Genomic DNA, 57,671 nt, shown 5'->3' on the forward strand with positions numbered 1-57,671 from the left:
CCTTCAATGTGGCACTACCATTCCACAGCGGTTTGGCTGCAAGGCCAAGACCCGACCGAAAAGGCAAACCACGAAGGCTTGAAGCGGAGGTTCCGGCCTCACTTACATATTGTCTAGTCGTTCGGGCCGGTGCCCCATACCCCGTATTCGGGGTCGATGGACTGCGGGTCCATGGCCCATAGATCTGCCAGCTGCTCCACGATCGACATGTGCACCAGCTCCGGCAGCAGTTCCGGGCCGCGGACGCACGCCTCCTCGATGGGGCGGCGGTAGAGCGTGATGCGGTCCGGGCGCCCTGGCCGCGCCGAGCGGTTGGTGGCCCACGGCACCCGGGTCCCGGCCGCCTGCGCGCGGGCCAACACCTTGGCGTTCGGGACCAGCATGATGCGGAAGTCGATGGAGGTCACCCGGTCGCCCCAGCGGTCGGCCAGGCGTTCGGCGGATTCGACGATCAGGTCCTCGAAGCGCTCGGAACGGGTGCGCGCCCCGGGCAGCGGGGCCATGATCATGGGCCCGCGCCGGCCGCGGCCGTGCCGGTTGCGCTTGCGGGCGGCGAAGCCCCGGGTGTCCCCGCTGTGCAGCGAGGCCGGATCGCGCCCGTCCAAATCGATAGACAGTTTTCCGGACATAGCACCAAGCCTATGCCACCTTGCGTCCCCGGGATCCGCCTGCCGCACGGCGGTGCGCCGTCGGCGGGCCGCCGCCCTGCGGTAGTCTGTGTAACCGTGGGATCATCCAGACTTTGTTCACGTTCGGCGTGCCGCCAGCCGGCCATCGCCACCCTGACGTATGTGTACGCCGACTCGACGGCGGTGCTGGGTCCCTTGGCGACCTTCGCGGAGCCGCATTGCTACGACTTGTGCACCCTCCATGCCGAGCGCCTGACGGTGCCGCTGGGCTGGGAAGTCATGCGCCTGGCATTGCCCGAGCAGGGGCGGTTGCGCAACGACGACCTGTACGCGCTGGCCAATGCGGTGCGGGAAAACGAGGCCCAGGCCGCACCCGCACCCGCCGCCGAGGTCCCGGCGCCACGCACCTCGCCGCCGGCCATCGAGCCGGGCAACGCCCAGTCCATGACGCGGCGCCACCTGCGGGTGCTGCGCGAAGGGAAGCAGGAGCCCTAAACTGGGTTCCATGTCGAATCTTTCAGCCCAACTCATTGCCCAGCTCCGCTGCCCGGTCACCGGTTCCACCCTCGTCCAGCACGGGGACACCCTCAGGTCCACCGGCACCGGGGCCAACGGGGAAACCTACAGCTACGACATCGTCGAGGGGATCCCGGTCATGCTGGCCACCGAGGCCACGACGATCCCCGCGCAAAGCCTGGGCTAGGCGGTAGGGGCGATGGGCATCGATTTCAAGGTCGCCGACCTTTCCCTGCACGAGGCCGGACGCCACCAGATCCGCCTGGCCGAGCACGAGATGCCGGGATTGATGTCTCTGCGTGCCGAGTATGCCGCGGCCCGGCCGCTGGCCGGGGCCCGGATCGCCGGCTCGCTGCATATGACGGTGCAGACCGCGGTGCTCATCGAAACCCTTGTCGCCCTGGGCGCGCAGGTCCGCTGGGCCTCCTGCAACATCTTCTCCACCCAGGACGAGGCCGCCGCCGCCGTGGTCGTGGGCGCCGGCACCCCCGAAGCCCCGGAAGGCGTCCCGGTCTTCGCCTGGAAGAACGAGTCCCTGGAAGACTACTGGTGGACCGCCGAGCAGATCCTCTCCTGGCCGGGGGCCGAACAGGACCCGGAGCTCGGCCCCAACATGATCCTTGACGACGGCGGGGACGCCACCATGCTGGTGCACCTGGGCGTGCAGTACGAAGCCGCCGGAGCGGTGCCCGGCCCGGAGTCCGCCGAAAGCCACGAGCACGCCATCGTGCTTGACACCCTGCGAGCCTCCCTGGCCCGGGACGGAAGCAAGTTCACGCGGATCTCCAAGAAGATCCTCGGCGTCAGCGAGGAAACGACCACCGGGGTGATGCGCCTGAACCAGATGGCCACCGCCGGCACCCTGCTCTTTCCGGCGATCAACGTCAACGACTCGGTGACCAAGTCGAAGTTCGACAACAAGTACGGCATCCGCCACTCGCTGCCAGACGGGATCATGCGCGCCACCGACGTGCTGATCGGTGGCAAGGTCGTGGTCATCTGCGGCTACGGCGACGTGGGCAAGGGCGCCGCGGAGGCCATGCGCGGCCAGGGCGCCCGGGTGATCGTCACCGAGATCGACCCGATCTGCGCGCTGCAGGCCGCCATGGACGGCTACCAGGTGGCGCGCCTGGAAACCGTGCTGGCCTACGGCGACATCTTCGTCACCACCACCGGCGGCAAGGACATCATCACCGCCGGACACATGCAGTTGATGAAGAACAAGGCCATCGTGGGCAACGTCGGGCACTTCGACAACGAGATCGACATGGCATCGCTCGCCCGCGTCCCGGGCGTCCGGAAGGTCGAGGTCAAGGCGCAGGTGCACGAGTGGACCTTCGAGCCCGGGACCGTGGGGGAGCGTTCGATCATCGTGCTCTCCGAGGGCCGGCTGCTGAACCTGGGCAACGCCACCGGGCACCCCTCGTTCGTGATGTCCAACTCCTTCACCAACCAGGTGATCGCGCAGATCGAGCTGTTCACCAAGGCCGGCAACGGCGAATACGCGAACTCCGTCTACGTGCTGCCCAAGATCCTCGACGAGAAGGTCGCGCGCCTGCACCTGGCGGCCCTGGGCGTCGAATTGACCGAGCTCACGGCCGCTCAGGCGCAATACCTGGGCCTGGACGTCACCGGCCCGTACAAGCCGGAGATGTACCGCTACTAACGTCCTGGGAGGGGCCGCGAAGCGCCGCCGGAGACCGCCGCCGGCGACGGCCGGACGCCATGCCACCTGGAATCCGGGCGCCCGCGCGTCACGGGAGAGACACGCGGACCCCAAAACGCGCTGGTGGGCCCCGGGTGAACCCTTGGCTCGATAGTCTTAGGACTGTGTTTGGCAGTGGGTGATGGTGGCCCGCCGTGCCCCGCACCGCAAGCGCACCGCATGTCAGAGTTTTGAGGGAGAAGCATGGCTGAGCAGGACGAATCGCAGACCGGCAAGCCGGGAACGCCGGCGACCGCACCGGCAGTGCACGGTGCCGAGGCCAAGACGGATTCGGCTACCGGCTCATTGAGCGCGGCCGCAGCGTCGGCCGCCGCCAAGATCGAGGCCTCGCTGGTGGCCTCGCGGGCCGCCGCCGCGCAGAAGGCCGCCGCGACGAAGGCACCGGTGGCTCCGGCCGCGAAGCCTGACGCAACGACCGAGGCCGCGCCCGCGGGTGCACCGGCCAAGCCGGCACAGGCCCCGACCGCGACAACTGCGTCCCCGGCCAAGGCCGCCCCCGCGCCCCTGAAGCCCGCCGACACGGAGAAGGCCACCCCTGCCGCGGCAACCCCCGCGAAGGCAGGCGACGCGAAGGCGGTCCCGGCCAAGCCGGCGGCACAGCCCAAAGTGGAGGAGCCCGAGGAGGTCGAGGACATCATCGCCAAGATTCCGGTGGAGCCACGTCCCGAAACCACCAAGATCGAGAAGTCGGCGGCGCCGGCCGGATCCGCGGCAGCGACCGAAAACGACCAGACCCGCGCGATGCCGCGCCCGGTGGTCCCGGCGACACCGCAAACGGCCTCCGCGATCGCCGAGGCGCGCAGCCGGGTCTTCGGCGCCTACACCCCGGTGCCCGAGCCGACCCCCGCGGCCCGCGAACGCCGTGCCGCCCGCGAGGCGGCCCTGGAATCCAAGCCGCCGCTGGCCCGCACCCTGCAGGTGCTGCTGGCCATCGCCTACCCCTTCGTGCTGTTGATCCTGGCCATCCGCCTGGTCGCAAGCCCCATCTTCCTCTGGATCGCCTACCAGCGCCCCGGCTTCCCGGCCGACAGCTTCGGGTTCACCACCGCGGACCGGCTGACCTACGGGTCCTTCGGCGTGGACTTCCTGAACAACGTCGCCGACAACCGCTACCTGGGTGAGTTGCGCGACCCCAACGGCAACCCGCTCTTCCTGGGCACCGAGGTCCAGCACATGGCCGACGTCAAGAACGTCATGTCCTTCACCTACCTGGGCGGGGCCATCCTGGGCGTCATCGCGCTCATTGCGCTGGCATACCTGGGCAAGCGCTACGCCGGCGGCGTCCGCCGCGGACTCTTTGCCGGATCCGTCGCCACGTTGGTCCTGCTGGCCGGGCTCACCACCCTGGCGATCCTGGGCTGGGACAGCTTCTTCACCACGTTCCACCGGATCTTCTTCGCCAACGGCACCTGGACGTTCAACTACTCGGACACGCTGATCCGGCTCTACCCGCCGCAGTTCTGGATCGATGCGGCCATCGGCATCGGCGGCCTGGTGGTCATCACCGCGCTGGTGACCCTCATCGCCACCTGGCCCACGGCCAAGCGCCGTGAGGGCTCGCGCCTTCGCCAGGAAAAGCGCGTCTTCGGCCTCTAGCGTTTCCGGCACACTATCGGCCACACATGATTCCCGGGTGTTTCCCGGTCCCGTTCCGGGGCCGGGAAACACCCGGGAATTGCCGTATCCGGGACCTTTCAGCGGCGGTAGATTTCCTCGACCCGGTCTTCGAAGTCCTTGATGACGCTGGCCCGCTTCACCTTCAGGGAGGGGGTCAGATGGCCCGACTCCTCGGTGAACTCCGCCTCCAGGACCGCGAACTTCCGGATGCCCTCGGCCCTGGACACCGTGGCGTTGGCGGCATCCACCGCGCCCTGGAGCTCGGCGAGCACCGCCGGATGCGCCGCGGCCTGGGCACCGGAGAGCGCCGGCAGCGAGTTGGCCCGGCACCACGGTGCAAGTTCGTCGGGATCCAGGGTCAACAAAGCCGCGATGAACGGGCGGTTCTCGCCCACCAGGACCACCTGGGAGACCAAGGGCGAGGCGCGGATGATTTCCTCCAACGGCCCGGGCGCCACGTTCTTGCCGCCGGCGGTCACCAGGATGTCCTTCTTGCGGCCGGTGATGGACAGGAACCCGGCCTCGTCAAGCGTCCCGGTGTCGCCGGTCCTGAAGAACCCCTCGTCGTCGAAGGCCTCCGCGGTGGCCCGCGCGTTGCGGTGGTACCCGGCGAACACGCCGATTCCCTTGACCATGACCTCGCCGTCCGGCGCGATGCGGACGGTGGTTCCCGGGATGGGGATGCCCACGGAACCCACGCGCAGGTGCCCGGCCATGTTCACGGTGGCGGGGGCCGTGGTCTCGGTGAGGCCGTAGCCCTCCAGCATGCCCACGCCGGCGCCGCGGAAGAAGTGGGCCAGCCCGGGGTTCAGCGCGCTGGCACCGCAGATCGCGTAGCGCACCCGGCCGCCCAGCACCGCCCGCAGCCTCGGGTAGAGCACCTTGTTGAACAGCGCGTGCCTGGCCAGCAGGGCGGGGGAGCGGCGCGAGGAGAGGCCCCGGGCGCGGGCGTCGGCGCTTTTGGAGAATTCGATGGCCGCCGACTCGGCCTGGGCGAAAAGCCGGCCCTTGCCGGCCGCCAGTGCCGTTCCCGCCGCGGTGGCGCGGATCTTTTCGAAGATCCGGGGCACCGCCAGCAGGAAGCCGGGCCGCACCTCGGCCAGGTCCTGCACCAGCGTCGCGGCGGAGGGGGTGTGGGCAATGGTCGATCCGGCGTGCACGCACACCTGCTGCACGGCACGGGCCAGCACGTGTGCCAACGGCAGGAACATCAAGGTCCGTTCGTTGGCGCCCAGGACCGGGGCCATGTGTGCGGCCAGGTTCACGGCAACGAGGGAGAAGTTCGCGTGCGTCATCATGCAGCCCTTGGGCCGCCCGGTGGTGCCGGAGGTGTAGACCAGGGTGGCGACATCACCCAGCCCGGCGGCGGTCCTGGCGGCCTCGACCTGCTCGTCGTCGATGCTGCCGGCGGCGCCCGCGGCAACCAGGTCCCGGAGGCCGGCGGCCGGGATGCCGTCCGGCACGGGGGAGGACTCCTGCTCGAAGCTCCACACCGTCACCTCCTCGCCCAGGGAACCGGCGGCCTGCCCGATGACCCGGGCGCACGCCGGATCCTCGGCGAAGACGTGGCGGGCCCCGGAGTCCTCAAGGATCCACGCCACCTGGTGCGCCGAGCTGGTCTCGTAGATGGGCACCGACACCGCGCCGGCGAACCAGATGGCCTGCTCGGCCAACGCCCATTCGTAGCGCGTGCGGGACATGATCGCGACGCTTTGCCCCCGTCCGATCCCGGCGGCCAGCAGCATCTTGGCCAGCGAGCGGACGTCCGCGACGAAGTCGGCGGTGGACACGTCGAACCACGACCCGTCGCGTTTGACGCTGAAAAGCGGTGCGTCGTTTTCCCGCCCCAGGCGGTCCATCAGCAATTGGGTGGTGTTGAATTCCTGCGGCAGGTCCGTGAGAAGTGGGGTGCTGGCTTCGCGCATGGTGTGCTGGTTCCTGGGGGTGGGCGTCATGTGGTCTGGGCCATAGTCTATGTTACTCACCAGTAATTTAGGGTTTAGCCCCAGCTGGGCATCCAAATGTGGTTGCGCCAGTTCTCGTAGGTGACCATGTCCCCGGTCCACACCGGCAGGAAGAACGCGGAGACGGCAACGACCAGGGCCAGGAAGATCCCCACGCCCCACAGTGTGCGGCGGGCGTGCCACGGCACCTGGCGGTCGGTGGGCAGGAACCTGCCCAGCACGTAGCACAGCGAGAGGATGAGGAACGGGGCGAAGGGCAGGGTGTAGAAGAAGAACATGGTGCGGTCCGGGTAGGCGAACCACGGCAGGAATCCCGCGGCCAGCCCCGTCAGGATGGCCCCGGCGCGCCAGTCGCGGGCGCCGATCCAGTAGAAGAGCACCAGCAGCAGGCTCAGCGTCGCCGCCCACCACATGATCGGGTTGGGCAGGTCGGTGATCGCCTGCACGCAATTGGCGCTGGTGCACCCGTACTCGCCGTTGCTCCGCGACTCGTAGAAGAAGAGCACGGGGCGTCCGGCAAAGAGCCAGCTCCAGGGCGAGGATTCCCAGCCGTGCGGCGAGCCCAGGCCCTCGTGGAACGCGAAGGCCGCCCGGTGGTATTCACCGAGCGAACGCAGCACCTCCGGGACCCAGCCCCAGGTTTCCGAGGGGTTCTCCGCCGCCCACCGGCGGTAGCGTCCGTCGGCCGAGAGCAGCCAGCCGGTCCAGGTGGCCAGGTACACCGCCAGGGCCGTGGGGATGATGAGCAGGAAGGCAGGGATCCCGTCGCGGGTCAGCCCGGCAAGGAACCAGTGGCGGATCCCGGCGCGGCGCCGCGCGCCGAGGTCCCAGAGCACCGTCATCAGCCCGAAGACGGCAATGAAGGACAGCGCCGACCACTTCACCCCGGCCGCGCACCCGAGCATCACCCCGGCGGCCAGCCGCCACGGCCGCCACCACAGCCACGGGCCGTAGGCCAGCAGTCGGTCCCCGGGACGCGACCCGTCCGCGGTCGACAAGGCCCGGGCCAGTTTTTCGCGCCCGTGGAAGCGGTCAAGGAGCAGGGCGAGGAACCCCGCCAGGAGGAAGAACATCAGGAAGATGTCCAGCAGCCCGGTGCGGGACATGACGATTTGGTGTCCGTCGATGGCCGCCAGCAGGCCGGCCACGCCGCCCAGGAACACCGAGGAGAACAGCTTCTGGGCCACCAGCGCGCAGAGCAGCACCGCGAGGGTGCCGAGAAGCGCGGCGGAAAAGCGCCAGCCCAGCCCGTTGTCGGTGCCGAACAGCCACATCCCGCCGGCGATCAGCCACTTGCCCAGCGGGGGATGGACCACGAAGGAGGCGCTGTCCCCGGGTTCCGGGTGCCCGGCGATGAAGGCGGCGTTGGGGTCATCGCCCCACTCCAGCTCGTAGCCCGCCTGCATCATGGTGTAGGCGTCCTTGACGTAGTAGGTTTCGTCGAAGATCAGCAGGTGCGGGTGCGCGAGGTTGGTGAATCGCAACACCCCCGCGAGTACGGTGACGGCCAGCGGAACGATCCAGCCCCAGATCCCGGTCCGGTGCAGCGGGCCCACCAGGCGGTCCCTCAGGGCCTCGATCCCGAAGGCGCCGGCCGGGGGAAGGACCCAGCGCCGATGTCTCTGCGTGGAAGCGGTAGTCACCGTCAACACTCTACCGGCGCCCGCCGACGGGATCCGGCGGCACGCGCGGGCAGTAGGCTTGGGGCGTGGAAACTCAAGAAACCCCGGGCCAGATCGTCCTGGCGGCGACCCCCATCGGCAACCTTTCCGACGCGTCCCCACGCCTGATCGAGCTCATGAAGAGCGCGGACATCGTGGCCGCGGAGGACACCCGGCGCTTCCTGCACCTGGCCACCGGCCTGGGCGTCCGCGTGCCCGGGCGGCTGATCAGCTACCACGAGCACAACGAAACCCACCGGCTCACCGAGCTGCTCGAACTGGTGGCCGGCGGGGCCACGATCCTGGTGGTCTCCGACGCGGGCATGCCCGCGGTCTCCGACCCCGGGTTCAAGCTGGTCGAGGCCGCCGTGGCCGCCGGCGTCACGGTGACGGCGGTCCCTGGGCCCTCGGCCGTGCTCACCGCACTGGCCCTGTCCGGGCTGCCCACCGACAGGTTCACCTTCGAGGGCTTTTTGCCCCGCAAGGCGGGGGAGCGCACCAAGCGCCTGCAGGATTTGGCGACAGAGGAACGCACCATGGTCTTCTTCGAGGCCCCGCACCGACTGGACGCGATGGTCCGTGCGCTGCGCGACGCCTTCGGGCCCGAGCGCAAGGGCGCCATCGCCCGCGAACTGACCAAGATGTACGAGGAAGTGATCCGCGGAAGCCTCGACGAGCTGCTGCTCTGGGCCGAGGGCGAGGTCCGCGGGGAGATCGCCGTGGTCATCGCCGGTGCGCCCGCCGGGGAACCGGCGCGGGCCACCGACCACGTGGCCCAGGTGCAGCAACTGGTCTCCGAGGGCCTGCGGCTCAAGGAGGCGGTGGCTGCGGTGGCCGAGACCGAGCGGGTGTCCAAGCGCGAACTCTACGCGGCGGTGCTCGAGGCCCGCGCCTGATTCCGGCCCGCCGAATCGGGGCGGCCCGGCGCCCCCGAAACACCGTCGGGGCGCGCGTGGGGTACCTGCACAAAATGGGGGCTGCGTCATAGTGCAGTTGGAAATTTACAGTGACTTGCCGCGGCACTAGCGTGGAGACCAACAAGATCCTGCAATTCTCGCAACACCATACTGTTCAAGGGAGAACGCCCCAATGACCATTACCCCCGAACGCGAAGCCGAGCTACTCGCCTCCGTCCCGACCGGTTTGCTGATCAATGGCGAATGGCGCGACGCCTCCGACGGCGGAACCTTCGATGTCGTCGATCCGGCCACCGGCAAGGTGCTTGCAACCCTGGCCAGCGCGACCTCCGAGGACGCCATGGCCGCCCTCGACGCCGCGGACGCCATCCAGTCCAAGTGGGCCCTGACCGCACCGCGCGAGCGCGCGGAGATCCTGCGCCGCGCCTTCGACCTGGTCACCGCGCGTGCCGATGACTTCGCGCTGCTGATGAGCCTGGAAATGGGCAAGCCGGTCCCCGAGGCCCGCGGCGAGGTCACCTACGGCGCCGAGTTCCTGCGCTGGTTCTCCGAGGAGACGGTGCGCGACTACGGCCGCTACCTCACCACCCCCGAGGGCAAGAACAAGATGATCGTGCAGACCAAGCCGGTCGGCCCGTGCTTGCTGATCACCCCGTGGAACTTCCCGCTGGCCATGGCCACCCGCAAGGTCGCCCCGGCGATCGCCGCCGGCTGCACCATGGTGCTCAAGCCCGCCAAGCTCACCCCGCTGACTTCCCAGCTCTTCGCCGCCGTCATGATGGAAGCCGGCCTGCCGGCCGGCGTGCTCAACGTGGTCTCCTCCAAGAGCGCCTCGAAGATCTCCGGCCCGCTGATGCAGGATGACCGCCTGCGCAAGGTCTCCTTCACCGGCTCCACCGCCGTGGGCAAGATGCTCATGAAGGACGCCGCGGACAAGGTGCTGCGCACCTCCATGGAGCTCGGCGGCAACGCGCCGTTCCTGGTCTTCGAGGACGCCGACCTGGACGCCGCCGTCGAGGGCGCCATGGCCGCCAAGATGCGCAACATGGGCGAGGCCTGCACCGCGGCCAACCGCTTCCTGGTCCACGAGTCCGTGGCCAAGGAGTTCATCGCCAAGTTCGCCGCAGCCATGGGTGCGCTGAAGACCGGACGCGGCACCGAGGCCAGCACCAACGTCGGCCCGATCATCGATGCCGGTGCGCGCGACGACATCCACGCGCTGGTCTCCAAGGCCGTCGAGGCAGGCGCCGTTGCGGAGACCGGCGGCGCCCCGGTCGAGGGCCCGGGCTACTTCTACGCACCGACCGTGCTGTCGAACGTCGCCAACGACGCGGAGATCCTGCGCCAGGAAATCTTCGGCCCCGTCGCCCCGGTGACCACCTTCCGCGACGAGGCACATGCCATCGAACTGGCCAACGCCAGCGAGTACGGCCTGGCCTCCTACATCTACACCCGCGACCACAACCGCCTCTTCCGCGTCGCGGAGCAGATCGAATTCGGCCTGGTCGGATTCAACGCCGGCGTCATCTCCAACGCCGCCGCCCCGTTCGGCGGCGTGAAGCAGTCGGGCCTGGGCCGCGAGGGCGGCGCCGAGGGCCTGGCCGAGTACACCACCACCCAGTACATCGGCATCGCCGACCCGTACGCCGCACGCTAGGAACACCGGCGCACGCAGCACGGCGCCCCCGGCTCCGCCCTTTCCCCTCGCGGGGGAGGAGCGGAGGCGGGGGCGCCGTTCGCATTTGCTAGTGGTAGGGGTCCTCGAAGTCATGGCCCAGCAGCGTGCGCAGGTAGTCGCCGTAGCCGCTCTTGCCCAGCTTCGCCGCACACGCCTCCAGCGCCGCATCGTCGATCAGGCCCCGGCGCCAGGCGACCTCCTCGGGAACGCCGATCTTCAGTCCCTGCCGCGCCTCGATGGTGCGGATGAAGTTCGAGGCGTCGTTGAGCGAATCGAAGGTCCCGGTGTCCAGCCACGCGGTGCCGCGGGCCAGCACGTTCACGCGCAGCGAGCCCTCGTCGAGGTATTGGCGGTTGATGTCGGTGATCTCCAGTTCCCCGCGCGCCGAGGGCTCCAGGACCCTGGCCCGCTCGATCACGGTGTTGTCGTAGAAGTAGAGTCCCGGCACCGCGTAGTGGCTCCGGGGGTTCTGCGGCTTTTCCTCCAGGGACACCGCCTTGCCCTCGGCGTTGAACTCCACGACGCCATAGGCGCCCGGGTCCTTGACCCAGTACCCGAAGATCGAGGCCCCGCCGTCGGCATGGAAATCGGCCAGCTGCGACCCGAAGCCCGGGCCGTAGAAGATGTTGTCGCCCAGCACCAGGGCCACCGGCCCGTCGCCGATGTGCGCGGCCCCGATGAGGAAGGCCTGCGCCAGACCGTCGGGCGACTCCTGGACCGCGTAGTCGATCCGGATCCCGAACTGCGACCCGTTGCCCAGCAGCCCGCGGAACTGGTGCGCGTCGCCCGGCGTGGTGATGACCAGGATTTCGGTGATGCCCGCGAGCATCAGCGTGCTCAGCGGGTAGTAGATCATGGGCTTGTCGTAAACAGGTACGAGCTGTTTTGAAATCCCATGTGTGATCGGATGCAAGCGCGATCCGGTGCCCCCAGCAAGTATGATCCCCTTCATGGGGCCCATAGTAGGCACACCTAGCCGTGCTTGGGGAGGGGCGCTAGCCTTGCAACCATGAAAAGAATCCTGATAACCGGGGGTGCGGGATTCATTGGGGCAAACTTCGTGCACTATTTGATCGAGCACTCCGACGCCGAAATCACCGTTCTCGACGCCCTGACCTATGCGGGGAACAAGGAATCGTTGCGCGGGATACCCGCTGCGCGCCTGCACCTGGTGGTCGGGGACATCACCGATGCGCCGCTGGTCGGGCAGCTGGTGGCAGCGGCCGACGCGGTCGTGCATTTTGCCGCCGAGTCGCACAACGACAACTCGCTCTTCGACCCCCGGCCGTTCTTGGACACCAACGTGGTGGGCACCTACACGCTGCTGGAGGCGGTGCGCCGCCACGATACGCGCTTCCACCATATTTCCACCGACGAGGTCTACGGGGACCTGGCACTCGATGATCCCGCCCGGTTCACCGAGTCGACCCCCTACAACCCCTCCAGCCCGTACTCCTCCACCAAGGCGGCCTCGGACCTGTTGGTGCGGGCCTGGGTGCGCTCCTTCGGGGTGCGGGCCACCATCAGCAACTGCTCCAACAACTACGGCCCCTACCAGCATGTGGAGAAGTTCATTCCGCGGCAGATCACCAACATCCTGCACGGGGTGCGGCCCAAGCTCTACGGCGCCGGGGCCAACGTGCGCGACTGGATCCACGTGGAGGACCATTCCTCGGCTGTGTGGGAGATCCTGCGCCGCGGGACGGTGGGCAGGACCTACCTCGTCGGCGCCGACGGGGAGAAGTCCAACCGCGAGGTGCTGGGGCTGATCCTGGGCCTCATGGGCCAGGACCCCGGGGCATTCGACACCGTCGCGGACCGGGCGGGCCACGACCTGCGCTACGGGATCGACGCGACCGTGCTGCGCGAGGAACTCGGCTGGAGCCCGGCGCACCGGGACCTTTCCGCCGGGCTGGCCCGGACCATCGACTGGTACCGGCGGAACCCCTGGTGGTGGGAGGGTTCCAAGGCCGGAACCGAGGACCGCTACCTGCAACAGGCCGCCGCGCAGGGCGCCGAAGGCCACGGAACCGGAAAAATCGGGGACGGGGCATGAACGAGCCAACGGTGCAACGGACCGGGATCCCCGGGCTGCTGCTGGTCCAGCTGCCCGTCCACGAGGATGCGCGCGGCTGGTTCAAGGAGAACTGGCAGCGCGAAAAGATGGTGGCGGCGGGGCTGCCCGACTTCCGGCCCGTGCAAAACAACGTCTCCTTCAACCGCAACCCCGGCACCACCCGAGGCATCCACGCCGAACCCTGGGACAAGTACGTCGCGGTCGTGGGCGGGGAGGTCTTCGGCGCCTGGGTCGACCTGCGCGCCGGGGAAGGCTTCGGCAAGAGCTTCAGCACCAGGCTGGGCCCGGGGCAGGCCGTCTTCGTCCCGCGCGGGGTCGGCAACGGCTTCCAGACCCTGGCACCCGACACCGGCTACAGCTACCTGGTCACCGAGCACTGGACCGAGGCCGCGCGCGACAAATACACGTTCCTGAACCTCGCCGACGCACAGGCCAACATCCCCTGGCCCATTGCGCTGGAACAGGCCACGGTCTCCGACGCCGACAGGGGGCACCCGCACCTGGCTGGGGTGCGGCCCGTCGCCCCGCCCAGGACGCTGGTCCTGGGGGCCAACGGGCAGGTGGGCCGCGCCCTGGCCGCGCTGGCGCCGGCCGACGGCTACGACTTCCGCAGCCGCGCGCAGCTGGACATCGCGGATCCGGCGCAACTGGCCGCGGTGGACTTCTCCGCCTATGCCACGGTCATCAACGCCGCGGCCTACACCCGGGTGGATGCCGCCGAGACCGCCGAGGGCCGCCGCGAGGCGTGGTCCACCAACGTCACCGCGCTGGCCGCCCTGGCCGCGGCCTGCACCCGGCACGACCTGACGCTGGTGCACCTCTCCAGCGACTATGTCTTCGACGGCGAACGCACCGTGCACACCGAGGACGAGGACCCGAGCCCGCTGGGGGTCTACGGGCAGACCAAGGCCGCCGGGGACGCCATCGTCGCGGGCGTGGCCAAGCACTACGTGGTGCGCACCAGCTGGGTGGTGGGGGACGGGAACAACTTCGTGGCCACCATGGCCGGGCTGGCAGGGCGCGGCATCGACCCCGCGGTCGTCGACGACCAGGTCGGGCGACTGGGGTTCGCCACGGACGTGGCCTCCGGGATCCTTCACCTGCTGGAGGCCCGGCCGCCCGCCGGCACCTACAACCTGAGCAACTCGGGCGAGCCGGCCTCCTGGGCGCGCATCGCCGCGGAGGTCTTCACCGTGCTGGGGCAGGACCCCGGCCGGATCACCCCGACCTCCACGGCCGCCTACTACGGCTCGCGCCCCGGCATCGCCCCGCGCCCCGCGAACAGCACCCTGGACCTGGCCAAGATCGGCGCGGCCGGGTTCGCGCCGCGGGACCAGTTCGAGGCCCTGGCCGACTACCTGGCCGGCTACCGGGCCGAGGCGTAGCCGGCCGCTTCCAGCGGGCGCGGGGCGAAGAGCGAACGCGGCCACAGCCCGCGCCCCAGGCGCTCGCCGGCGCCCATCGAGCCGGCGATCGTCCGCTTCACCTCGCCCAGGGCCTGCCCCAGCGCCGCCGGGTCGGGGCCGGCGCCGGGGCGCGCGTAGCGCTGGCGCTCGTAGGCGCCGGCCAGCAAGGCCAGGGGTTCGGCGGCCGCGGGGAAGGTGCGGGCCAGGCGCCGGGCATAGTCGCCGGCCGACTCGTCCAGGCGCATGGGCCAGGCGTAGTCCAGGCCCAGGGCCACCAGCTCGGCCCAGGCCGCCGCGGGCCCGGTTTCCCTGCCGCGCCGGACCTCCGCGAGCCCCGGCCGGCGCAGGCGCGTCAGGCGGCCGGTGCGCTGGATCCGGCGCACGAGCCACGGCACGGCCCCGGCCAGCAGCACGACCAACACCATGCGCGCCACGTCCGGTCCCGGGGTCCCGGCGCCCGGGCCGCTGCCCGGTGCCGCAGCCGGTGCATCGGAGGAGGCCGCGGTGGAACCGGAGGCCGAGGCGGAATTTGTCGGGTTGGTCGGGTTGGTCTCCGGGGCGGAGCCGGCGCTGGGTGCGGGCAACGCCGGCGCATAGGCGGGCGGGACCCCGCGCCCGGGGGTCGGCTCGAACGCCACCCATCCGGCCCCGGGGAAGTAGAGCTCCGGCCAGGCGTGGGCGTTGCGCGAGCTGACGGTGAATTCGGCCAGTTCCGTGCCGTTCTGCCCGGTGATCGACACCCCGGTGGGGGTGCCCGGGGCGTAGCCGGTGACCAGCCTGCTGGGGATGTCCAGCTCCCGGGACATCAGGGCCATGGTGGAGGCGAAGTGCACGCAGTACCCGGCCTTTTTCTCCAGGAAGGCATCGATGACGTCCATGCCGCTGCCGTCGTAGCCGTCCTGGACCGGGGTCTGCTCGGAGTACGTGAAGGCCGCCGAACGAAGGTAGTCCTGGATGGCGACGGCCTGGTTGTACGGGTCGGCCCCGGCGTCGCCCACCGCGTCCTCGGTGGCCCGGGCCAGGGAATCGGGGACGTCGTCGGGCAGCTGCAGGTATTGCGGGTCGACCTCGGCAAAGAAGCCGCGCGGAATCGAGGACGACAAGTCCTGAAGCATTCGTGCGGAGATCTCCGGGTTCACGCTCATCACGGAGTAGTCGGCGGCCACCGGCACCTGGTCCTCGGCGGCGAGCAGGGTGCCGGTGTCGGGGCTCCATCCCCAGTTTCCGCCCAGGCCGTTGAGCGTGATCGAGTTGGCGGGAAGCGGCATCCACGCGCCGCGGTACCGGTCGGTGAGTACCCGCGTGAAGACGGGCTGCGCGGACTCGAACGCGCTCGGGAAGGCGCGTGTCACCAGGTTCGCGGTGGCCGGGACCCGGTAGGTCTCGGGGTCCGGCAGCCAGCGGTCCGCCGCGAGCTGGCCGATCACCGAGGTGCGCAGGTAGGTGGGGGAACCCGAATCGGTGAAGTAGCGCAGCACCGTGCCGGAGGAGCGGTTGCGCAGGTCGTTGCCCAGCGCGATCAGCGGGTCGATGTTGGTCGCGAGCCTGCCCCAGGACGGACGGGTCCCCTCGGTGAGCATGCCCTTGGAAAACCCGGGAATGGCGGCGGGCAGCAGCAGCAACGCGATGAGCGCACCGGCGATGAGCGCGCCGCCCTGCAGCAGCGCCCCGCGGGCGCGCGGCGCGGGGGAGTCCCGCAGCCCGGAGGCCCCCTGCGGGGCCGCGAGTTCCACGGCGCGGCGCTTGCCGGAGCGGGTGCCGGCCGCCAGCCACCGGGAGGCGGCCAGCACCAGCAGGTAGCCCACCGCCGTGGTGCACACCGCTCCGATCCCGGCCCCGTGCGGCTCGAAGAGCGAGGCGATGGACAGCAGCAGCGCCAGCGGGATGCCGGCCAGGGCCGCGGCGCGAAGCTCGAAGGCCAGGGTGTCCACGGCAAGGGCCACCGCGGCGGCCCAGAGGCAGACGGAGAAGACGATCACCCCGGTGGTTTGCACCGGCGGCACCTGGGAGCCCATTTGCTCGTTGGCCATGGCCCAGACCTTCAGCAGGGCGCGGTAGGTCGACCCGGTGGGAACCACGCCCAGCCAGGCGGTGTTGGAGAAGAACAGGAAGGTCAGTGCCATGACGGCCACCACGGCTCCGGCAAGCGTCGCCAGGTAGCGGCGGGAGGTGAGGCACCGCACCAGGTTGGTGGCCAGCACGATGCAGGCCACGACGACGAACACCTGGAGCATCCATCCCCAGCCGCTGACCACCCCGTGCACCGAGGCGGTGGCCCCGAGCATCGCCACGAGCGTGGCCAGCGCCGCGAACGCGGCCGCCGGGACCCCGGCGGCCGGTGCCCGGTGCGTCCGGGCGGCCGGCGCCGGTTCCGGGGTGCGGGTCCGGGGGAGGGTCGCGGTGCTCATGACCGGCTCCCCAATGCGCCCCAGGCCTCGGCGAGCGTGGTCTTCGGGTTCACCGCGACGGCGGACCAGCCGGCCTGCCGGAAGCGCGAGATGACCGGGTGCAAGTGGTCCTCGCGGTTGGCCACGCACAGCACCGTCACCTTGCTGCGGGCCCCGACGACCTCGAGCCAGGCATCGGCCTGCTCCTCGGTGGGCTCGCCCAGGATCAGCACCAGCCGGTCGCCGCGCTCGCGCATGCGTTCCTTCAGGGCTGCGGCGAGCGTCGCCCGGTCGCTCTCCCGGCGCACCATCCCGGCGTCTTCCAGGCCCAGGGCCGCGAGCGCCTGTTGCATCCGGGACGTGGCGTGGGGCCCGGCAAAGAGCTCGTCGGCGTCCTCGGTGCCCGAGGCGCTCACGTCGTTGATGCCCTGGCCGCGGTGGTCGATCAGGTCGATCCCGAACCCCGTTTGCGCCAGGTAGGCGCCGACGCCCAGCGCCGCGTGCAGTGCCCATTCGAACCTCCGGCTGGAGTCCTTGGGGGCGGAGGTGAATTGCGGGATCTGCAGGGTCGGCTCGGTGCCCACGCCCTGGGCGAGGAAGGCCGCGCGGGAGCGGTCGAGCATGATCACCGCGCGCGGGGTGGCCCGGTAGTCCTCCTGGCGCACCATCAGCGAGCCGCGCCTGGCGGTGGCGGGCCAGTGGATGCGCCGCACGGTGTCCCCGGGCCGGTACTCGCGGGTCATCACCTCGAAGGAATCGGGGGTCAGCCGGCGGTTGGACGCGGCCTGGCCGTGGGAGCCGTGTTCGCCGGGAATCCCGGTGGGCTCCAGCGCCTCGCACACCGGCAGGGCAATCAGGGCGCTGGGCGCATCGAGGGCGGCGGGCCGGGCGGCGAGCCCGAAGACGTCGGCAACCTGTGCCCGCACCGGCCCGACAGCGTAGATGCCGCGGGTGGCCGGCCGCAGCCGGTACTCGTACCAGCTGCCCGAGCCCTGCACCGCGGTGCGCGAGGGATAGCTGAACTCCGGGCCCTTGCCGAAGTCCTCGGGCAGGGTGTCGGTGAGCGGGATCGAGGCGCCGGCGCGTCCGGAGTGGGTGATGTGCAGCCGCACCCGCACCGGGGAATCGGTGGTTGCCTGCGCCGGGCTGAAGGTCCGCTCCACGCTCAGCGCCGGATTGCCGAAGCGCAGCAGGAAGGCCGCCAGCAGGGGGGTGAGCAGCAGGAACAGGGAGATCGCCAGCAGCTCGCGCCGCCCCAGCAGGAAGGCCAGCAGCAGGGCGATGGCCCCGGAGGCAAAAAGCCCCCAGCCGCGGGCCGTGAGGAAGCCCAGGTGGACCTTCTCGCGCAGCGTCGTCGGCTTCTCCGCGATGGAAAAGCGGTGGTGGGTGGGGGATTCGCGGAACTCGTTGGGTTCCGCGGCGTTGGTGCTCATGCTTGTCTCGCCTGGTCTCTAACGCGCCCGGCCCTAGCCGCGGGCCCCGGCGCGCACCGGTATCGCGTTGAGGATGGCCACCAGGATGGATTCGGGGTTGGCGCCGGCGGCCTCGGCCCGGCGGTGCAGGATCAGCCGGTGGCCCAGCACCTTGGCGGCGATGTTGCGCACGTCCTCGGGCAGCACGTAGTCGCGGGCGTTCAGCGCGGCCTCGGCCTTGGCCGCCCGCAGCAGCTGCAGCAGGGAACGCGGGGAGGCACCCAGGCGGATGTCTGAATGCTCGCGCGTCGCCCGGCCCAGGGCCACCACGTATTCCTTCACGGGCTCCGAGACGTAGACCGCCGCGACGGTGTTGATCAGCGTGTGCAGCGCGTCCAGGTCCAGCACCGCTTGCAGGTCGTCCAGCGGCGAGGTGGACTGGTGGGTCTCGAGCATCGCCATCTCCGCGGCGGCGTCCGGGTAGCCCATGGAGATCTTGGCCATGAACCTGTCGCGCTGTGCCTCGGGCAGCGGGAAGGTGCCCTCGAGTTCGATGGGGTTCTGCGTGGCGATCACCATGAAGGGGGTCTCCAGCCGGTGGGTGATCCCGTCGACGGTGACCTGTCCCTCCTCCATGCACTCGAGCAGGGCGGACTGGGTCTTGGCGTTGGCCCGGTTGATCTCGTCGCCGATGACGATGTGTGCGAAGACCGGGCCGGGCCGGAACTGGAACTCGTGGGTGTTCTGGTTGAAGATCGACACGCCCGTCACGTCCGAGGGCAGCAGGTCCGGGGTGAACTGGATGCGGTGCACCGTGCAGTCGACGGACTTCGCCAGGGTCTTGGCCAGCATCGTCTTGCCGACCCCCGGCACGTCCTCCAGCAGCAGGTGCCCCTGGGCCAGCAGGACGGTCAGGGCGGTGCGCGCAACCTCCGCCTTGCCATCGATCACCGTGGCAATCCCGGCCAGCACTTTTTCGCAGACCCGGCCGAATTCGTCGGCGGGAAGAACCTGGGACTCGGTGGAAAGCGACATGCAACGTCCTCCTGGAGCGCATCCGATCGGCGGGCCGTCATAGCCCTTCATCCCCACGATACCGCCAATGTTGTGCCCTGCATCACGCTGAAGCCGCCGAGTCGCCCATCCGCGTACGCTGGATGGGCGAGTGCTCATTGTCCCGGGAGGCCGGGGCACGTAACGAAGGGGACGTGGCAACCATGTCAACGGCAAACCAGCAAGTGGAAAACTCACTGGCCCGGGCGGTGCCGGCGGCCTACCTGCCGACCCCGGCGGCGGTCGAATCCGGGGCGCCGAGCCGCAGCACCCAGGACGAACAAGGCAAGAAGCGCGACCTCTCCTACCCTCCGGCCCCGGCGCCGCTGCCCTTTGGCGTGCCCGACAACCACACTCACCTGGATTTCCGTGACGGTTCGGTCCATGTCACCGTCGCCCAGGCGCTGGACGCGGCGAATGCGGTGGGCGTGCCCGGGGTCATCCAGGTCGGCTGCGACGTGGAATCCTCCGAATTCGCCCTCCGCGCCGCCGAGCAGGACCCGCGCGTGCTGGCGGCCGTGGCCATCCACCCCAACGACGCCGCGCGCCTGGCCGCGACCGGGGACCTCGAGGGTGCGATTGCCCGGATCGAGGAGCTGGCCGCGCACGACCGCGTGCGTGCGGTGGGCGAAACCGGGCTGGACTATTTCCGCACCGGCGAGGCCGGCCGCCCGGCTCAGGAACACTCCTTCCGCGAGCACATCCGCATCGCCCGCGAGCACTCCAAGGCCCTGCAAATCCACGATCGTGACGCACATCTCGATGTGGTGCGCGTCCTGGAAAGCGAGGAACTTCCCGAGCGCGTGGTCTTCCACTGTTTTTCCGGCGACGCGGAACTGGCCCGGATCTGCAATGCGAACGGTTGGTACCTCTCCTTCTCCGGCACCGTGACATTCAAGAACTCGCACGACCTGCGCGATGCATTGTCGGTGGCCAACCCCGAATTGGTGCTGGTGGAGACCGACGCCCCGTTCCTCACCCCGCACCCCTACAGGGGTCGTCCGAATGCCAGCTACCTGATCCCGCAGACGGTGCGTTTCATGGCCGAATCCATGGGTGCGGACCTGGAGGAATACTGCCGGACGCTGGCCGCAAACACGAGGCGTGTCTACGGGGACTTTTAGCCCATTTTGTGCACAAGGCAAGCACGAAGTGCTTGCGGCCTTATTACGATTCGGTTACGGTTGGTTTTTAGTAGCCGGGATCGGGGAAGGTTCCCGGGTGCATTTGATTCTGCCTGCGGCAGGGGAAACCCTGCTCCGCAGCGCGACATCGACAGATGAAATGAATTGGATTGTGCTCGCACCAATCAATGGGCACACGGTGGGCTGCGCCCGGTTTTGCCGGGAGCAACCGTTCACCCGCCGTGTACGCATCGATCTGCCCCCGTGCCCGGGTTAGACCTAAGTTTGGAATCCTGTGCAGAATGCCCTTAAGAATCGTTGGGTGAAGATCGGCGCGCAAGCAGCCGTTTTGACCGCGTTGATACTCGGTTTGGTCATGTTCGTCGGAGGCAACAAGACCCTCGCCGTGGCCGTCGATGGCGAGAGCCAGAGCATCACCACTCGCGCCGCCACCGTGGCAGAAGTCTTGGAGGACTCATCGATCACACTCGATGAGCTCGATGTCATCACCCCGGCACTGGATGCACCGGTAGCCGACGGGGCCGTCATCGACATCAAGCGCCACAAGGAAGTCAACGTGAACATCGACGGCGTGGACCGCGTCGTGCACACCACCGGGCTGACCGTGGCAGACGTCGTGGACCAACTCAACCTTTCCGAAAAGGCACAGATCGAGCAGGGCCGGACACTGTCCCTCGCCTCCTTGGTCACCCCGATCGACATTTCCACTCCCAAGGATGTCTCGATCAAGGCCGATGGCAAGACCAAGAAGCTGAACACCACCGCCGAGACGGTTGGCGCGGCGCTCAAGGAAGCGAAGATCTCCCTGGGCAAGGATGACGAGCTCAACGCCAAGGGCTCCGACGCCGTCACCCATGACATGGAACTGAAGATCGTCCGCGTCAAGACCAAGACCGTCACCGAGACCAAGGTCATCGCCCACGGCACCGACACCGTCAAGGATTCCGACGCACTGGTCGGCACCAGGAAGACCCTGGAAGAGGGCAAGGACGGCGAACGCACCCTCACCTACACCGTGACCCTGCGCGACGGCAAGGAATCCAAGCGCGAACTCGCCAGCGACAAGGTCACCACCAAGGCCGTCGACGCCGAGGTCTCCGTGGGAACCAAGCCGAAGCCCAAGCCCAAGACCGAGTCCAAGACGACCTCGACCCCCGGCAGCGTTTCGAGCACCTGGGCCGCGCTGGCCAAGTGCGAGTCCGGCGGCAACTGGTCGATCAACACCGGCAACGGCTACTACGGCGGCCTGCAGTTCTCCGCCAGCAGCTGGCTCGGTGCCGGCGGCGGCAAGTACGCCCCGCTGCCGCACCAGGCATCGCCATCCGAGCAGGTTGCCACGGCCGAAGTGCTGCGCAGCAGCGGCGGCTGGGGACACTGGCCGGCATGCTCCAGCAAGCTGGGCCTGCGCTAGCCACCTCCAGGGCCAACCGGCCCGACGCACCATTGCAGGGTGCACCTGATTTCGCAATGAACCATGGGTTCCGCCTCCACCGGGGGCGGGACCCATTGTTCATGGCAGCAACATCCCCGTGACCGGCCCCCAGGGTCGCCCCGGTCGGCGGGCCACGGGCCCCTGAACTAGGATTGAGACGTGACTTCCGTAGAATCGACCCCGCCTCCACTGCTCGGCGCCACCGAGATCCGCCGCCTTGCCGGTGAACTCGACGTGCGCCCCACCAAGACCCTGGGGCAGAACTTCGTCATCGACGGAAACACCATCCGGCGCATCGTGGCCACCGCCAAGCTCGATCCGACCGAGACGGTGCTCGAGGTCGGACCCGGCCTCGGTTCGCTGACACTGGGACTGCTCGATGCCGCCGCCCGCGTTGTCGCGGTGGAAATCGACCCCAAGCTCGCGGCCCGGCTGCCGCAGACCGTCGCCGAAATGCGCCCGGAAAAAGCCGATAACCTCACGGTGGTCCTCTCCGACGCCATGAAGGTCACCGAGCTGCCGCACCCGCCCACCGCCCTGGTGGCCAACCTGCCCTACAACGTCGCGGTGCCCGTGGTACTGCACCTGCTCGAGCACTTCCCCTCGCTGCAGCACGGCCTGGTCATGGTCCAGGACGAGGTCGCCGACCGCATGGCCGCGCACCCGGGCAACAAGACCTACGGGGTGCCCTCGGTCAAGGGTGCTTGGTACGGCACCATGCGCAAGGCAGGGGTCATCGGCATGAACGTCTTCTGGCCCGCGCCCAAGATCAACTCCGGGCTGGTCAGCTTCGAACGCGGCACCCCGCCGGAGACCACCGCCACCCGTCGCGAGGTCTTCGCGGTCATCGACGCGGCCTTCGCCCAGCGCCGCAAGACGCTGCGCGCCGCCCTGGCCGGCTGGGCCGGATCCCCGGCACTGGCCGAGGCCGCCCTGGTGGCCGCCGGCGTCGACCCGCAGGCCCGCGGTGAGAAGCTGGGCATCGCCGAGTTCGCCGCGATTGCCGAGGCAAAGGTCGCCCACGAACCGGCCGCCCCATGACCCAGGCCGTTGTTGCCCGGGCCCCGGGGAAAATCAACTGCTACTTCCGGGTCGGACCGCCCCGCGAAGACGGCTACCACTCCGTGGCAAGCCTGTACCTGGCCGTCTCGCTCTACGAGGACGTCTCGGCCACCGCGCGGGAAGACGAGGAAATCCAGGTCTTCCTGCACCCGGATTCCACCGCGGTCTCTGACCCCGAGTCCTTCCCGCTGGGCCCGGACAACCTGGTGGTCAAGGCCGCAACCCTGCTGCGCGAACACACCGGGCACTACGCCGGGGTCGATTTGTGCATCACCAAGCGCGTGCCGATCGCCGGGGGCATGGGCGGGGGATCGGCCGACGCCGCCGCCGCGCTCGTGGCCTGCAACGCACTGTGGGGCACCGGGCTGAACCGCGAGGAACTCTCCCGCCTCGGCGCCCGCCTGGGCGCCGACGTCCCCTTCGCCCTGCACGGCGGCGCGGCCGTCGGCCTGGGCGTGGGCGACGAGCTGGCGCCGCTGCTGCTGCGCACGCGCACCGACTGGGTGCTGGTCCCGGCCTCCTACGGGCTGTCCACCCCGCGGGTGTACGGCATGCTCGACAGGCTGCGGGCCAACGAGCAGGTCGAAACCCCCAGCGAGGTCGACCCGCGCATGATCGGGGCGCTACTGGACGGCGACCTGGACGCGCTGGCACCCCTGCTGGTCAACGACATGACCCGCGCCGCCCTGGCCCTGGCGCCGGAACTGGGCGTGGTGCGCGACGTGGGCGAGGCCGCCGGCGCCCTGCACGCGCTGGTTTCCGGCTCCGGTCCCACCCTGGCACTGCTCGCCCGCGACCAGGCCCACGGCGCGGAAATCATCGCCCAGCTGTCCGACGAAGCGGGCGTGGCAACCCTGCAGGTCCACGGCCCGGTCCCCGGCGCCGGCATCCTGCCCACACCCATCGAAACCCCGTAACAAAAGGAGCACCAAACCGTGGCCCACCTGCTCGGCGCCGAAAACGTCTCGATGTCCTTCGGCACCCGTACCGTCCTCGACTCGCTGTCCCTGGGACTCGAGGACGGGGACCGCATCGGCATGGTCGGGCGCAACGGCGACGGCAAGTCCACGCTCATGCGCCTGCTGGCCGGACGCATGAGCCCCGACGAGGGCCGGGTGACCAAGCGCGGAGACGTGCGCGTCGCCTACCTGGACCAGTCCGACGTGCTCGACGGGGACCTCTCCGTGGGCACCGCCATCGTGGGGGAGGCCGCGGACCACGAGTGGGCCTCCAACCCGCTGGTGCGCGAGGTCATGGGCGGGCTGGTCGGCGAGGTCGACTGGCACGCCGAGGTCAACTCACTCTCCGGTGGCCAGAAGCGCCGAGTCGCCCTGGCCAAGCTGCTCATCGGCGAGCACGAGGTGATCATGCTCGACGAGCCCACCAACCACCTCGACGTCGAAGGCGTCGCCTGGCTGGCGGCGCACCTGAAGAACCGCTGGCGCGCGAACGCCAACGGGCTGCTCGTGGTCACCCACGACCGCTGGTTCCTCGACGAGATCTGCACGCGGACCTGGGAAGTCCACGACGGCACGGTCGACCCGTTCGACGGCGGCTACGCCGCCTACGTGCTGGCCCGCGCCGAGCGCGACCGCACCGCCTCGGTGGTGGAGAACAAGCGCCAGCAGCTGGTCAAGAAGGAACTGGCCTGGCTGCGCCGCGGCGCCCCGGCCCGCACCGCCAAGCCCAAGTTCCGCATCGAGGCCGCCAATACGCTGATCGCCGACGTGCCAGCCGCCCGCGACACCGTGGAACTGAACAAGATGGCCACCGCCCGGCTGGGCAAGGACGTGCTGGACCTCGAGCACGTGTCCCTGGACTTCGGCACGCCCAAGCCCTTGTTCAACAACATCACCTTCCGCCTGGCCCCGGGGGAGCGCGTGGGCATCGTGGGCGTCAACGGCGCGGGCAAGTCCACGCTGCTGCGCCTGCTCAACGGCCAGATCGAGCCCACCAGCGGGGTCATCAAGCGCGGCAAGACCGTGAAGACCGCGATCCTCACCCAGGAGGTCAAGGAGCTCGACGAGGTCAAGGACATGCGCCTGATCGAGGTCATCAAGGCCGAGCGGATGTCCTTCGAGGTCGGCGGCAAGGAAGTCTCCGCCGGCCAGCTGGCCGAGCAGCTGGGCTTCGGCACCGACAAGCAGTGGACCCCGGTCAAGGAGCTTTCCGGTGGCGAGCGCCGCCGCCTGCAGCTGCTGCGCCTGCTCATCGGGGAGCCCAACGTGCTGATGCTCGATGAGCCCACCAACGACCTCGACACCGACACCCTGGCCGCCATCGAGGACATGCTCGACGGCTGGCCGGGCACCCTTGTGGTGGTCTCCCACGACCGCTACCTGCTCGAGCGCGTCACCGACCACCAGGTCGCGCTGCTGGGCGACGGCAAGCTGCGAGGGCTGCCCGGCGGCGTCGACCAGTACCTGGAGCTCCGCTCCGGCGCACAGGGCGGCGGCAGCACCGGTGCGCCCACGGACAAGTCCGGCCCCGCCGCGGCGGCCGAGTCCACCGGCCCCAGCGAAGCGGAAAAGCGCGAAGCCCGCAAGGAACTGAACCGCATCGAGCGCCAAATGGGCAAGCTTGAAACACTGGTCGCCAAGCTCCACTCCCAAATGGCGGTGGCCTCCGAGGCCATGAAGTTCGACGAGGTCTCCACGCTCAATGCCACCCTGCGGGGCGTCGAGCTGGAAAAGGAAGACCTGGAAATGGCCTGGCTGGAGGCCGCGGAAACCGTGGGCGAATAGCCCCGAGCCGTTTCCGTCGCGGCATCCGCCCGCGCACCGGCGCACCCCGGCTTCGAGGCAACGGCCTCGGCCGTGGTGTGTCGGCGGCGGTGGGACGTTGCCGCGCCTACGGGCATTGTCCCCTGGGTGCTATGTCGACTCGTAAGCCCGCCGGGTCCGCGCGGACCTGGTCCGCAGCGCGGTATGGGTCAGGTATGCACCGAATGCGGCGCCCAAGGCATTGCAGATGACGTCGCGCACTGAACCGACGCGGCCGTCCAGGAAGAAGTATTGGACCAGTTCGATACCGATGGAAAGTCCCACGGCGGACAACCACCCGACAACCAGCCGTCGACGGGAAAAGACCAGCGGCAGAAGCATGCCAAGGGGAACGAAGAACAAGACATTGGCGGCCGCTTCAACGTGTCCGAAACGCACGCCGAGCAGCACGTCATGTCCGTGGACTGCGTCCAAGACACCGCCCACGGTCTCCGGCAACCGCATGTCTCCGAGCCTGAGCATGAACGCCACGACAAAGACGATCGACAGATAGGCCACAATGGCGCCTACGGCCCGGCGTTGAATTATCGGCCGCGAAATCATCGCTCACCCGAGGAAGAACGAACGTTCCAGTGGGCACCCGTTGTCGATGACCCCCGCCATGTCGATGGTGTGATTGCGGCAATTTTGGTGACTTCCGGGGGCCGTCGGGGGCACCCGGGAATTGCAGGCCTTCGGTTTCGGTCCGCCATCGGATGGCTCCGGACCTTGCGGTCGGTGACGCACATCGAGTAGCGGCCCGGGCCCGAGCGGGGAACCGCCAAACCTCCCTCCAGCCGTGGCATTGGCTTCTCCCTCTCTTTCGACCGGCGAGTCGAATGCCTCGTCCGATCAACTGTGCATGGTCGCCAGGCACATTGGCAAGCATCGTTGGCCGCCGGCCCAAACACGCAAGCTTCCGAGCCAAGGAGGCGGACAGGAATATTGCCGTGGCATCATCGCGACCCTGCGCCGTGATGACCCCGGACAACCAGGTTCCGCGTCGCTGGATCTCCGAGTGCCTAATTGGACCCCGGGACACGGGTATCACCCGCGCATGCTGACCATCCAAGGCACCATTCCGCACTACGCAGGCCCGGGCCTGCGCCAATCGGGATTGCGCTTCTTGGCCCCACCCCTTGTGCAACACGAATCGGCGCGGGAGACTTTGTACTGAAGTAAAAGAACGGTGAAGCACGGCGGCAATTTTCGATCGAGCCAAATTCGGCGGACATCAAGGGTTGCCGCGCAGGGGGACAGGAGTACCAGGGAACACTTCATGCGGGGATTGCTCTTGCTGGCTGGGGGGTCAGCAAGGCAAACAACTAGTGATTTCTCGATACTTGCCGTCTAAGATGGCCAACAACGCCGACAAAGCGATGCATCTGGGCGTACTTGGGGAAAGAACCGATTTTGGGGACGGTTTTTACGATGCTGTATTCGCAATATTTAACTGAAAAGCACGTTCGAAATACGACTGGACTCTTGGGGGAGACCAGCATTTCGTTTGCGATGGTGGATCCGGCCGAACTGATCCATGGGATTCTTGCCGACCCCGGCAGCGGTGGAGCAGTGCTAGTTGGCCCTGCCGGCAATGGACGCCAGGATGCCTTTGAAGCCGCATTTTCCCGTCTGGACGGGCAACCCGAGCTCATCCGGCTCAATGGCACAAGTTTTGCCTTGCACGTGCCCAGGGGTGCCCTCGCATTCCTGCTCTCGCGGTTGGACGTCGGCATCGAAGCGTCCCGTCATGAAATCATCCACGGGCTTGCAGGACTGCTCTGCCCGGAAGGGCGCCCGGCCGTGGTGCTTCTGGGACGCCCCGAACTTGTCGACGAACAATCGGCATCCATTTTGGCGCAATTGGCGGCCATGAGGAAGATCGTCCTGGTGGTGGTTTGCGAACGGCTTCAGGACCTTCCACAGGATGTCCTTTCGCTCTATCGATCCGGGCGGCTGGCAAGAGTCACCATGCGCAGCATGGACATGGGAGAAACGCGAAGCTTCCTGGAACACGAACTCGGCAACACGATGTCCATGCTCGCCGCAGCCACGCTTCGATATTTGACGGACAACAATCGGGACTTGATGTTGAAGCTGGCCCGCATCTGGGTTTCCGAGGGCCAGCTGCAACAGCACCGGGGCGTTTGGGTCCTGCGGCTGGGCACGCTGGGCGGCGGTCCGGCGCTCAATGCCATGATGAATTCAATGCTCTCTGGCCTGAAGCAACCCGAGCGGCGGCTGTTGCAGGCCTTGGCCATTGGTGGGCCGATCGCGCTCGACATGGTCCACCGAAACGGATTGGCGCGGGAGCTTGACGCCCTATGCGGGAGCGGGCATGCCCACGTCGCCCAAGGACACGTTGCCCAGGTGGAGATCGGCGTTCCCCTCTTGTCGCTCCTGTTGCGCGAAGGCCTTGATGAAGACCTGCGTCCGGGCGTCGAAGAAAGCCTTGCCAGGCTGCATACCGATCCCGTTGCCGCGCAGGCTCGGACCTCCATGCGGGCACTGGTAGACATAGGGGCTGTCCAAGAGATGGTCGCCGTGGCCGAGGCCTTCGGAGTGGAAGGATTCACCGCGGAAGCTTGGCCGCGCGACCCGGAACACCGGATCGCAATCCTGAACCTGCACGTGAAAGCCCTACTTTCGCTCCATCGAGCCGGAGACGCGGCAACGCTCCTTGCCGGAGCCGAAACAGGTTTCAGGGACGTGCGCTACGAATGCGGTTTGGGCGACCGAATGGCTTCGGCAGGGCAGGAACTGGAGATTCTCAAGAGCCGGGTGCTCAGAGGTGCCGGCGGGGGCCCCGCGGCCGATGTCCTTCAATCGGGCGGCAATCCGGTCGATTGCACCGAATGGCACACCGAATCGCTGCACCTCCGGGCGCTGACGATACAAATTCTTGGATGGGCGGCCCGGTCGCGCCAGAGCGATGCCCTGAATGCAGTTGAACAGATCAGCTCAGACCTGGCCGCGCTGAGGATCAATGGGCAATTTGAAGAACTCTTTTCTGCGGATGAGGCGGCCGAGCTCGAAGCCATGATCCTGCAGACCCAATTGACGGCGGGGAACTGGCGGGGTGCGGCACTCAGGGCCCAGGTGTTGGCCAGCGGCCAATACCCCAACCCGAGGGTCGTTGCCTACGCGGATGCGGTTCAGGGCATCCTGTTTGGGCTCTTTGACGAAGCCGAACACGCCTTGCAGGTGCTCAACCCCGCCATGCAGCAATTTGTGTTCACTCCGGATGCGGCCGAACGTGCCGCAGTTGAGGCGGTGGCCACGTATTCGCTGGTATCCATGGGACGGAGCGCCGAAGCCACGGAACTGCTGCTCAAGGAGCCGGAACCAGCACGATCCGAAATGCCGCTGAACTTCTTCTCGTGGGTGGCCGAGGTCTTCTCTTCCCTCTCCGTGGCCCGGATCAACGATCTGGGCTCGGGACAATCCAGGCTGGCCGCCTTTGCCGACAAGGCCCACGGCGCGGGGTATGCAGGACTGGAGATGCACACACTGGCGTTGGCGCTGAGGCTGGGACATTTTGAGGAGACCGACCGGTTCCAACGAGTCGCCATGGCCTGCCAGGGCGCGGTTGCCCTGCAGTTCGCGCGACTGGCCGGGTCGATTCGCCAGGGCGATAAGGCCGGCATGCTTGATGTCTTGGAAGAACTGGCACGATCCGGGCAGGTTTTGTTGGCGGTCCCTGCATCCAACGCCTTGATCGATGCCTTGGACACGAAGGATCAGCGCCGACTGGCCACTTCGCTTTCCCGGCTGAAACGCCAATGCGCCGACAGCCGACGCAGGCCCTTCGAAACGGATCAAGAGCCGGTGGAAAAATTGCCCAGCTGGATGAAGGAGCTAACCAAGCGAGAGTCGCAGGTTGCCCTTCTGGCCATTGACGGCCACGGCAACTCCGAGATCGCGCGCAGCAGTGGCGTTTCGATTCGTACCGTGGAAGGACATTTGTATCAGGTCTATTCCAAGCTGCAAGTCCGAAATCGACAGGAACTCACCGCCCTCGACCGGGCAACGAGGCGCGCAGCGGGCAAGAGATGAGCATACTGGCCCAGAGGGACCGCGAAGACTCGCTCGAGTACCGGGAACTGCTCGACATCGTCACCAGTCCGGAGCCGAGTGGCGCCATAGTGCTGGGGAGCATCGGCATGGGCAAGACCAGCCTGGTCGAAGCAGTGCTGGCACATCCGGATGCGCCGGCCCCTGTGATGCGGCTATTTTGCAGCCCCACTTTGGCCGATGTGCCCTACGGCGCTTTGTCGCCGTATTTGGGGTCTCTGCAACGAATCGAGGGTCCGGTTGAAGTCCTGCGCGAAATCAACAAGAGACTCGAGTCGGCTGCCATGGGAAACCTGAAACCAGTAGTCGTGGTCGAGGACGCGCACCATCTCGATGCGGAATCCGCGTTCGTGTTGTCCCTCTTGATGGAGAACGCTGCGCTGAAACTGATTGCCATTGGAGCCGGCGTCCTTGCCAGCGACTCGTCCTTGGCAACGCTCTCCGATTCCGAGGCGCTGTCCACCATCGTGGTGCAGCCGCTCGGCCTCGACGGCGTCCGGGCGCACGTCGAGGAATTGGTAGGCGGCAGGATCAGCGAGGGAACTGCACGGATCATTCTTGCCACCAGCGGCGGCAATCCCAGTTTCGTCCAAGCCTATGTTTACTCCTGCAGGGAACAAGGAATCCTGTTTAGCGACCGTGCATTTGCGCATCAAAACGGCGACGAGCCGTCGATATGGATCCTTGCGCGCCCGCTGCCGGCGGCGGATGACCGGCTGACGGACCTGGTGACGGAGATCCATGGACTGACCCCGCCGGCCGAACAGCGCACCCTTGAAATGCTGGCTCTTGGGGGTCCCTTGCCGGGCAAACTCTTGGCCGCGTGCGGCTGCCCCTACCGGCACCTGCTGGGTTCTGGCGAATTGCGGCAGACATCGGACTCCACGATTCGCATCAGCTCCGCATTGCATGAAGCCGTGCTGCGCCGGATCGTCACGGCACAGCGAAAAGCCGAACTATTCGCCCTGTGGGAAGGGTCGCGCCAAGACCTTGGTCTTCACCCAACACCAACGCAGGTGCTCTGGGGAATCGAAATCGGGGTAGAGACCGAATCCGAAGTTGCGCTTCGTGCCGTTCAACAAGCCGCTGATTCCCTAGACTTCGAACTGGCATGGAAACTTTGTACCGCTTCGGAGATGGCGGCCAAAACCGAGCAGGGTGCACTGCTTGAAGCCACCGTGCTGATGGGAATGGGGCGTTATCACTCGTCGAGATCGCTATTGGTCAGGCTCATGGAACAGACCCATGATGCGACCACGTTGACCACGGCCTTTAAGCAGCTGCTGATCGTCCTGAGCAATCTGGGCGCAGAAGCCCATGACAGAGAGGTCATCGAGCAACTCTGGGAACATCGCGCCGGTCAATTCGACGAAAGCTTGGGCCTGGATGAAATCGTGAAGGGGCATCGGACTGCTGAACTGATTCTGGATTATTGGAATTCCCTAAACACTCCGGATGCCGCACGCCCGCTCACCTCGGAACTCGAATTCCTCCTCGAGGATCCGGAGATGGTTCCTGAGGGCCGGCTCGTCGTGCTATCTCTGCTCAGCGATCTGCATAGCATCGAGGGGCACAACGAGACCGCTCTCGGCCTTGCGCGTCAAGTGTTGGAGGGGCTGGGGCGATACCCGAGACTGGAAGGAATCTATCAGTCAAACACTGTCTTTCGCGTCGGCTGGAACCTAATCTTCTCCGGGCGGTATTTCGAGGCCAAGGAATTCATCGACTCCTATCGGGGCAACTCCATTCACCTCATCGTGCATCGCCAAGGCATGCTCGCGCTCCTTCATGGGCTGGGCGACCTGTTGCAGGGCCGAAAGGCAAACGCCCTTGACGAATTTGCGGAGGCCGTCATGGAACTTCGGCTGAGGGACCCCGCCCAGTTGCTGGCCCTGGCGTCATGCATGTACGAATGGGCATCGGGCCATGTCGGGGTTTCCGTGCCCGGCAGCTGGTCGGGGGCCCCTCTCGGTCCCGAGAACGACGACGGGCTGCGAGCCAAAGCCCTGACCGATTCCCCCTCGGCCCGGCGACTCTTTGCCAGGGCCGTCGCAGCGAGTATTGGGAACGCCTTGGGCCACGAAAAAGTCACGGACTTTCCGCTCATGGAACGTGAAATGTTGCTCTTCGGCACGGCTCAATTGGATCATGGGGAACTGCTGGGACATCCCTCGCAAGAACGGTTGGCAACCGTGCTCGAAGGCCATCAGGGCTCCCGGGCAGGGTTCGTCGCACGCCTGGTGACGCTCAGGGGGCGAAACGACGCCGAAGCCCTGGAAAGCCTTGGACGGGAGGCCCTGCACCAAGGTGAATATCGGATCGGGACCGAGGCATTGACCAGAGCCGCCCTCAGATACTTGGCCGAGGGAGAGCCGCGAGTCTGTGGTGCGATCCTTCGCCAGGTGGGGCGCATCATCGAGGAGCAGGGCCTTGTGGCCGAAAACCATATCGCTCGCGCCTTGGCTTTCACGGAGCTGACAGCCAGGGAAAAGGAAATCGTTGATCTGGCGCGTTCCGGGATGAACAACGCCCGGATTGCCCGGGAACTGACCGTCTCCCAACGGACGGTGGAGGGGCACCTCTACAGGGTGTTCTCCAAACTGGGCATCTCCGAGCGCTCGGAACTGAATGCCATGGACCTCGAGCCGGGTAACGGCAGCACTTAAACAACCGCGATCCACGCAATGTTGAAGTAAGAACCACCCGTGTCAAGTATCGACGGAGCTACGTAAGCTCTTTTACAGGGAGAAACGCAGGAAAAATGCGATTATGTCCTGTCCGAACGAGTTACCTCTAATTCCCGCCGACCATGGCGGGTCTGGACTCATCCCTAGGGCGGGACCGGCGGCCAGCGGACCCTCAAAGGTCCACCCCCCAGCGACCGTCGGTCCCCTTTTACGATCAAGTCCCCATGCCGAACGCATTTTGCGAAAGGCATGGGGCTTGATTGCTTTTGGGCCCAAAAATGCGAATTAGGTGTCGGCCAAGTATTGACCAAGTAGCAACCGAGTGTCCCTTTCATCCGGTACTTGGATAAACGAGTGTCGGCCCACTCGTGCTTGATTTCCGCCTGCAATCTACGCTCGGTCTTGACCGGGGCACATAACCACTCGCGTGGGAACTTGGGGGCCCCGAATTGTTACTGCATCATTGGGGAGATTGCACCTATGTGTAAAAATCGGGCCGAACACCTTGCCCATTTCCACTGTGTTGATTCAGATCACACGGTGGGGGCAAGCGATGTCGCAGATTAGCGGAAGGCTGGACGGGCGCAAGCTCGGACCGTTCCAGGCCTGGAGTTCAACGACTCTTCCGGTAACCGCTTCGGTTGCCGGCATCAAGGCCGGCGTCGGGGGTCGCAGGTATCGCCGACGTCTGCTGCTGACCGACGTATTGATCATCTGCATGGCCAGCGTCCTGCCGGCCGCCGTTGCGATGGGTGCGGTGCAAGATGCAGGCGGAAGCGGCCGAGCCCTGGCGCATAGTCTCGGGTTGACGGATGTGACTGTCGCCCAGCCGCCTCGCTTCGCACTGGCCGGCATCATCGTTGCCGGTTGCTGGATCTTGAGCCTGAAGTTCTTCAGGACCCGCGCCATTGGCCGAATCGCGGTGGGAATGCAGGAATACAAGTTCCTGGCATATGCCACCGTCGCGCTCGCCGGTGCCATCGGGGGCCTCGCACTGATCACGGCCACCACCGATTTGCGCATTTTTGTCGTGCTTAGCCTGCCTGTCGGTCTTGGAGCACTCCTGGTCGGACGTTGGGGATGGCGCCAATGGCTGGCCATCCAGCGGGCGCGGGGTTTCGCGTTGAGCAACGTCCTGATCTACGGCCAAGCCAAGGACGCCCCCTATGTGGTGCGCCAGATATCCCGGAAGTCGGGCCCGGCATACCGTGTGGTCGGCGTGCTCCTTGATGGAGAACCCGACATCGAAGCGGAAAACAAGATCCGGGCGGTGGACCCGACCTTGCCGATGATTTACGACTCGGGCCGGATCGAGGACGAGGTTCGTCGCCTGGGCGCCGACGCGTTGGTGGTGGCCGGCCCCCTGACCGGGGGAAACCGCGCGATCCAGGAGCTTGGTTGGCGGCTGGAAACCTGTGCCGCCCAGCTGATCCTCGTTTCCTCGCTGACCAACGTCTCCGGGCACCGGGTACGCATGAGCCCGGTGGACGGCATGCCGTTGCTGCACGTTGACTTGCCCGCCTTCACGGGCTGGCGCTACGCACTCAAGCGCGGCATGGACGTCGCGTTCTCGGGAGCCGTGCTGTTGTTGCTTTTGCCGGTCCTTCTCGTCATTGCCCTGGTCATCCGCCTGGACAGCCCGGGGAAGGTCTTCTTCAAGCAGGAGCGCGCCGGACGCGCCGGCACACCGTTCAAGATGTACAAGTTCCGCACCATGGTGGACGACGCCGAAGCACAACTGGCCAAGCTCCATTTGCTCAACGAAGGCTCCGGACCACTTTTCAAGCTCAAGGACGACCCCCGCATCACCCGGGCGGGAAGCTGGCTGCGCCGGCACTCCCTGGATGAACTGCCGCAGTTCTTCAATGTCCTCAAGGGCGACATGTCCGTGGTGGGTCCCCGCCCGCCGCTGCGCAGGGAAGTCGCAGAGTACGAGGGACATACCTACCGCAGGCTCTACATCAAGCCCGGGGTGACGGGGCTGTGGCAGGTCAGTGGCCGCTCGAACCTGGACTGGGAGGAAAGCGTGCGGCTGGACCTGTACTACGTGGAGAACTGGACGGTCCTCAGCGACCTGCGCATCGTGTGGCGCACGTTCAGAGTCATGATCCAACCGGAAGGAGCCTACTAATGAGCGTCGCACCCGAAACGAGTCTTTACCCAGCACTGCGTGTGGCCGTGATCGGCGCCGGTTACTGGGGGCCCAACCTGGCACGAAACTTTGCGATGAGCTCCGATTGGGAGCTAGTCGCAATCTGCGACATGGATCTGGAACGGGCCGGCGCACTGGCACGCAAAACGGGGGAGCCGGCGGTGGTGTCCTCGGTGGAGGACCTGCTGCGGGACCATGACATAGACGCGGTGGCCATCGCCACTCCCGCCCGCACCCACCATGGGATCGCGATGGCGGCCATTGCCGCAGGCAAACACGTGCTGGTGGAGAAACCGCTGGCCGACAACAGCGTGCACGGAACCCAGATGGTGGAGGCGGCTCGTGCCGCCGGAACCATCCTGATGGCCGACCACACCTACTGCTACACCCCAGCGGTGCTCAAGATCCGCGAGCTCCTGCAATCCGGAGAATTGGGCGAGATCCTGTACATCGATTCGGTCCGCATCAACCTGGGCCTTGTGCAGCCGGATGTGGACGTCTTCTGGGACCTGGCCCCGCACGACCTGTCGATCCTGGATTTCGTGCTCCCCGGCGGACTTCAGCCACTGTCGGTAACCGCCCAGGGAGCAGACCCGTTGAACGCGGGCAAGGCCTGCATCGGATACCTGAACATGCCCCTGGCTAACGGGGCCCTGGCCCACATCAACGTCAATTGGCTTTCTCCGACCAAGATCCGCCAAATGGTGATCGGCGGCAGCCGCAAAACACTGGTGTGGGACGACCTGAACCCGCAACAGCGCTTGAGCATCTTCGACCGCGGGGTAAACCTGGATCGCCAAGCAATGATCAGGGCGGATGCCGAGGACCGCAAGGGGGCCACGATCTCCTACCGGCTGGGGGACACCTGGTCGCCGGCGCTTTCGGAATTCGAGCCCCTGGGACTGATGGTGGCCGAATTCGCCTCGAGCATCCGCTCGGACAATCCGGCGCCGACCGACGGGCTTTCGGCACTGCGCGTGCTGAAGGTCCTGGAAGAGGCAAGCGCAAGCCTGGCAACCGGTTCGTTGCCGCAAACCCACAAGCCTGATTCCAGTTTGGAGACTGCATCATGAACGAGAACCTGAATTCATTGGCGGGAGGCCGCTACCTGGTGACAGGCGGGGCCGGAACCATCGGCTCGGAAATCGTCGACCAGCTGCTGGCGGCCGGTGCGGCGCGTGTCGATGTCCTGGACAACCTGGTGCGCGGGCGCCGGAGCAACATCGCCGAGGCGCTGGCCACCAGCAAGGTCAACCTCATCGAGGGGGACATCGCCGACAGGTCATTGGTACGGGACCTCGTGCAGGGGCAGGACGTGGTCTTCCACCAAGCCGCGATCCGCATCACCCAATGCGCCGAGGAGCCACGCCTGGCCGTGGAGGTGATGGTCAACGGGACGTTCAACGTCCTGGAAGCGGTCGTCGATGCGAAGGTGCCCAAGATCGTTGCGGCCTCCAGCGCTTCCGTGTACGGAATGGCCGAGGAATTTCCAACCACCGAACGCCACCACCCGTACAACAACGACACGCTCTACGGCGCCGCCAAGACCTTCAACGAGGGAATGTTCAAGAGCTTTCGCTCCATGTACGGCCTGAACTACGTGATGCTGCGCTACTTCAACGTGTACGGGCCCCGCATGGACGTGCATGGTGCCTACACCGAGGTGCTGGTGCGGTGGATGGAACGCATTGCCGACGGGCTGCCGCCGCTGATTTTCGGCGACGGAAGCCAAACCATGGACTTCGTCTTCTCGACGGACATTGCACGCGCCAACCTGCTCGCGGCGGCTGGCGGGATCAACGAAGGCGTATACAACGTGGCCAGCGGAACCGAAACCAGTCTGCGGCAGCTGGCGGAAACCCTGTTGGTGGCCATGGACTCGGACCTGGGCATCGACTTCGGCCCCGAGCGGGCGGTGAACTCGGTGGTACGCCGGCTGGCGGACACTTCCGCGGCCCGACGCGATTTGGGCTTCGAGGCAACCACCGAGCTGGAAGAGGGGCTGGAAAAGTTGGTCGAATGGTGGGCCCCGCTTCGCGAAGAGGTGGCTGCGGGGCGAAACGTGGGCCACAAGGTCAGCACCAGAACCTAAATGAACATCGGGACTTCCTTGGGGGGAAGAACAATGAATCGCATCAGTGTCATGAAACCGTGGCTGGGCACGGCTGAATCCGAGGCGCTCGCCGAGGTCGTAGCCTCCGGCTGGGTCGCGCAGGGACCGCGGACCGCTGCCTTCGAAGAGGCCTTCGCACAACACCAGCACGTCCGGCACGCGGTGGCGGCATCAAGCTGCACCACCGCCCTGCAACTTGCATTGATTGTGGCGGGCGTGAAATCTGGCGATGACGTTGTGGTGCCCTCCTTCTCCTTCATCGCCACGGCCAATGCGCCCACCTACCTGGGTGCCCGACCCGTGTTCGCCGACGTTGAGTCAGCGACGGGAAATGTCACCGCGGACGCGGTTGAACGGGTGCTGACCAACAAAACGACGGCGATCATCGCGGTTGACCAGGGTGGCATGCCGCTGGACCTGGAACCCCTGCGGCGGATGTGCGACGAACGCGGCATTGCCCTGGTCGAGGATGCCGCATGCGCGGCCGGGTCAACCTACATGGGGGCTCCGGTCGGCGGCGGAGCGGATGTGAGCGCCTGGTCGTTCCACCCCCGGAAGTTGCTGACCACCGGCGAGGGCGGAATGCTGACGACCAACAATCCCGACTGGGCGTCCCGGGCCCGGCGCCTGCGGGAACATGCCATGGATGTCTCGGCGGCCGAGCGACATGGCTCGACCCTCGCACCGCAGGAACACTACGGGGAGGTTGGATACAACTTCAGGATGACTGACCTGCAGGCAGCCGTGGGACTGGTGCAATTGGCCAAACTCGACGAGATGGTGCAGCGACGGCGAGAACTTGCGTCACGGTACCGCGCGGCATTCCATGACGTGTCGGGTCTGCGGTGCGCCCAGGACCCGGAGTACGGAACCTCGAATTTCCAGTCCTTCTGGATTGAGGTCCTGCCGGAATTCCGAATGGACCGGGAACACTTGCTCGAAAAGCTGGCCGCCGACGAAATCTCTGCACGAAGGGGCATCATGGCCGCCCACCAGCAGCAGGCTTACGCGGGTCATTCGGGGATTTCCGCACCGTTGCCGGTGACCGAACGGCTGACGGCCAATACCTTGATCCTGCCGTTGTATCACGAGCTTGCCGAACACGAGCAGGACCGCGTGATATCAAGTGTGCTCAATGCCGGTGGTGAATGAAATGGCCAGGCTACTTTTGATTGCTGCCGGCGGGCTGGCACGCGAGGTCATCTCCTCCATCAAGCAAACCGGCGACCATGAGGTCGTCGGTCTGCTCGATGACGATACTGCCTTGCACGGGCTGGCGGTCGGGGGCGTTCGCGTGCTGGGCGGCTTGAACCTGGCTGCAGATTCCGACACCGAATTTCTGATCTGTGCGGGCCAGGGCCGTGCACGGGCAGCCATCGCCGAACGCCTTTGCGGGCTGGGGGTGGGAGCTGATCGGTATGAAACGCACGTGCATTCCTCCGTCCTCCTCGGTGCGGGCTCCTTCATCGGTAGTGGCAGCATCCTCTTGGCCGGCTGCGTCGCCACCTGCGATGTTTCGATTGGCCGGCACTGTGTGCTGATGCCCCGGGTCATCCTGACCCACGACGACAGCCTTGGAGACTTCGTGACAGTGGCTGCCGCAGTGACACTGGGTGGACGCGTGGCAGTTGGCCGTGCGGCATATCTGGGAATGAGTGCCGCGGTGCGCCAGGACCTGAACATCGGCCGTGATGCGGTGTTGGGCATGGGATCCGTTCTCCTGCAAGACCTTCCCGCCAGCCAGGTATGGGCAGGGAACCCCGCCCGGCTCCTGGCAACACGGACAGGCGGTGGTGCCAAGACCCAAGGATTGGTTCATCCGCCTGCCAATGACAAAAACGTGGAACGACAGGGGGCGAGCTCATGAGCACCATCCCGGTGGCAGTACAACAGATCCCATTGGTGGATTTGAAGGCACAACAACGCGAAATCCAGGATGTGGTGGACGCCGGGCTCGCCGAGATCTTTGAAAGCACGGCCTTCATCGGAGGCAAGGCTGTCACGGAGTTCGAGAATGCCTACGCCGGCTTCCTGGGTGCCGAGCACTGCGTGGGTGTCGGCAATGGGACGGACGCATTGGAATTGGCTTTGCGCGCCTGCGGAATCGGCCCCGGGGACGAGGTCATCCTTCCGGCGAACACCTTCATAGCCACCGCTGAGGCGGTCAGCAGGGTGGGAGCCATCGTGGTGCCGGTGGACGTGGACCGGCGGTACCTGCTGATTGATCCATCAGCCGTCGCCCAGGCGGTCACAGCCCGCACCCGGGCCATCATGCCTGTCCATCTCTTCGGCCAGACGGCATTCGTCGAGCAACTCGAACCCATCGCCGCTGCGTGCGGTGCAGTGATCATCGAGGACGCCGCCCAATCACAAGGTGCCAAACGGTTTGGGCGCAGCGCCGGGACGCTTGGACTCGCAGCGGGAACCAGTTTCTATCCAGGAAAGAACCTTGGGGCAGCCGGTGATGCCGGAGCGGTTCTAAGCAACAACGAGGAACTTGCCGAACGCGTGCGCATGCTTTCGGCGCACGGCAGCCGGGAGAAGTACAGGCACGAGGCCGTCGGCGTGAACTCCAGGCTGGACGCGGTGCAGGCGGTGGTGCTCAGCGCCAAGCTGGCACACCTGGCCGCATGGAACGAACTCCGAAGCCAGGCGGCGGCACGCTACCGGCTGCTGTTGGAGGGTGAGTCCGCAATCACGTTGCCGCTGCAGGCCAAAGGCAATGATGATGTCTGGCATCTGTACGTGGTGCGCCTACCCGAACGAGATCGGGTCTTGGAAGAACTCAATGCCGCGGGAATTGGTGCGGGCATCCACTACCCCACACCCGTGCATCTGACCGAGGCGTTCGCCCACCTTGGCCATGGGCCGGGTTCCTTTCCGGTGGCCGAACAAGCTGCGCAGCAGATCCTCTCGCTGCCGATTTATCCACACATCACCGACGAGCAGCAACAACGGATTGCCGATTGCTTGAGTGCTTCCGTGGGGACCATTCCGAAGACGAGATCCGCGAGCGTGTGACCGTGCATACCAAAATTCGTAGTTTATCTCGTAGACGCTTCGACGCAGACTTGCTTCCCAAGGCGTCCAGCGTCCCGGTACGTGACGTTCATGCGCACGGGGCGGCCTTGGGCAGCGCCGTGCGCAAGGGCGCGATCTGGTCGGCAGGTGGAACGATCATGTTGCGCCTGAGCAATGTCGTTGTTATGGCGTTGGTCGCCCGCATCCTTTCACCCGAGGACTTCGGCGTGTTTGCGCTGGCAATTACAGTGCATGCCTTCTTGATCAGCCTCGCTGAATTAGGCGTCGCGGCCTCGATCGCCCGCGCCGATCTGGACTTGGAGAAGATCGCCCCAACTGTGAGCACCATTGCCATCGTCTCGAGCCTGGCATTGGCCGCTCCTATGTTTCTCTTGGCCGCCCCTTTGGCCCTGCTGCTCGGATCGGCTGAGGCAGCAGACGCGATTCGCATTCTGTCCATCGGGGTGGCATTCATCGGTCCATTTGCCGTTCCGGGTGCCATCTTGCAGCGCGAGTTCCGCCAGCACATGGTCTTCGTCGCCACGATCGCTGGCTTCTTGCCGGGCAGCACCTTCTTGGTGTGGTCGGCGCTCACCGGCGGCGGTGTCGAGGCTCTGGCTTGGTCCCGTGTATTGGCCCAAGCCATTAGTGGTCTGGTCATGATCTTGTGCTTAAGGAAGTTCTACCGTCCGGGGCTGCGTTGGACGATCGTGGGCCCGCTGCTTGGCTTCGGGCTGCCCTTGGCCATGTCGAACTTACTCAGCCAAGTCCTGTTGAACATTGACAATGTGTTTGTGGCTCGGCTTCTGGGCGTGGAAGAACTCGGTGCCTACTCGATCGCGTTCGCCGTGTCGGTGTGGTCCACCGCCGTATTGGGAACGATGCTCAATTCCGTTGTGTTGCCTGGAATCACCTCTGTGGTGCGCGACGGGGGAGCGCTGGACGAAGCCGTGGCCTCGGCAGTGCGGATCGTGGCGTGGGTTGCTGCGCCCATTTGCACCCTAACCTTTGCCTTTGCCTCACCGCTCATCCGCATGGTCTATGGCCGGCAATGGGACGCTTCAGGGCCGGTCTTACGTTCTTTGGCCGTTTATGGATTCGTTTTTGTGCTGGGCCTGCTCTTTGCCAATGTCATTATCGCCACCGGACGCACGTCGGCACTTTTCTGGGTCCAGTTTTTTGCACTTTTGGCCTTGTTACCGGCCTTGCCTCTGGGTATCAGCATCGGAGGACTCGTCGGTGCCGGGTGGGCTCACGTCGCAGTCGTTGCATGTGTGACGCTGCCTGCCTACCTGTACTCCCTTCGCAAAACAACCGGCATTCGTCTCGCATCGATCCTTACCGAGACCTTGCCTCCGCTGGCCGCAGCCGTTGTGGCTGCGACGATCGCATATTTCGCTACGATGACTTTTTCCTCGGCAACGACACAAACGCTGTTTGGTGGAAGCCTGGGTACGATCCTTTACCTCGGAATGACCTGGCGAACCGGACGCAGGATCCTGTTCCCCGGCCTGAACCGCACGGCCATCACGCAGGCCCCTTTGGGAAGGAGCCGGTCATGAAGAGGCTTGGAAAGTTCTATCCCACCTCGATACCATCGCGCCAGCGAAGTGCGATAGGCATCCCGTCACGTTTGCCCGGCGGAATCGGACGATCGGGTGCACACTTGGCGACAGATCCGGAGGCTACCCGATGATACGCCTGGCCAAACCACTGCCTACCGGCAGCCACACGCCGCATGTGCACGTAGTGGTGCCCTGTTACCGCTACGGGATGTTCCTTGAAGGGTGCGTCGAGAGCATTATCCGCCAGCCGGGAGTTCGTACGACGGTTCACATCATTGATGATGCCTCCCCTGATGGAAGTTTTTCCGTAGCCGAACGCCTTGCTTCGCTGCATCCAAATGTTAAGGCCGAGAAGAACGACGTGAACATTGGCCACATCGCAACCTACAACAAGGGGCTGTCGCGAGCGGAGTCCGACTACCTTGTACTGCTCTCGGCCGACGACCAACTTGCGCCGGGAGCGCTGCAACGGGCCGTTGCGCTCATGGAATGCCACCCCGAAGTAGGACTGGTCTACGGTCATCCGCAGACTTTTGATACAGAGCCACGAGTGTCGTTCAGCACTCGTCACTCGTGGTCGATCTGGACCGGGTCGAATTGGATTGATCGACAGTTCCGTCGCGGATTAAGCATCATTTACAGCCCGGAAGCGGTGGTGCGCACCAGCCTGCAACACCAAGTCGGCTACTACCTGCCCGATCTGCCGCACTCGGGAGACCTGGAGATGTGGTTGAGAATGGCTGAAAATGCCTCCGTGGGACGTATTAATGGGCCAGACCAAGCCTACCGACGGGTTCACCCGGCCAGCATGATGAACAGCCAGTTCGCCGGCGTTGTCACCGATTTGTACGAACGGCGGCGGGCATATGAATGGTTCCTGCGATCGGAAACGGCCCCAGAAGCGGTGCGCACTCGCCGCGCCCACATCATGAACCGGCGACTCGCAGAAGAAGCGTTGGGATGGGCTGCGGACGCTCGCCGGGGAGGCCAGTCGAATTCGAACTTGGACGAAGCGGTTGAATTTGCCCTGAAAATTTTTCCAGACGCTTCCGTACTGCCGATGTGGATGGCTGCATCGACAGATAGTAAGGGCGGAATCTGGCAGGCGGCAATGCAAACGCGACAAACGATGGCCGACAAACTCAGATGGCGGCGTTGGCGCCATCTGGGAAATTGATTAGGGGCGCAAAATGAATGACACGATGAAACAGGAACCACAGGTGGTTTATTGCTCGGATGAACTGCTACTCTCCCCGATAAGGCATGACGATCTAGGGGCCATTGGACGGGAAGTCGTCATCGGGGGTTCCGCACCCACGGCCATGGAGGAAGACGTCGCCGACATCCACGCGTGGTTGCTGCGACAAAATACCGTACTTGTCGGATTTCGTAATTTGACTATCGATATCTATAGCTTTTTGTATCGACCACGTAGGACGATGGAGTCAGCCGCGCATGGGGGAAGGCTACTTGGGGTATCTATGCGCGCAAGGGTTGTAAATACTGGGGGAACAAGATGAGAATCGGATTTCTGTATCCTGCGCGTGATCCGTTGAATCCAAACAATTGGTCGGGGACGCCAGCTGGGTTGGCAACGGGGCTTCTGGATAACGGTGTCGATGTGGTTCCTATCGGCACTCATATTCCGCATGGGATCCACGAGGCCGTGGCCCTACTTTCTCGTATGACCGGCAAACGTGGTGCGGTTGCGGATCGGATGTACATACGCCAGTGGGCCCGCACCCGGGCGTTGTCGAAGAGCTTGGACCTAGCCGGTGAGCTCGATGCAGTCCTGGCCATGGGAACAGAAATGTATGACCTCGCGGAAGTATTGCGGGGTAGGTTTCCGTGCGCTACCTATGATGACGGCACCTTCCAGCAAATGATCGACCACCCAGAATCGGATATTAGTCAGGCCGGCTTCCCTCGGGATCATGTGGATAGATGGATTCGCCGGCAGGCGGACGCCTGTACCGTTGCGAGTCTTTGCTGCACTAGTACCCAATGGGCGGCCGCATCCATTGAATCCGACTATCGAGTTTCAAGGGACCGAATTGCCGTGGTGGGCATGGGACACCGGCCCCGCAATTCCAGCACGGCTAGCCGCGACTGGTCCAAACCCCGGTTTCTCTTCGTTGGCCTTGATTGGCAACGGAAGAATGGCGCAGCTGTCCTGGAGGCGTTTGAGCGGGTGCATCGGCTTTTCCCGGATGCGACCTTGCATCTGGTAGGAAAACACCCACGGATACAGGGTCCAGGCGTGATCGGACATGGCCAGATACCACGCAGCGACTTGCAGGGACAACGACGGCTTGACCGGCTTTACGCCACGGCCACCGCATTTGTGCTACCGAGCCGGTTCGATCCCTCGCCTATCTCATATCTTGAAGCTGCATCGGCAGGACTACCCGTCATCGCTACCGCGGTGGGTGGTGCTGGTGAGCTTCTGGGAGAAGGCTCGATCACAGTGGACCCGATGGAACCAGAGGAGATCCTTGACGCAATGATTCGACTCTGCCGACCGGAAGAAGCCATGCGTCTGGGAGAGCGGGCGAAACAGGCTGCCGCAACGTCGAGGTGGACAGACGTGGCGAGCAGAATCATTGCCGAGTTGGGAATCCGGGTCACCACGCCATTATTGGATCGAACCGCAGACGGGACCAGTTTCAAGCAACCGCCTCTTGCACCCTGGTCAGGGACAGCGAGGATGCCGCGATGAAACTCATTCACTTGGCTAACCGAGCGATCCTTGGCTATCAAAATGCCGCTGATCGGCGATGGCGCATTCCACCCAGAATCACTGTTCTGCCGGCAACAGATAGGACTACGATCTACTACCTTTCGCCCGCTGAAAACACCCCCAGCGGGGGAGTCAAAGTAATCTACCGCCACGTTGAGATCCTTAACGACATGGGTATCGCCGCCGCGGTCTTCCACCAGGAGGACGGGTTCGTTTGCGACTGGTTTGATCATCGTGCGCCGGTGGTTTCAGCCAAGAGCCTTCGATTCCATGCAAACGACATTCTTGTGGTTCCGGAGTGCTATGGATTTGGCTTTGCCGCGATACCGGAACAGATCCGCAAAGTCGTTTTCAACCAAGGACCACATCATACTTTCGACCAGATCAATTTCAATGAAACTGAGTCAGGCGCACCATATCGAAATGTCGCAAACTTGGAAGGAATCCTGACGGTATCCGAGGATGGTGCACAGCTTCTTCGCTACGCGTTTCCATGGATTGATGTCGCAGTGGCCCGTAATGTCATTAGTCCCATCAATTTTAGGATGCGAGAAACAACTGCGCCTCGTCGCATTAGCTACGTGCCCTCGAGACGGCAAGCTGAACTAGAACAAGTTCTTCACGTCCTTCGTTCAAACGGGGTCATGGCCGAGGGAGGTTGGCAGGTTGAGCCGATCAGCGGTCGTTCCGAATCGGAGACGGGCAACATTCTGCGCCAGAGTTCCATCTTCATGAGTTTGAGCGATCGCGATGGATTCGGGCTTCCGCCAGCTGAAGCGATGGCGACCGGATGCTATGTGGTGGGATACGCCGGCGGTGGAGGTAACGAGTTTTTCGATGCGTCCTATTCGAGACAAGTCGTGGACTCGACGGGAATGGTCAGGGAGATGATAGCGGCCATGCTCCTAAGTGATCAGCAACGAGAGGAATATGGTGCCAAGGCTTCCGCCAGGATCCGCGGACAGTACTCACATGAAGGACTGCGTGACGACCTTGAACGATTCTTTGGACGGTTACTGTGATGCGCCGCCGATGGGGGACCACGCTGCTCACGGCCGTCGCAATCGCATTCTTCACCGTTTCGTGTACGGCGGAGAAGATCGCGCCATCGACGCGATCCGGACCAACGGAACCTGCCCAAAAGCTTGAAATCGGGAGTTCGCTTAAACTGCCTCTGATGCCCTGGGAGGGCGGTGCCGAATACTGGGCTCAATTCCCAAAAACTGATGAGGCCGGATGGGACAACCCGGGATTCTTCCCGATAACACTCTGGTACAACGGCCTGAGTACGGATGAAGAGGCCATTTATGACAAATCTTTGGGTTTCAATTCATATATTGGCATGTCCGATACAACTCCATACAAATTATTTGAGGATAACGACGTTTATTGGATTGGCCCTCCGCTGAATGAAACATTCTCCAAAGATAGTAAAAATTGGGTCGGGAACTTTCTTGGCGATGAAGTCGATGGCCGTTTCAACCCGTTGGAAGGGCACGAGGAACTCAGGAAGGCCAAGAAAGGCCTTTTGGGAAGCGGCCGGTTCGATTACGCCAACTTCACCCAGATTGTGATGGGCAAGGACATGAAGGTGGAGGACTCGGAAAAATACGTGAACGCCTATACCAACGTGGCTTCCATCGACATGTACTGGTACACCGTGCCATTCTGTGATTGGCAGCCATCACCCGTCGAGTATGTGACACCGGTCGATTCTACAAACTGCCGGACCTCATCGAGCTATGGAAAGACCATGGATTCCTTACGTGCGCGTGATCTCGAAGACGGAGCGTTGCAGCGAATGTGGCAATTCGTGGAGATACTCAACGGCGGACCAGGTCAAGACCAAGCTTTCGTTGCAAACATCACGCCAGGTGAATTGCAGGGTGCCGTAATGAATTCAATAATCCACGAGGCCCGCGGGTTGGTTTACTTCAATCAGAGCCTGAACGGTGATTGCACTGGGGGATCCCTCGTACGTCAAACCATGGTGGATCCCAACTTCTGTGCCAAGGATCAAGTCGCTGCAGCCGGACAAATAAATAACCGGATCCACGAGCTCGCACCGGTAATCAATACACAGACCCACATCCATGATTTCGGTCCGGGATTGGACACCATGCTGAAGGTCAAAGACGGCTTTGCCTACGTCTTTGCAATGATCGATGACAACCCTGAGGCAGGAACGAGAACGTTTGAGATGCCACAACAGTTGATCGGACGCCCTATTGAGGTGCTGTTCGAGAACCGCTCCATCTCTCAAGATTCATCGGGCAGATTCAAGGACAATTTCGAAGCCGAATATTCCTACCACGTTTACAAGGTCGAGTTATGAATACCAATGTTGATCACGTTTTGCTGACGAGATTCAATTTGCCGTCCAAAGGGCCTGAAAGCTATATACGGGCTCGCGATGGGTGGCTATCCGAGCGCGTGGCATTGTTTGAACGCTACTGTCTGCCGTCAGTCGAGGCGCAGACCAGCAGCAACTTTCACTGGATCGTCTACTTTGACCCTGAGTCTCCGCAGTGGCTGAGGGACCGGATCCTCCTGTGGTCCTCGGAAGGGACGATTACGGCGATTTTCCGGGAAGAAGTACCGCATGCGGAGCTAATCAGTGACATTCGTGCAGTAACGGGCGCTCGTCATCGGCAACTTCTTAGTACCAATCTCGACAACGATGACGGCTTGTCAGTTGACTTTGTAGAGCGCCTGCAACAAGTGCATCCAGCGGACACGAGGTCTGCCATATATCTCACCCGTGGCTTGATTAAGAAGGGCGGGCGGCTATACAGCCGAACGGACCGAAACAATGCATTCTGTTCGGTGCGCGAGGACTGGGGATCAGTGGTTACCTGCTGGGCGGACTGGCACAACCTACTCAGCCATCAGATGCCAGTACTTGAAATTGGCGGCGACGCCGCTTGGCTGCAGGTGATTCACGATCTCAATGTCAGCAACAGGGTACGCGGACGAAGGATAGCTCCAGAGCGGATCGCTCGATCGTTCGGCAGGATGCTTGATGACGTGAGTAAGCCAAGCGTCATCGAGATGGTGGCCGAGAATCTATGGTATCTGCCGAAACGGACCATTCGAGAAGTCGGACGTTCCACAGTGAAGAACATGGCGATGCAAGTCGTGGGAAAGGACGGCGTCGACAGAATCAAGAATCACCTTCAGAAAGTTCACTGATGAACGTTAGAAAAATGACTGAACTGGGGAGTCAGGACATGGAAGTGAAAGATCAGCAATGCGGAGCAGGTGCCAGGTACAACTCACAACGACCGGAAGCGGGGTCAGGTCATGTTTTTGCATGATTTAGGAGCCGGTTTGCTGCGCCGCTGGTACCTAGTGATCTTTGGCCTATTGGTGACAGGGGTAGGAAGCTACTATGTGTTTCAAATTGTTCCCGTGACATATGAAGCAGCGTCAAGTGTGGTCTTGGTTCCACCAGCGACCGCCGTGATTGAGGGCGAAAATCCATACCTCTATATGGGTGGGCTTGATCAGGCGCTGAGCGTGTTGACGGTACGGATGAGTTCACCTACGGTCGCCGATCCGATCTTGCACAAGCGAACGGATCTCACTTATACGATCGGAAAAGACGTCAGCACCACGGGTCCGATCATGCTGGTGACCACTGAAGCAGGTACGGAAGCTGGGACCCTCAAGATTCTGGACGAAGTTGTCAAGGTCATACCGAAGAACTTGAAACTGCTGCAGGATCAACTAAATATTCCAGGTGATGCCCGCATTACGGCAATGACAATCGTCACCGACGAAATCGCCAAGGAATCCAATAAGAAACAGCTGCGTGCGATCTTGGCAGTCGCCGCAGCTGGTACTGCGGTCACTGTCTTGGGTACAGGGCTGCTGGACCGGTTGATTATGCGTCGCACAGCCAAAAAGGGCGACAGCCGGGACAAAAGAACAAGTAGAGGTACCAAGGGGCGCAAGCAGGACGTGATGAGGCTCGACAAACCAGATCCGGGATCCGTGAAGAAGACGTTCGGTGAGGTGGCGACGGATTCCGATCATCAGAAAGTTTCTGCTGGTACGGCAACGCTCCCGCCGAACCACGGCATGGAGAGTTCGAAATCGAATGAAATTGATTCAAAGAAAGACGATCTTATGTCTTCTTCTAACAAGCCGTAAATAGTGGGGCGCGCTATGGAAAAAGGTCGGCATAATCAATCACATTTGCTGCGCAGGTTTGTTCCTCCGACAGATGCTGTAACAGTGCTTACAATCTTTTTTGTTGTCCTATTTGTCATACCTTCCGATCGGAGGATTGGGTCGCTCGGAGGAGCTGGTTCACTTGCCACATTATTTGGCTTGGGTGGATTGCTGTGGTGGTGTTGGCATCGGATTCGACACGGTGACGCGATGTCTAGGCGTGGAATTCAATTGGTCCGAATTGCCGCATTTGGCTTTACCGGTGCGGTACTGGCTAGTTACGCAAAATCGGCATTGACCTCATTGCCGCAAACCGATGCCAGTGTTGCGGACATGGGGGTTCTAAGAACTGCTGCTTTGTTGGGAATTCTGCTGGTGGTCAACGATGGGATTCCCGATCAGGGTCGCTTTATGACGTTGATACGTCGGTTGTGTTTGATAGCAGGTCTATACGCGACACTTGGCCTACTTCAATTTTTCACCGGAACGAGTTTTGTCGACTCTTTTCAAGTTCCCGGGTTGTCTTCGACGGGTGTAGCAGGGGTTGATGCACGTGCGGGCTTCGTGAGGTCGGAAGCCACCGCGATGCATCCACTTGAGTACGCCACCGTCTTGGCGATGACATTGCCGTTCTGCCTCGCCTTGGCTATCTATGACCGAAAACGTTCAGTGCTGATTCGGTGGTATCCCGTGGCAGTTATCACCTTCTCATCGGTACTCTCAGTTACTCGATCAGCGTTGATCGGTGTGGCTGCCGTTTTCGTGGTCCTTTTCCCGTCTTGGCCGGGAGGAATCCGCAAAGGCGTTGCCATCATGATGGGAATTGGCGGCGTGATCGTCTATTTCGCCGTACCTGGCATGGCCGGGACGATAATCGGGATGTTTGCCGGCGACGATACCAGCGTCAGCTCTCGAACCAGTAGCTACGATGCCGTACTGGAATTCGTGGCCGTCAGCCCCTTCTTTGGCAGGGGTTTTGGGACATTTCTGCCGTCATACCGAATTCTGGACAATCAATACCTGGTGTCATTAATTGAAATAGGTTTCGTGGGCCTGGTGGCGATACTGGCCGTTTTTGCGACCAGCCTAACGACCGCGTTCAGGGCGCGCAGACACTACCGCGACGATGTAATGAAGGGGATGGGAATGGCCCTCGTTGCCTCGATGGTTGCAGGTGGATTGTTATCGGCTTTTTACGATTGCTTTGCTTTCCCGCAAGCCTGCAACTTGATCTTCTTTATGGCCGGATTGTGCGGAGCATACATGAATATCAGAGATGTCCCGCATCACTTGCGATCGGCAATTAAGCCAGTGGCTGCATAGTGAGTACTTTCCAGAGGTTAAGCAGCCGTATTCGAACGCACGGAAGCATCATGGCCAGACGATGGTATCTGATGCTATTCGCAGTTCTTTGCATGGTCCCGCTGATCTATGCCGCCCATGTTGCAACGGGCATCTTTTACGTCACCGCAGATATCTTGTTCCTGCCTCCACCAGCGGCTGTCGGTGGCAACAGCTTGCGTGCCGATCCAGGACGTACCGTTTTTTATGCTGCTGTGGTGGAACGCCAGTTCAATGGGAGAGACGGTATGGAAGTGCCGCGAGGCACCGGAGCGCCGCTGTACGGGACAGGCATTCGTAACGGCTATGCGGTTTTTCTCCCGAATGCGGGTGGACAATGGCAGTCCAATTTCAACAAGCCAGCAATAACAGTAGAAATTGTCGGAGAGAACAGCGCAGAAGTACAGGAACAGCTGAACAGAATCGTGCTCGAGATTCAGACTCTGGCCGTCGAGCCGCAACGGAAAATGGGTGTCAGGCCCGAATCCTTTATTTCCACTGAGCTGTCTCCTGAGAAGCCCAGCATCGCCCACATAGGCATCCGCAATAGCCGAGCGGAAATCGCCTTGGTGCTATTGACGTTGGGTTTGGCCGTAGCCGCCCCACATATCGGAGATCGCCTGATGAATTCTGTGCGGCGACGGCGACTTGGCCGCAAACCATCTTCTTCAACACTGTTGGAGCCCCGCGAAATCAGCCGGGAAACGACAATTGGCAAGACGGGGACCCGATAGGGGCAATCCTTCCTGGAATTCATCGAGCTATAGTGATCCGGAGTTTTCCGAGCACCGACCGGGGCTGCGGGCCAACAAACAGCGGCCGATCTTGTGTGGTCCAGCTTTCTAGATGTCAGATTTGAATTCTGCGGCAAGAATGGCGGAACTGGGCCCGATCTTAATCGCGCCCCTGACGAGCAGACCGAGCAGGGGGATAGCAGGAGCCGTCGAGGTTGATCGAGACAGCTTCTGGACCCTTAGGTGGACGAGTTTGCGTCCGGGCAGAGCCTGGCAGTGTCTAGGAAACTGGGTTGCACGTGGTGGCCCTGTTATGCGCGGCACAATACTCGACGTCGGTTTGACGCGGGTCGCTCGTCCGGCAATCTTGGCCTATTGAACGAGCGAAAACGAGCGACACTTCCCATCAGCGGCTCGAATCATCTCGTTCCCAATGCTGGACAGGGCGCTTACGCGTTTTCCGGGCCCACAGACGTCCTGCAACAACAAGTGAGGCATAGACGCCGGCGTCAAAGGCAGTGAACGGCCCGGAGATCGAAGCCAGCAACTGCCGAACGGTGCGGACAGTACTCATCGACGAAGTATGTTTGGACGAACCTTCCGCGGTCGAGCGCAGTTCGGATTGACCGCGGTAATTACGCTTCAATATGACAAGCAACGAAGCAGGAGTCCGGGGAGTGAATACTTGGACGGGGACAGTGGGAAGGATCTTCTTTTCTTTCGCGGTGAACTGCACATCGATAAAGAGGTCGTCCGCAGTAAGCGCCGGAAAGTCCACAAACCGTGCGCGTCCCGTTTCGCTCAATGCATATGCCCCAGCACCCCAGAGGGCCTGCTTGGTAGACGGTAGCCGACGGCGGGCGCGGTAAAACGCGCGGACCGGCCACGAAGCACCACTGGTGTCGTATTCGAAGGCCGGCCGTGCGGACAATGCTTCGGGCCGCAATAAGAAGTCGAAGGTCATGCGTAGTGCGGACGTGGTGATGGAGATATCGGCGTCTAGGTACAGGCGAGGGAAAACGGTCGTTTCACTGTCAGCCAGGTTCAGGGCGGCAACCTTCGACGGTATTTCAGACTCAATTACTTTGACTCCCGCAAAGGCCCTGGCGATGTTTGCCGTGTCGTCGGTGCAGCCGTTGCAGGCGACAATCACCTCGATGGAACCACTGGCTGCCAACTCGGCCAGTGGTTCTAGGGTCCGGGCGATCACCGCGGACTCGTTGTGGGCCGGAATGATGACGGCTCCCGGAGGAAAATCGGATTCGGATCCGGGATTCTGTGTTCCGTGGGGGAGCTCGTTCCAGCGTTGTTCGTTGGAAATCACGCCGAGGATTCCCCGATGGCCGGGTTTCGCGGCGCGCAGCGCCTCGTGCAGGGCAACCACCGTCTGGAAGGCTGAGGCGTAGCGGGCAGATCGGTGCTTGCGGATGTAGCGGACGCGGTTCACGGCCATCAGCGCGTTCAGCGCGACCGAGGAACCGGATCCTCCCCTATGGTGCGTCATGACGGCCTCGGGCTCGTACCAAATGGTTGCACCAAGCTCCCTGGCACGCCGGAAATAGTCTGTTTCCTCCGAATACAGGAAGAACTGCTCGTCCCAGGCTCCAAGACGAGACTCCAAATCGGCGTCGATCAATAGTGCCGCGCCGGTGGCCCAGTCGACCTGGTGCGGGTGCGCGTAGCACTCCGGGTCGAAATCAATTTCCGAGGCCCAGGCAGGACGTTGTGGAAACTTCTCGCCCAATAGTGCATCTCCCAAAGCCCGGCTCAGAGCGGGTTCGCGTCTCAGGGAAGGATAGATCGTGCCGTCACCCTGTAGCAGCCGCGGAACAACGATGCCGGCACCTGAGGAGCCGAGCCGGTCCAACATCGTCCCGATGGCGCCGGGCCCAACGGCCAAGTCGGGATTCAGGATCAACACGGCCGCACAGTCCCCGGAAAGATGTCGGATGGCATTGATCCCCCCGGCATAGCCGAGGTTCGATTCCGTGGCAACGGCAATGACATCCGGGTGCGCGGCCAGACGTTGCATCGTCCCGTCTGCGGACCCGTTGTCCGCCACCACAACACGCAGGGACAATGCGCCAGCCTCGTGGCGAAGGCTGTCTATCAACTGGTCAATGGTGTGTTCGTTGTTGTAGGTCACCACCAGGATGCCCACATCGGCACTTTCGTCCCGTCCGACAAAACGGACTTGATCCAATTGAGCCTGTAAATGCTCATGTTCAGCGGGGAACTTGGCGCTGACAGGTTCGTCGTCCTCCAACACGCTGCTGTTCCGACGAATCTTCAACAAACCGGGTGGGTCATTGACCAGATAGCGGCGTGCCATCCTCCGTGGTTCCGCCCCGAGCCTCCAGGCCCACTCCAGCCCCTTGTCGCTGATCCAGGTAGGTGCACGCTTGACGGCACCGGCCAAAAAATCCACCACCGCACCGAAAGCGAGCAGGGTCCGTGCCCCGGTAAGCGTCCCATAGGAGGCCATCCACAGTTCTTGGCGGGGCTTCCCCAAACCCACGACCAAGATGTCGGTGTCGGTCCGGTGAATCGCATCGGCCAGCGCGACGGAGGCCTCGTGGTCTTCCAATTCGGAGCGCGCCGGTGACCAGAAACCGCTAACGTTTAGCTGTGGACGGTGCTCGGCCAACGTACGTGACAGTTCATCCTGGATCGCGACGGACCCGCCCAGAAAACCCACCGACAGCCCGGCCCGTTCGGCCCCGTCCAATATTGGCCCGATCAGGTCGCTTCCGGCCAATCTCGGCCAGCTGCCGCCCGTAAGCCGGTTGGATTGAGCAACCAGCGGCGCCCCGTCCAACAACGTCAGCCACTCCATGGTGTCCGATCGTGCCTCCACGGATGCGTCTGCGTGCATAGACCGCAACGGCAGCGTGGGGCGCAGGGAGTCACCGAGCACACCGTGCCAGCGTCCGCCGTCGCCGAACTGAACGATGTGGTCGAGATTCGCAGATACAACGGACAAGGGCCGCAGTCGGTCCTGTCCAGACGATCCGCCAGTTGCTGAATGGTCGATGATTCGGGCCACCGCGTCCTGCTGTTGGAGCAGGTCGATGACAATGCCGGCCAGATCGACGCGTTGCTGTTCAGATGACATGGTCTTCCTTTTCGATGTCCGGTCGTTCTGCCTTTGGGCCCGGGGCGGCGATTAATCCAGGGTGCGCCCTGATGATGGGCTATCGATTGGTTTCCGGTAGGAGCTCGCCGGGGATCCGTTCCAGACCATCGGCGGCCAGTCGGTAGCGGCTGCCATTGACCGGGCATACCCAGCTGTCACCTTCTTGGCGCAGCGGATGCCCGAACTCGCCGACCCAACCGATCTGGCGTGCAGGGACGCCGGCGACGATCGCGTGGGCAGGGACATTCCGATTCACTACAGCGCCGGCGGCGACAGTGGCCCACGGCCCGATAGTCACCGGAGCGATGCACACAGCCCGGGCGCCGATCGAAGCGCCTTGGCCAATGGTCACGCCGACGGATTCCCAATCGTCGTGACCCTTCAGCGATCCGTCCGGATTGATGGCTCGTGGAAACAAGTCATTGGTAAGCACCGCGGCCGGACCAATGAAAACTCCGTCGGCCAACCGGGCCGGTTCGTATACCAGCGCGTAGTTCTGCACCTTACAGTTTTTCCCCAGCTCGACCTCGGGCCCGATGTACGCACCGCGACCGATGTTGCAGCCAGTCCCCAGGATTGCGCCTTCGCGCACCTGAGCCAGATGCCAAATATTCGTACCAGCGCCGATGATCGCTTCCGGCGATACATCGGCGCTGCTTTCGATGCGAGTCATTTACTTTTCCCCCAAATGCATGGGCCTGGGATCAGGCTCACGAAGTATCCCCCCAATAGCTCATTGACACTTCTAATAGTGACGTTAGGGGCGGTTAGGAGTGCTTTCAATATGATTTACCCAAAGTGAGTGCTAATTGGGTGGCATGTTATTGAAGAACGCGTAATTTACGAGTGTGTCATCAGTTGCACGCATGCCATCTCGGGGTTGTTGGTCCTTGGGCTTCGATTCGATGCAGTGAGCCCGGCATTGTCCGAAGGGTTGAATAACCTCTAAGGGGTGGATAGTCTCTATCTCACTCGGGCCGTGGGGGACCGGGACTTGCCGTGAATTTGGGGAAATTACGTCATGAAGTTCTTACGTCGCAGCGCAAAACGAAAATTCGTGGCCGGTGTCTCGATCCTAAGTTTGGCGCTGCTGACCGCTGGGTCTCTTGTCTACGCCCAGGCGACGCGAGGGGCGGAAATCGTTTCACATTTTCCGCGGGACGGAGCAGAATCCGTTTCGCGCGCCGCGGCAGTGGTCGCATGGCTGGATCGGCCGATAACCAACCAGCACAGTGAGCTGGACCTGCTGCTATCCGACCAGCGGGGACTCTCGGTCGATGGCGAGCTCGAATTGGGCGCTGACCGTAGGTCCATCATTTTTAACCCGTCCAGTGCCTTGGAGCCGGGAAAATATGTGGCTTCGGTCCGGGACAAAGACCCAACCACGAGCGAATCAACCGATCTTACGACCTGGTCGTTCATCGTGCCCGACAATGCCCCGATTGCCGAGGGCCCTGGCGGCTCGATCCTGCTGATCCTCAATGAAACTCACGAATTCTCCGCGAACTATTCGGAGATCCTCCGTGTTGAGGGGCTAAGCACGTTTGAAACAATTTCACTTGGGGAAGTGACGCCAACGATCCTGAAATCCCACGAACTTGCAATTCTGAGTGCGGGGTCCGTGGAAGCCGACAAAGAGGAAATGATCGCCCACTGGGTCGAGAACGAACACGGGAATCTCGTCGCCATTAACCCCAAGGGGAGAATTGCCGAACTTGCCGGCGTGACGAACCTCGGTCCAGGCGTGAGCGATGGATATGTTCATATCGACACGGCCCAAGCACCCGGAAAGGGCATTGTCGCCGAACCCATTCAATTCCACGGGGAATCGGTGACGCTGGGAATGGACAGCGGCACCCGTGCCATCGGCTCGCTCCAGGAAACGGCAAATGATCCGGGTGGACCTCCGGCCATAACCTTGAAGCCGGGAAACGATGTGCACGGTTCCGTTGCCGCATATGCCTTCAGCCTTGCCAAGTCCACGGCGCTGACGAGGCAGGGAAATCCCGACTGGGCGGGTCAGGAACGAGACGGAATCGCACCGATTCGGCCCAACGACTTGTTTTTCGATTCCGATGGCAACGACTACCTGGACCTGTCCAAGGCGCACATTCCTCAGGCCGACGAGCAAATGCGGTTGTTCTCCAACTTGATCGGCTACATGAATCAAGGCAACGGGCCGATGCCAAAGTTCTGGTATTTCCCGAAATTCTCCAAGGCAATCCTGGTCATGGCTTCGGATGACCATGGCACGCCCAACGGGACCGCGACGGCGTTCGCGAAGCTGGATGAGCTCAGCCCCGACGGCTGTTCCGTTGTGCATTGGGAGTGTTTTCGGGCAACATCCTGGCTGTACCCGAACTCCGGCCTCAGCCCGGCCGCAGCCAAGGACTACTCTGATCGTGGATTCGATGTCGGCGCCCACGTCACCACGGGCTGCAAGGACTGGGACGCGAAATCGTTGGTCCTGGCCTTTTCGCAATCCTTGGGCGAGTTCAGGGCAAAATATCGGGACCTTCCGCCTCAAACCGGAAACAGGATGCACTGCATCGCATGGAGCGAGTGGTCATCGCAGGCAACGGCCGAGAGAAGCTGGGGCATGCGAATGGACATGAACTACTACTATTGGCCCGGTGACTGGGTTCGGGAACGCGCCGGCTTTATGACAGGTTCCGGGTTGCCCATGCGCTTCAGCAATACAACGGGGAGGCTGATCAATGTCTACCAACAGGAAACGCACCTGGTCGACGAAGTCTTCGCCTCCAATCCCCGGGCGGTGGAGCGGCTGCTGGCCCGGGCAACTGGTCCGGAGGGGTTCTATGGGGCGTTTGGAACCCATTACGACTTCAGCAATGATTTCGCTGTTGAACTGATGGATATTGCCATCCGCCATTCCATTCCCATGGTTTCGGCCAAGCAACTCTTGGAGTGGACGGACGCCCGCAATGGATCGAGCTTCACCAAAACGGATTGGAACCACGGCGAGCTTTCGTTCGAGCTCGACATCGATCCCGGAACGCACGGGATGCTCAGGACTATGCTTCCGACCGATTCGATGGACGGTACACTGGCCCGGATCCAGACAAAGGGAGCGGATATCGACTTCGTGGTCGAGACGGTGAAGGGCGTCGAATACGCAGTTTTCGATGCAGCAAGCGGATCTTTCGTGGCGACCTACAAATAGCCGCGGCGTATCCGGAACAAGCGGAAAATCGTCGCAGGAAGATCGTGCCCGTTACTCGGACGTCGGTTCGGCTTGCCCCTCGCGCAGCCCCGGCTCCTTGCGCAGCCCGGTCAGCCCATACCAGGCCAGGTTCACCACATGGGCGGCGACCGTTCGTTTGTCGGGGTGCCTGGCATCGAGCCACCACTGCGCGGTCATGGCGACCATGCCCACAAGCATCTGTGCGTAAATCGATCCGTCCTCGGCGCTGAACCCGCGGCGGGAGAACTCGTCGGCCAGGATGTGCTCGACCTGCTCGGTCACCTTGGTCAGCAGCGTGGAATACGTGCCCTCGGGCTGGGACGGCGGGGCGTCGCGCACCAGGATGCGGAAACCCTCGGTGCTGTCCTCTATATAGGTCAGGATCGCGAGCGCGGCTTTTTCCAGCAACACGCGAGAAGAATCGTCGCCGGAAAGCGACTCCGTGATCCGGGCCAGCAATTCCCGGTATTCGTTGGTGACCACTTCCATGTAGAGCGCTTCCTTGGAACCGAAGTGCTCGTAGACGATGGGCTTGGACACACCTGCCGCACGGGCAATTTCCTCGATCGTGGTGCCGTCAACGCCCCGCAAGGAGAACAGCTGACGTGAGATATCGATCAGTTGGAGTCGTCGTTGGACTCCGGTCATTCGCGTGCGAGGGCGTGCGGTGGGGCTCATAATCAACATGGTAAGCACAGGGGTGGCATAAACCATGCCAAGTCACCGTGGTGTGAACGGCGGATCAACGCGCCGCTGTCCCTCAAGTCGCATCGATGCCACCAGTCGTGGCAGAATAGTTCACTGTGCCGGTGAGGCAAGCTCAACGCACATTCCGCCCTGGTGTAATGGCAGCACCCCAGCCTTTGGAGCTGTGGAGTATAGGTTCGAATCCTATGGGCGGAACGCACCACTCATTGAAAATCCCGGTGTTCTCCCGGGATAGAATGATGAGGCCTGGCCCGGCCGGTCCGGCTAGCCAAAGTACAGGGGAGTACCAATCTTGAGCGTTCACGCCAACGCACCAGCCGCTGTCATCGTTCTCGCCGCAGGCGCAGGAACCCGAATGAAATCGGCGAAACCCAAGATCCTGCATGAAATCGGCGGCCGCTCCATGGTGGGGCACGCTCTTGCCGCAGCGGAGGGACTCGAACCCGAAACGCTCGTGGCCGTGGTCCGCTTCGAACGCGAACGCGTCGTCGAGCACCTCCTGCAGATCAAGCCGAACGTCGTCATCGCCGACCAAGATGAAATCCCCGGTACCGGACGGGCAGTGCAGCTTGGTC

At 63.8% G+C, this 57,671-nt stretch carries 43 protein-coding genes and 1 tRNA gene (1 of these 44 running past the window's edge); 33 read left to right on the forward strand and 11 right to left on the reverse strand.

Annotated elements, in window-relative coordinates:
* Nucleotides 1-113 precede the first annotated feature (113 nt).
* Nucleotides 114-629, reverse strand: coding sequence for a metallopeptidase family protein (locus tag ACIPVK_RS05480; protein ID WP_407610954.1), 516 nt, complete (start codon nucleotides 627-629; stop codon nucleotides 114-116).
* Between the two features lie 96 nt (nucleotides 630-725).
* Here ACIPVK_RS05480 and ACIPVK_RS05485 point away from each other — a divergent pair, with 96 nt between their 5' ends.
* The 4 genes from ACIPVK_RS05485 (at nucleotide 726) to ACIPVK_RS05500 (ending at nucleotide 4,467) form a co-directional block, all read left to right on the forward strand.
* Nucleotides 726-1,124 carry a DUF3499 domain-containing protein gene (locus ACIPVK_RS05485; RefSeq protein ID WP_407610955.1) on the forward strand — a complete coding sequence of 133 codons (399 nt, stop codon included), beginning with the start codon at nucleotides 726-728 and terminating at the stop codon, nucleotides 1,122-1,124.
* A 10-nt stretch (nucleotides 1,125-1,134) separates the two neighbouring features.
* Nucleotides 1,135-1,332 carry a Trm112 family protein gene (locus ACIPVK_RS05490; RefSeq protein WP_407610956.1) on the forward strand — a complete coding sequence of 66 codons (198 nt, stop codon included), beginning with the start codon at nucleotides 1,135-1,137 and terminating at the stop codon, nucleotides 1,330-1,332.
* Between the two features lie 12 nt (nucleotides 1,333-1,344).
* On the forward strand, nucleotides 1,345-2,811 hold the full coding sequence (gene ahcY, locus ACIPVK_RS05495) for an adenosylhomocysteinase (RefSeq protein WP_407610957.1): 1,467 nt from the start codon (nucleotides 1,345-1,347) through the stop codon (nucleotides 2,809-2,811).
* A gap of 243 nt (nucleotides 2,812-3,054) precedes the next feature.
* On the forward strand, nucleotides 3,055-4,467 hold the full coding sequence (locus ACIPVK_RS05500; RefSeq protein WP_407610958.1) for a TIGR01906 family membrane protein: 1,413 nt from the start codon (nucleotides 3,055-3,057) through the stop codon (nucleotides 4,465-4,467).
* Between the two features lie 98 nt (nucleotides 4,468-4,565).
* Here ACIPVK_RS05500 and ACIPVK_RS05505 read toward each other — a convergent pair whose 3' ends face one another.
* Nucleotides 4,566-6,413, reverse strand: a complete 1,848-nt coding sequence (locus tag ACIPVK_RS05505; protein ID WP_407610959.1) for an AMP-dependent synthetase/ligase — start codon at nucleotides 6,411-6,413, stop codon at nucleotides 4,566-4,568.
* Nucleotides 6,414-6,487: 74 nt separating this feature from the next.
* Nucleotides 6,488-8,095, reverse strand: a complete 1,608-nt coding sequence (locus ACIPVK_RS05510) for a dolichyl-phosphate-mannose--protein mannosyltransferase (protein ID WP_407610960.1) — start codon at nucleotides 8,093-8,095, stop codon at nucleotides 6,488-6,490.
* Between the two features lie 65 nt (nucleotides 8,096-8,160).
* Between ACIPVK_RS05510 and rsmI the strand changes: the two genes are divergently transcribed.
* Together rsmI and ACIPVK_RS05520 are read left to right on the forward strand one after the other, a co-directional pair.
* A complete protein-coding gene (gene rsmI / locus ACIPVK_RS05515; RefSeq protein WP_407610961.1) occupies nucleotides 8,161-9,009 on the forward strand; it encodes a 16S rRNA (cytidine(1402)-2'-O)-methyltransferase in 849 nt (282 codons plus the stop codon).
* A 193-nt stretch (nucleotides 9,010-9,202) separates the two neighbouring features.
* The gene (locus ACIPVK_RS05520) at nucleotides 9,203-10,687 is read left to right on the forward strand and encodes an NAD-dependent succinate-semialdehyde dehydrogenase (protein WP_407610962.1); all 1,485 of its coding nucleotides are present in this window, start codon (nucleotides 9,203-9,205) and stop codon (nucleotides 10,685-10,687) included.
* An 88-nt stretch (nucleotides 10,688-10,775) separates the two neighbouring features.
* On the opposite strand, the gene rfbA is transcribed toward ACIPVK_RS05520, so the two are convergent.
* Nucleotides 10,776-11,660, reverse strand: coding sequence for a glucose-1-phosphate thymidylyltransferase RfbA (gene rfbA, locus ACIPVK_RS05525; protein ID WP_407611040.1), 885 nt, complete (start codon nucleotides 11,658-11,660; stop codon nucleotides 10,776-10,778).
* A gap of 57 nt (nucleotides 11,661-11,717) precedes the next feature.
* Here rfbA and rfbB point away from each other — a divergent pair, with 57 nt between their 5' ends.
* Complete coding sequence (rfbB, locus tag ACIPVK_RS05530) at nucleotides 11,718-12,764, forward strand: dTDP-glucose 4,6-dehydratase (RefSeq protein ID WP_407610963.1); 1,047 nt, start codon at nucleotides 11,718-11,720, stop codon at nucleotides 12,762-12,764.
* The gene (locus ACIPVK_RS05535) at nucleotides 12,761-14,170 is read left to right on the forward strand and encodes a sugar nucleotide-binding protein (RefSeq protein WP_407610964.1); all 1,410 of its coding nucleotides are present in this window, start codon (nucleotides 12,761-12,763) and stop codon (nucleotides 14,168-14,170) included. Before rfbB ends, ACIPVK_RS05535 begins: the two co-directional genes overlap by 4 nt.
* Here ACIPVK_RS05535 and ACIPVK_RS05540 read toward each other — a convergent pair.
* From ACIPVK_RS05540 to ACIPVK_RS05550, 3 genes are read right to left on the reverse strand one after another with little or no spacing between them, the layout of a single operon-like run.
* Nucleotides 14,152-16,599, reverse strand: coding sequence for a transglutaminaseTgpA domain-containing protein (locus ACIPVK_RS05540; RefSeq protein ID WP_407610965.1), 2,448 nt, complete (start codon nucleotides 16,597-16,599; stop codon nucleotides 14,152-14,154). The genes ACIPVK_RS05535 and ACIPVK_RS05540 overlap by 19 nt on opposite strands.
* A complete protein-coding gene (locus ACIPVK_RS05545; protein WP_407610966.1) occupies nucleotides 16,596-18,011 on the reverse strand; it encodes a DUF58 domain-containing protein in 1,416 nt (471 codons plus the stop codon). The genes ACIPVK_RS05540 and ACIPVK_RS05545 overlap by 4 nt, the downstream gene beginning before the upstream one ends.
* A 33-nt stretch (nucleotides 18,012-18,044) precedes the next feature.
* Complete coding sequence (locus tag ACIPVK_RS05550; RefSeq protein WP_407610967.1) at nucleotides 18,045-19,025, reverse strand: AAA family ATPase; 981 nt, start codon at nucleotides 19,023-19,025, stop codon at nucleotides 18,045-18,047.
* Between the two features lie 182 nt (nucleotides 19,026-19,207).
* Here ACIPVK_RS05550 and ACIPVK_RS05555 point away from each other — a divergent pair, with 182 nt between their 5' ends.
* The 5 genes from ACIPVK_RS05555 to ACIPVK_RS05575 all read left to right on the forward strand — a co-directional run bounded on the left by ACIPVK_RS05555 (nucleotide 19,208) and on the right by ACIPVK_RS05575 (nucleotide 25,426).
* The gene (locus ACIPVK_RS05555) at nucleotides 19,208-20,167 is read left to right on the forward strand and encodes a TatD family hydrolase (RefSeq protein ID WP_407611041.1); all 960 of its coding nucleotides are present in this window, start codon (nucleotides 19,208-19,210) and stop codon (nucleotides 20,165-20,167) included.
* 322 nt (nucleotides 20,168-20,489) lie between these two features.
* Nucleotides 20,490-21,599, forward strand: coding sequence for a transglycosylase family protein (locus tag ACIPVK_RS05560; RefSeq protein ID WP_407610968.1), 1,110 nt, complete (start codon nucleotides 20,490-20,492; stop codon nucleotides 21,597-21,599).
* Between the two features lie 180 nt (nucleotides 21,600-21,779).
* Nucleotides 21,780-22,661, forward strand: coding sequence for a 16S rRNA (adenine(1518)-N(6)/adenine(1519)-N(6))-dimethyltransferase RsmA (gene rsmA, locus ACIPVK_RS05565; RefSeq protein WP_407610969.1), 882 nt, complete (start codon nucleotides 21,780-21,782; stop codon nucleotides 22,659-22,661).
* The gene (locus ACIPVK_RS05570) at nucleotides 22,658-23,599 is read left to right on the forward strand and encodes a 4-(cytidine 5'-diphospho)-2-C-methyl-D-erythritol kinase (protein WP_407610970.1); all 942 of its coding nucleotides are present in this window, start codon (nucleotides 22,658-22,660) and stop codon (nucleotides 23,597-23,599) included. The genes rsmA and ACIPVK_RS05570 overlap by 4 nt, the downstream gene beginning before the upstream one ends.
* 18 nt (nucleotides 23,600-23,617) lie before the next feature.
* Entirely contained in the window at nucleotides 23,618-25,426 is a 1,809-nt protein-coding gene (locus ACIPVK_RS05575; RefSeq protein ID WP_407610971.1) for an ATP-binding cassette domain-containing protein, read from the forward strand.
* A 129-nt stretch (nucleotides 25,427-25,555) separates the two neighbouring features.
* Here the strand turns inward: ACIPVK_RS05575 and ACIPVK_RS05580 are convergent, their stop codons facing one another.
* Entirely contained in the window at nucleotides 25,556-25,963 is a 408-nt protein-coding gene (locus tag ACIPVK_RS05580; RefSeq protein WP_407610972.1) for a VanZ family protein, read from the reverse strand.
* Between the two features lie 912 nt (nucleotides 25,964-26,875).
* On the opposite strand from ACIPVK_RS05580, the gene ACIPVK_RS05585 reads away from it, so the two are divergent.
* From ACIPVK_RS05585 to ACIPVK_RS05665, 17 genes are all read left to right on the forward strand, one after another.
* Nucleotides 26,876-29,500, forward strand: coding sequence for a LuxR C-terminal-related transcriptional regulator (locus ACIPVK_RS05585; protein ID WP_407610973.1), 2,625 nt, complete (start codon nucleotides 26,876-26,878; stop codon nucleotides 29,498-29,500).
* Nucleotides 29,497-32,184, forward strand: a complete 2,688-nt coding sequence (locus ACIPVK_RS05590; RefSeq protein ID WP_407610974.1) for a LuxR C-terminal-related transcriptional regulator — start codon at nucleotides 29,497-29,499, stop codon at nucleotides 32,182-32,184. The genes ACIPVK_RS05585 and ACIPVK_RS05590 overlap by 4 nt, the downstream gene beginning before the upstream one ends.
* A gap of 574 nt (nucleotides 32,185-32,758) precedes the next feature.
* Nucleotides 32,759-34,336: a sugar transferase gene (locus ACIPVK_RS05595; RefSeq protein ID WP_407610975.1), complete on the forward strand. Its 1,578-nt coding sequence runs from the start codon at nucleotides 32,759-32,761 to the stop codon at nucleotides 34,334-34,336.
* Complete coding sequence (locus ACIPVK_RS05600) at nucleotides 34,336-35,430, forward strand: Gfo/Idh/MocA family protein (protein ID WP_407610976.1); 1,095 nt, start codon at nucleotides 34,336-34,338, stop codon at nucleotides 35,428-35,430. Before ACIPVK_RS05595 ends, ACIPVK_RS05600 begins: the two co-directional genes overlap by 1 nt.
* Complete coding sequence (locus ACIPVK_RS05605; protein ID WP_407610977.1) at nucleotides 35,427-36,449, forward strand: SDR family NAD(P)-dependent oxidoreductase; 1,023 nt, start codon at nucleotides 35,427-35,429, stop codon at nucleotides 36,447-36,449. Before ACIPVK_RS05600 ends, ACIPVK_RS05605 begins: the two co-directional genes overlap by 4 nt.
* Before the next feature lie 33 nt (nucleotides 36,450-36,482).
* On the forward strand, nucleotides 36,483-37,622 hold the full coding sequence (locus ACIPVK_RS05610; protein WP_407610978.1) for a DegT/DnrJ/EryC1/StrS family aminotransferase: 1,140 nt from the start codon (nucleotides 36,483-36,485) through the stop codon (nucleotides 37,620-37,622).
* On the forward strand, nucleotides 37,606-38,337 hold the full coding sequence (locus ACIPVK_RS05615; protein ID WP_407610979.1) for a NeuD/PglB/VioB family sugar acetyltransferase: 732 nt from the start codon (nucleotides 37,606-37,608) through the stop codon (nucleotides 38,335-38,337). Before ACIPVK_RS05610 ends, ACIPVK_RS05615 begins: the two co-directional genes overlap by 17 nt.
* Nucleotides 38,334-39,491, forward strand: a complete 1,158-nt coding sequence (locus tag ACIPVK_RS05620) for a DegT/DnrJ/EryC1/StrS family aminotransferase (RefSeq protein ID WP_407610980.1) — start codon at nucleotides 38,334-38,336, stop codon at nucleotides 39,489-39,491. Before ACIPVK_RS05615 ends, ACIPVK_RS05620 begins: the two co-directional genes overlap by 4 nt.
* 107 nt (nucleotides 39,492-39,598) lie before the next feature.
* Nucleotides 39,599-41,053 (forward strand): oligosaccharide flippase family protein, encoded by a 1,455-nt coding sequence (locus ACIPVK_RS05625; protein ID WP_407610981.1) that lies wholly within the window; start codon nucleotides 39,599-39,601, stop codon nucleotides 41,051-41,053.
* Between the two features lie 130 nt (nucleotides 41,054-41,183).
* Nucleotides 41,184-42,233: a glycosyltransferase family 2 protein gene (locus tag ACIPVK_RS05630; protein WP_407610982.1), complete on the forward strand. Its 1,050-nt coding sequence runs from the start codon at nucleotides 41,184-41,186 to the stop codon at nucleotides 42,231-42,233.
* Nucleotides 42,234-43,124: 891 nt separating this feature from the next.
* Nucleotides 43,125-43,775: a glycosyltransferase family 4 protein gene (locus tag ACIPVK_RS05635; RefSeq protein ID WP_407611042.1), complete on the forward strand. Its 651-nt coding sequence runs from the start codon at nucleotides 43,125-43,127 to the stop codon at nucleotides 43,773-43,775.
* Entirely contained in the window at nucleotides 43,772-44,818 is a 1,047-nt protein-coding gene (locus ACIPVK_RS05640) for a glycosyltransferase (protein ID WP_407610983.1), read from the forward strand. Before ACIPVK_RS05635 ends, ACIPVK_RS05640 begins: the two co-directional genes overlap by 4 nt.
* Nucleotides 44,815-46,131 (forward strand): hypothetical protein, encoded by a 1,317-nt coding sequence (locus ACIPVK_RS05645; RefSeq protein WP_407610984.1) that lies wholly within the window; start codon nucleotides 44,815-44,817, stop codon nucleotides 46,129-46,131. The genes ACIPVK_RS05640 and ACIPVK_RS05645 overlap by 4 nt, the downstream gene beginning before the upstream one ends.
* Complete coding sequence (locus tag ACIPVK_RS05650) at nucleotides 46,128-46,988, forward strand: glycosyltransferase (protein ID WP_407610985.1); 861 nt, start codon at nucleotides 46,128-46,130, stop codon at nucleotides 46,986-46,988. Before ACIPVK_RS05645 ends, ACIPVK_RS05650 begins: the two co-directional genes overlap by 4 nt.
* A 111-nt stretch (nucleotides 46,989-47,099) precedes the next feature.
* The gene (locus ACIPVK_RS05655) at nucleotides 47,100-47,951 is read left to right on the forward strand and encodes a hypothetical protein (protein WP_407610986.1); all 852 of its coding nucleotides are present in this window, start codon (nucleotides 47,100-47,102) and stop codon (nucleotides 47,949-47,951) included.
* 252 nt (nucleotides 47,952-48,203) lie between these two features.
* Entirely contained in the window at nucleotides 48,204-49,295 is a 1,092-nt protein-coding gene (locus ACIPVK_RS05660) for an O-antigen ligase family protein (RefSeq protein ID WP_407610987.1), read from the forward strand.
* Nucleotides 49,296-49,345: 50 nt separating this feature from the next.
* Entirely contained in the window at nucleotides 49,346-50,047 is a 702-nt protein-coding gene (locus ACIPVK_RS05665) for a hypothetical protein (protein ID WP_407610988.1), read from the forward strand.
* A gap of 406 nt (nucleotides 50,048-50,453) precedes the next feature.
* Here the strand turns inward: ACIPVK_RS05665 and ACIPVK_RS05670 are convergent, their stop codons facing one another.
* Both ACIPVK_RS05670 and ACIPVK_RS05675 read right to left on the reverse strand, forming a co-directional pair.
* Nucleotides 50,454-53,162: a WecB/TagA/CpsF family glycosyltransferase gene (locus ACIPVK_RS05670; RefSeq protein ID WP_407610989.1), complete on the reverse strand. Its 2,709-nt coding sequence runs from the start codon at nucleotides 53,160-53,162 to the stop codon at nucleotides 50,454-50,456.
* A gap of 79 nt (nucleotides 53,163-53,241) precedes the next feature.
* Nucleotides 53,242-53,856: an acyltransferase gene (locus ACIPVK_RS05675; RefSeq protein WP_407610990.1), complete on the reverse strand. Its 615-nt coding sequence runs from the start codon at nucleotides 53,854-53,856 to the stop codon at nucleotides 53,242-53,244.
* Nucleotides 53,857-54,204: 348 nt separating this feature from the next.
* On the opposite strand from ACIPVK_RS05675, the gene ACIPVK_RS05680 reads away from it, so the two are divergent.
* On the forward strand, nucleotides 54,205-56,367 hold the full coding sequence (locus ACIPVK_RS05680) for an Ig-like domain-containing protein (protein WP_407610991.1): 2,163 nt from the start codon (nucleotides 54,205-54,207) through the stop codon (nucleotides 56,365-56,367).
* 51 nt (nucleotides 56,368-56,418) lie between these two features.
* On the opposite strand, the gene ACIPVK_RS05685 is transcribed toward ACIPVK_RS05680, so the two are convergent.
* The gene (locus tag ACIPVK_RS05685; protein ID WP_407610992.1) at nucleotides 56,419-57,066 is read right to left on the reverse strand and encodes a TetR/AcrR family transcriptional regulator; all 648 of its coding nucleotides are present in this window, start codon (nucleotides 57,064-57,066) and stop codon (nucleotides 56,419-56,421) included.
* 153 nt (nucleotides 57,067-57,219) lie between these two features.
* On the opposite strand from ACIPVK_RS05685, the gene ACIPVK_RS05690 reads away from it, so the two are divergent.
* Together ACIPVK_RS05690 and glmU are read left to right on the forward strand one after the other, a co-directional pair.
* Nucleotides 57,220-57,291, forward strand: a tRNA-Gln gene (locus ACIPVK_RS05690).
* A gap of 97 nt (nucleotides 57,292-57,388) precedes the next feature.
* On the forward strand, nucleotides 57,389-57,671 hold the 5' end (the start) of the coding sequence (gene glmU, locus ACIPVK_RS05695) for a bifunctional UDP-N-acetylglucosamine diphosphorylase/glucosamine-1-phosphate N-acetyltransferase GlmU (protein WP_407610993.1). The gene runs 1,190 nt beyond the window's last position; 283 of the gene's 1,473 nt are visible here — the first part of the coding sequence; the start codon lies at nucleotides 57,389-57,391; its stop codon lies off the right edge, out of view.

This window comes from Paeniglutamicibacter sp. MACA_103 (assembly GCF_045798555.1).
GTDB lineage: Bacteria > Actinomycetota > Actinomycetes > Actinomycetales > Micrococcaceae > Paeniglutamicibacter.

Coding starts and splice junctions, on each gene's coding strand:
- ACIPVK_RS05595 (WP_407610975.1), top strand. CDS start 32,759: ATGTCGCAGATTAGCGGAAGGCTGGACGGGCGCAAGCTCGGACCGTTC.
- ACIPVK_RS05480 (WP_407610954.1), bottom strand. CDS start 629: ATGTCCGGAAAACTGTCTATCGATTTGGACGGGCGCGATCCGGCCTCG.
- ACIPVK_RS05570 (WP_407610970.1), top strand. CDS start 22,658: ATGACCCAGGCCGTTGTTGCCCGGGCCCCGGGGAAAATCAACTGCTAC.
- ACIPVK_RS05675 (WP_407610990.1), bottom strand. CDS start 53,856: ATGACTCGCATCGAAAGCAGCGCCGATGTATCGCCGGAAGCGATCATC.
- ACIPVK_RS05650 (WP_407610985.1), top strand. CDS start 46,128: ATGAATACCAATGTTGATCACGTTTTGCTGACGAGATTCAATTTGCCG.
- ACIPVK_RS05500 (WP_407610958.1), top strand. CDS start 3,055: ATGGCTGAGCAGGACGAATCGCAGACCGGCAAGCCGGGAACGCCGGCG.
- rfbA (WP_407611040.1), bottom strand. CDS start 11,660: ATGAAGGGGATCATACTTGCTGGGGGCACCGGATCGCGCTTGCATCCG.
- ACIPVK_RS05630 (WP_407610982.1), top strand. CDS start 41,184: ATGATACGCCTGGCCAAACCACTGCCTACCGGCAGCCACACGCCGCAT.
- ACIPVK_RS05620 (WP_407610980.1), top strand. CDS start 38,334: ATGAGCACCATCCCGGTGGCAGTACAACAGATCCCATTGGTGGATTTG.
- ACIPVK_RS05635 (WP_407611042.1), top strand. CDS start 43,125: ATGGGACACCGGCCCCGCAATTCCAGCACGGCTAGCCGCGACTGGTCC.
- ACIPVK_RS05545 (WP_407610966.1), bottom strand. CDS start 18,011: ATGAGCACCAACGCCGCGGAACCCAACGAGTTCCGCGAATCCCCCACC.
- ACIPVK_RS05535 (WP_407610964.1), top strand. CDS start 12,761: ATGAACGAGCCAACGGTGCAACGGACCGGGATCCCCGGGCTGCTGCTG.
- rfbB (WP_407610963.1), top strand. CDS start 11,718: ATGAAAAGAATCCTGATAACCGGGGGTGCGGGATTCATTGGGGCAAAC.
- ACIPVK_RS05610 (WP_407610978.1), top strand. CDS start 36,483: ATGAATCGCATCAGTGTCATGAAACCGTGGCTGGGCACGGCTGAATCC.
- ACIPVK_RS05550 (WP_407610967.1), bottom strand. CDS start 19,025: ATGTCGCTTTCCACCGAGTCCCAGGTTCTTCCCGCCGACGAATTCGGC.
- ACIPVK_RS05680 (WP_407610991.1), top strand. CDS start 54,205: ATGAAGTTCTTACGTCGCAGCGCAAAACGAAAATTCGTGGCCGGTGTC.
- ACIPVK_RS05665 (WP_407610988.1), top strand. CDS start 49,346: ATGGCCAGACGATGGTATCTGATGCTATTCGCAGTTCTTTGCATGGTC.
- ACIPVK_RS05505 (WP_407610959.1), bottom strand. CDS start 6,413: ATGCGCGAAGCCAGCACCCCACTTCTCACGGACCTGCCGCAGGAATTC.
- ACIPVK_RS05605 (WP_407610977.1), top strand. CDS start 35,427: ATGAACGAGAACCTGAATTCATTGGCGGGAGGCCGCTACCTGGTGACA.
- ACIPVK_RS05670 (WP_407610989.1), bottom strand. CDS start 53,162: ATGTCATCTGAACAGCAACGCGTCGATCTGGCCGGCATTGTCATCGAC.
- ACIPVK_RS05540 (WP_407610965.1), bottom strand. CDS start 16,599: ATGAGCACCGCGACCCTCCCCCGGACCCGCACCCCGGAACCGGCGCCG.
- ACIPVK_RS05520 (WP_407610962.1), top strand. CDS start 9,203: ATGACCATTACCCCCGAACGCGAAGCCGAGCTACTCGCCTCCGTCCCG.
- ACIPVK_RS05640 (WP_407610983.1), top strand. CDS start 43,772: ATGAAACTCATTCACTTGGCTAACCGAGCGATCCTTGGCTATCAAAAT.
- ACIPVK_RS05600 (WP_407610976.1), top strand. CDS start 34,336: ATGAGCGTCGCACCCGAAACGAGTCTTTACCCAGCACTGCGTGTGGCC.
- ACIPVK_RS05490 (WP_407610956.1), top strand. CDS start 1,135: ATGTCGAATCTTTCAGCCCAACTCATTGCCCAGCTCCGCTGCCCGGTC.
- ACIPVK_RS05585 (WP_407610973.1), top strand. CDS start 26,876: ATGCTGTATTCGCAATATTTAACTGAAAAGCACGTTCGAAATACGACT.
- ACIPVK_RS05590 (WP_407610974.1), top strand. CDS start 29,497: ATGAGCATACTGGCCCAGAGGGACCGCGAAGACTCGCTCGAGTACCGG.
- ACIPVK_RS05555 (WP_407611041.1), top strand. CDS start 19,208: ATGTCAACGGCAAACCAGCAAGTGGAAAACTCACTGGCCCGGGCGGTG.
- ACIPVK_RS05685 (WP_407610992.1), bottom strand. CDS start 57,066: ATGAGCCCCACCGCACGCCCTCGCACGCGAATGACCGGAGTCCAACGA.
- ACIPVK_RS05615 (WP_407610979.1), top strand. CDS start 37,606: ATGCCGGTGGTGAATGAAATGGCCAGGCTACTTTTGATTGCTGCCGGC.
- ACIPVK_RS05655 (WP_407610986.1), top strand. CDS start 47,100: ATGTTTTTGCATGATTTAGGAGCCGGTTTGCTGCGCCGCTGGTACCTA.
- ahcY (WP_407610957.1), top strand. CDS start 1,345: ATGGGCATCGATTTCAAGGTCGCCGACCTTTCCCTGCACGAGGCCGGA.